The organism is Sedimentitalea sp., from assembly GCF_039973035.1.
In the GTDB taxonomy this organism is placed as follows: domain Bacteria; phylum Pseudomonadota; class Alphaproteobacteria; order Rhodobacterales; family Rhodobacteraceae; genus Sedimentitalea.
In genome coordinates this window covers 1-57671 of the sequence record NZ_JBDWLR010000069.1, presented here as the reverse complement: position 1 = coordinate 57671, position 57671 = coordinate 1, and the positions used below count along the sequence as shown (strand labels likewise).

General features: G+C 56.2%; 52 protein-coding genes and 3 pseudogenes (1 of these 55 running past the window's edge). 32 read left to right on the top strand and 23 right to left on the bottom strand.

All coding sequences use genetic code 11. The features are described from left to right. Positions 1 to 775 carry the 5' portion of a TetR family transcriptional regulator C-terminal domain-containing protein gene (locus ABJO75_RS17200; protein ID WP_348432504.1) on the bottom strand. 20 nt of this gene lie to the left of the window's left edge, so 775 of the gene's 795 nt are visible here — the first part of the coding sequence; the start codon lies at positions 773 to 775; its stop codon lies beyond the left edge, outside the window. Between the two features lies 1 nt (position 776). On the opposite strand from ABJO75_RS17200, the gene ABJO75_RS17195 reads away from it, so the two are divergent. The 7 genes from ABJO75_RS17195 (at position 777) to ABJO75_RS17165 (ending at position 9369) form a co-directional block, all read left to right on the top strand. Further along, on the top strand, positions 777 to 1628 hold the full coding sequence (locus ABJO75_RS17195) for an ABC transporter permease (RefSeq protein WP_348132090.1): 852 nt from the start codon (positions 777 to 779) through the stop codon (positions 1626 to 1628). Continuing rightward, positions 1625 to 2410, top strand: a complete 786-nt coding sequence (locus ABJO75_RS17190) for an ABC transporter permease (RefSeq protein ID WP_348132087.1) — start codon at positions 1625 to 1627, stop codon at positions 2408 to 2410. The genes ABJO75_RS17195 and ABJO75_RS17190 overlap by 4 nt, the downstream gene beginning before the upstream one ends. A gap of 8 nt (positions 2411 to 2418) precedes the next feature. Then, the gene (locus ABJO75_RS17185; RefSeq protein WP_348132084.1) at positions 2419 to 3528 is read left to right on the top strand and encodes an ABC transporter ATP-binding protein; all 1110 of its coding nucleotides are present in this window, start codon (positions 2419 to 2421) and stop codon (positions 3526 to 3528) included. Between the two features lie 10 nt (positions 3529 to 3538). Next, positions 3539 to 4597 (top strand): extracellular solute-binding protein, encoded by a 1059-nt coding sequence (locus tag ABJO75_RS17180; RefSeq protein ID WP_348132081.1) that lies wholly within the window; start codon positions 3539 to 3541, stop codon positions 4595 to 4597. 65 nt (positions 4598 to 4662) lie between these two features. Then, positions 4663 to 6732, top strand: coding sequence for an FAD-dependent oxidoreductase (locus ABJO75_RS17175; RefSeq protein ID WP_348132078.1), 2070 nt, complete (start codon positions 4663 to 4665; stop codon positions 6730 to 6732). Then, positions 6729 to 8012: an aromatic ring-hydroxylating dioxygenase subunit alpha gene (locus ABJO75_RS17170; RefSeq protein WP_348132075.1), complete on the top strand. Its 1284-nt coding sequence runs from the start codon at positions 6729 to 6731 to the stop codon at positions 8010 to 8012. The genes ABJO75_RS17175 and ABJO75_RS17170 overlap by 4 nt, the downstream gene beginning before the upstream one ends. Next, entirely contained in the window at positions 8002 to 9369 is a 1368-nt protein-coding gene (locus ABJO75_RS17165) for an aminotransferase (protein WP_348132072.1), read from the top strand. Before ABJO75_RS17170 ends, ABJO75_RS17165 begins: the two co-directional genes overlap by 11 nt. Positions 9370 to 9580: 211 nt before the next feature. Here ABJO75_RS17165 and ABJO75_RS17160 read toward each other — a convergent pair. Together ABJO75_RS17160 and ABJO75_RS17155 are read right to left on the bottom strand one after the other, a co-directional pair. Continuing rightward, positions 9581 to 9998, bottom strand: a pseudogene (locus ABJO75_RS17160) (CIA30 family protein). Between the two features lie 294 nt (positions 9999 to 10292). Then, positions 10293 to 10541, bottom strand: a complete 249-nt coding sequence (locus tag ABJO75_RS17155; protein ID WP_348132069.1) for a hypothetical protein — start codon at positions 10539 to 10541, stop codon at positions 10293 to 10295. A gap of 233 nt (positions 10542 to 10774) precedes the next feature. Between ABJO75_RS17155 and ABJO75_RS17150 the strand changes: the two genes are divergently transcribed. Genes ABJO75_RS17150 through ABJO75_RS17140 form a run of 3 tightly spaced genes read left to right on the top strand, consistent with a single transcriptional unit; the run spans position 10775 to position 13154 of the window. Next, entirely contained in the window at positions 10775 to 11044 is a 270-nt protein-coding gene (locus tag ABJO75_RS17150) for a DUF2256 domain-containing protein (protein WP_348132066.1), read from the top strand. Then, the gene (locus ABJO75_RS17145) at positions 11041 to 11628 is read left to right on the top strand and encodes a C factor, cell signaling protein (RefSeq protein WP_348132063.1); all 588 of its coding nucleotides are present in this window, start codon (positions 11041 to 11043) and stop codon (positions 11626 to 11628) included. Before ABJO75_RS17150 ends, ABJO75_RS17145 begins: the two co-directional genes overlap by 4 nt. Continuing rightward, positions 11622 to 13154 carry a cryptochrome/photolyase family protein gene (locus ABJO75_RS17140; protein WP_348132061.1) on the top strand — a complete coding sequence of 511 codons (1533 nt, stop codon included), beginning with the start codon at positions 11622 to 11624 and terminating at the stop codon, positions 13152 to 13154. The genes ABJO75_RS17145 and ABJO75_RS17140 overlap by 7 nt, the downstream gene beginning before the upstream one ends. Positions 13155 to 13534: 380 nt before the next feature. On the opposite strand, the gene ABJO75_RS17135 is transcribed toward ABJO75_RS17140, so the two are convergent. From ABJO75_RS17135 to ABJO75_RS17125, 3 genes are all read right to left on the bottom strand, one after another. Continuing rightward, a complete protein-coding gene (locus ABJO75_RS17135; protein ID WP_348132059.1) occupies positions 13535 to 13933 on the bottom strand; it encodes a DUF2177 family protein in 399 nt (132 codons plus the stop codon). 313 nt (positions 13934 to 14246) lie between these two features. Next, on the bottom strand, positions 14247 to 15242 hold the full coding sequence (locus ABJO75_RS17130; protein ID WP_348132056.1) for a Hint domain-containing protein: 996 nt from the start codon (positions 15240 to 15242) through the stop codon (positions 14247 to 14249). Between the two features lie 1211 nt (positions 15243 to 16453). Continuing rightward, a complete protein-coding gene (locus ABJO75_RS17125) occupies positions 16454 to 17182 on the bottom strand; it encodes a Crp/Fnr family transcriptional regulator (RefSeq protein ID WP_348132053.1) in 729 nt (242 codons plus the stop codon). Between the two features lie 324 nt (positions 17183 to 17506). On the opposite strand from ABJO75_RS17125, the gene ABJO75_RS17120 reads away from it, so the two are divergent. From ABJO75_RS17120 to ABJO75_RS17100, 5 genes are all read left to right on the top strand, one after another. After that, positions 17507 to 18295, top strand: coding sequence for a PRC-barrel domain-containing protein (locus tag ABJO75_RS17120; RefSeq protein ID WP_348132050.1), 789 nt, complete (start codon positions 17507 to 17509; stop codon positions 18293 to 18295). A gap of 179 nt (positions 18296 to 18474) precedes the next feature. Then, a complete protein-coding gene (locus ABJO75_RS17115) occupies positions 18475 to 18765 on the top strand; it encodes a CsbD family protein (RefSeq protein ID WP_348132047.1) in 291 nt (96 codons plus the stop codon). Between the two features lie 574 nt (positions 18766 to 19339). Beyond that, positions 19340 to 20467: a hypothetical protein gene (locus ABJO75_RS17110; protein ID WP_348132044.1), complete on the top strand. Its 1128-nt coding sequence runs from the start codon at positions 19340 to 19342 to the stop codon at positions 20465 to 20467. Positions 20468 to 20475: 8 nt separating this feature from the next. After that, complete coding sequence (locus tag ABJO75_RS17105; RefSeq protein WP_348132041.1) at positions 20476 to 21300, top strand: mechanosensitive ion channel domain-containing protein; 825 nt, start codon at positions 20476 to 20478, stop codon at positions 21298 to 21300. A gap of 33 nt (positions 21301 to 21333) precedes the next feature. Next, positions 21334 to 22209 (top strand): mechanosensitive ion channel family protein, encoded by an 876-nt coding sequence (locus ABJO75_RS17100; RefSeq protein ID WP_348132038.1) that lies wholly within the window; start codon positions 21334 to 21336, stop codon positions 22207 to 22209. 78 nt (positions 22210 to 22287) lie between these two features. Here ABJO75_RS17100 and ABJO75_RS17095 read toward each other — a convergent pair whose 3' ends face one another. Together ABJO75_RS17095 and ABJO75_RS17090 are read right to left on the bottom strand one after the other, a co-directional pair. Continuing rightward, the gene (locus tag ABJO75_RS17095) at positions 22288 to 23133 is read right to left on the bottom strand and encodes a transporter (RefSeq protein ID WP_348132035.1); all 846 of its coding nucleotides are present in this window, start codon (positions 23131 to 23133) and stop codon (positions 22288 to 22290) included. A 423-nt stretch (positions 23134 to 23556) separates the two neighbouring features. Continuing rightward, a complete protein-coding gene (locus tag ABJO75_RS17090) occupies positions 23557 to 25164 on the bottom strand; it encodes a DUF1254 domain-containing protein (RefSeq protein WP_348132032.1) in 1608 nt (535 codons plus the stop codon). A 410-nt stretch (positions 25165 to 25574) separates the two neighbouring features. On the opposite strand from ABJO75_RS17090, the gene ABJO75_RS17085 reads away from it, so the two are divergent. Together ABJO75_RS17085 and ABJO75_RS17080 are read left to right on the top strand one after the other, a co-directional pair. Beyond that, on the top strand, positions 25575 to 26075 hold the full coding sequence (locus ABJO75_RS17085; RefSeq protein WP_348132029.1) for a hypothetical protein: 501 nt from the start codon (positions 25575 to 25577) through the stop codon (positions 26073 to 26075). A gap of 5 nt (positions 26076 to 26080) precedes the next feature. Then, positions 26081 to 26581 carry a helix-turn-helix transcriptional regulator gene (locus tag ABJO75_RS17080; RefSeq protein WP_348132026.1) on the top strand — a complete coding sequence of 167 codons (501 nt, stop codon included), beginning with the start codon at positions 26081 to 26083 and terminating at the stop codon, positions 26579 to 26581. 334 nt (positions 26582 to 26915) lie between these two features. Here ABJO75_RS17080 and ABJO75_RS17075 read toward each other — a convergent pair whose 3' ends face one another. From ABJO75_RS17075 to ABJO75_RS17040, 8 genes are all read right to left on the bottom strand, one after another. Continuing rightward, a complete protein-coding gene (locus ABJO75_RS17075) occupies positions 26916 to 28163 on the bottom strand; it encodes a flavin-dependent oxidoreductase (protein WP_348132024.1) in 1248 nt (415 codons plus the stop codon). 3 nt (positions 28164 to 28166) lie between these two features. Then, on the bottom strand, positions 28167 to 28613 hold the full coding sequence (locus tag ABJO75_RS17070; RefSeq protein WP_348132023.1) for a cupin domain-containing protein: 447 nt from the start codon (positions 28611 to 28613) through the stop codon (positions 28167 to 28169). Between the two features lie 21 nt (positions 28614 to 28634). After that, complete coding sequence (locus ABJO75_RS17065) at positions 28635 to 29321, bottom strand: ABC transporter ATP-binding protein (RefSeq protein WP_348132021.1); 687 nt, start codon at positions 29319 to 29321, stop codon at positions 28635 to 28637. After that, on the bottom strand, positions 29321 to 30076 hold the full coding sequence (locus tag ABJO75_RS17060) for an ABC transporter ATP-binding protein (protein ID WP_348132019.1): 756 nt from the start codon (positions 30074 to 30076) through the stop codon (positions 29321 to 29323). The genes ABJO75_RS17065 and ABJO75_RS17060 overlap by 1 nt, the downstream gene beginning before the upstream one ends. After that, positions 30073 to 31062 (bottom strand): branched-chain amino acid ABC transporter permease, encoded by a 990-nt coding sequence (locus ABJO75_RS17055; RefSeq protein ID WP_348132017.1) that lies wholly within the window; start codon positions 31060 to 31062, stop codon positions 30073 to 30075. Before ABJO75_RS17055 ends, ABJO75_RS17060 begins: the two co-directional genes overlap by 4 nt. Further along, positions 31059 to 31976, bottom strand: coding sequence for a branched-chain amino acid ABC transporter permease (locus tag ABJO75_RS17050; RefSeq protein WP_348132014.1), 918 nt, complete (start codon positions 31974 to 31976; stop codon positions 31059 to 31061). Before ABJO75_RS17050 ends, ABJO75_RS17055 begins: the two co-directional genes overlap by 4 nt. 29 nt (positions 31977 to 32005) lie before the next feature. Continuing rightward, on the bottom strand, positions 32006 to 33193 hold the full coding sequence (locus ABJO75_RS17045; protein ID WP_348132011.1) for an ABC transporter substrate-binding protein: 1188 nt from the start codon (positions 33191 to 33193) through the stop codon (positions 32006 to 32008). A gap of 114 nt (positions 33194 to 33307) precedes the next feature. Next, on the bottom strand, positions 33308 to 34144 hold the full coding sequence (locus tag ABJO75_RS17040) for an alpha/beta hydrolase (protein ID WP_348132009.1): 837 nt from the start codon (positions 34142 to 34144) through the stop codon (positions 33308 to 33310). 188 nt (positions 34145 to 34332) lie between these two features. On the opposite strand from ABJO75_RS17040, the gene ABJO75_RS17035 reads away from it, so the two are divergent. Genes ABJO75_RS17035 through ABJO75_RS17020 form a run of 4 tightly spaced genes read left to right on the top strand, consistent with a single transcriptional unit; the run spans position 34333 to position 38451 of the window. Then, positions 34333 to 34818 carry a MarR family transcriptional regulator gene (locus ABJO75_RS17035; RefSeq protein WP_348132006.1) on the top strand — a complete coding sequence of 162 codons (486 nt, stop codon included), beginning with the start codon at positions 34333 to 34335 and terminating at the stop codon, positions 34816 to 34818. Then, positions 34815 to 35615, top strand: a complete 801-nt coding sequence (locus ABJO75_RS17030; protein WP_348132004.1) for an enoyl-CoA hydratase family protein — start codon at positions 34815 to 34817, stop codon at positions 35613 to 35615. Before ABJO75_RS17035 ends, ABJO75_RS17030 begins: the two co-directional genes overlap by 4 nt. After that, on the top strand, positions 35615 to 36775 hold the full coding sequence (locus ABJO75_RS17025) for an acyl-CoA dehydrogenase family protein (protein WP_348132002.1): 1161 nt from the start codon (positions 35615 to 35617) through the stop codon (positions 36773 to 36775). Before ABJO75_RS17030 ends, ABJO75_RS17025 begins: the two co-directional genes overlap by 1 nt. A gap of 44 nt (positions 36776 to 36819) precedes the next feature. Next, entirely contained in the window at positions 36820 to 38451 is a 1632-nt protein-coding gene (locus ABJO75_RS17020) for an AMP-binding protein (RefSeq protein WP_348131999.1), read from the top strand. A 15-nt stretch (positions 38452 to 38466) separates the two neighbouring features. Here ABJO75_RS17020 and ABJO75_RS17015 read toward each other — a convergent pair whose 3' ends face one another. Continuing rightward, complete coding sequence (locus tag ABJO75_RS17015; protein ID WP_348131996.1) at positions 38467 to 39450, bottom strand: AraC family transcriptional regulator; 984 nt, start codon at positions 39448 to 39450, stop codon at positions 38467 to 38469. 152 nt (positions 39451 to 39602) lie between these two features. Here ABJO75_RS17015 and ABJO75_RS17010 point away from each other — a divergent pair, with 152 nt between their 5' ends. From ABJO75_RS17010 to ABJO75_RS16985, 6 genes are all read left to right on the top strand, one after another. Next, positions 39603 to 40040: a cupin domain-containing protein gene (locus tag ABJO75_RS17010; protein WP_348131994.1), complete on the top strand. Its 438-nt coding sequence runs from the start codon at positions 39603 to 39605 to the stop codon at positions 40038 to 40040. 11 nt (positions 40041 to 40051) lie between these two features. Further along, positions 40052 to 41539 (top strand): NAD(P)/FAD-dependent oxidoreductase, encoded by a 1488-nt coding sequence (locus ABJO75_RS17005; RefSeq protein ID WP_348131991.1) that lies wholly within the window; start codon positions 40052 to 40054, stop codon positions 41537 to 41539. Positions 41540 to 41714: 175 nt separating this feature from the next. Beyond that, complete coding sequence (locus tag ABJO75_RS17000) at positions 41715 to 44000, top strand: bifunctional salicylyl-CoA 5-hydroxylase/oxidoreductase (RefSeq protein ID WP_348131988.1); 2286 nt, start codon at positions 41715 to 41717, stop codon at positions 43998 to 44000. Next, positions 43997 to 44740 carry an SDR family NAD(P)-dependent oxidoreductase gene (locus ABJO75_RS16995; protein ID WP_348131985.1) on the top strand — a complete coding sequence of 248 codons (744 nt, stop codon included), beginning with the start codon at positions 43997 to 43999 and terminating at the stop codon, positions 44738 to 44740. Before ABJO75_RS17000 ends, ABJO75_RS16995 begins: the two co-directional genes overlap by 4 nt. Further along, complete coding sequence (locus ABJO75_RS16990) at positions 44737 to 45186, top strand: thioesterase family protein (protein ID WP_348131983.1); 450 nt, start codon at positions 44737 to 44739, stop codon at positions 45184 to 45186. Before ABJO75_RS16995 ends, ABJO75_RS16990 begins: the two co-directional genes overlap by 4 nt. Continuing rightward, a complete protein-coding gene (locus ABJO75_RS16985; RefSeq protein ID WP_348131981.1) occupies positions 45183 to 45605 on the top strand; it encodes a RidA family protein in 423 nt (140 codons plus the stop codon). Before ABJO75_RS16990 ends, ABJO75_RS16985 begins: the two co-directional genes overlap by 4 nt. A 132-nt stretch (positions 45606 to 45737) precedes the next feature. Here ABJO75_RS16985 and ABJO75_RS16980 read toward each other — a convergent pair whose 3' ends face one another. Both ABJO75_RS16980 and ABJO75_RS16975 read right to left on the bottom strand, forming a co-directional pair. Beyond that, on the bottom strand, positions 45738 to 46853 hold the full coding sequence (locus tag ABJO75_RS16980) for a Fic family protein (protein WP_348131978.1): 1116 nt from the start codon (positions 46851 to 46853) through the stop codon (positions 45738 to 45740). Between the two features lie 236 nt (positions 46854 to 47089). Continuing rightward, positions 47090 to 48271 carry a replication initiation protein gene (locus tag ABJO75_RS16975; RefSeq protein ID WP_348131975.1) on the bottom strand — a complete coding sequence of 394 codons (1182 nt, stop codon included), beginning with the start codon at positions 48269 to 48271 and terminating at the stop codon, positions 47090 to 47092. A 523-nt stretch (positions 48272 to 48794) separates the two neighbouring features. On the opposite strand from ABJO75_RS16975, the gene ABJO75_RS16970 reads away from it, so the two are divergent. From ABJO75_RS16970 to ABJO75_RS16960, 3 genes are all read left to right on the top strand, one after another. After that, positions 48795 to 50198, top strand: a complete 1404-nt coding sequence (locus ABJO75_RS16970; protein WP_348131972.1) for an AAA family ATPase — start codon at positions 48795 to 48797, stop codon at positions 50196 to 50198. Beyond that, positions 50191 to 51303, top strand: a complete 1113-nt coding sequence (locus ABJO75_RS16965; RefSeq protein ID WP_348131969.1) for a ParB N-terminal domain-containing protein — start codon at positions 50191 to 50193, stop codon at positions 51301 to 51303. The genes ABJO75_RS16970 and ABJO75_RS16965 overlap by 8 nt, the downstream gene beginning before the upstream one ends. Positions 51304 to 52878: 1575 nt before the next feature. Beyond that, complete coding sequence (locus tag ABJO75_RS16960) at positions 52879 to 54009, top strand: exo-alpha-sialidase (RefSeq protein ID WP_348131967.1); 1131 nt, start codon at positions 52879 to 52881, stop codon at positions 54007 to 54009. Between the two features lie 133 nt (positions 54010 to 54142). Here the strand turns inward: ABJO75_RS16960 and ABJO75_RS16955 are convergent. The 3 genes and pseudogenes from ABJO75_RS16955 to ABJO75_RS16945 form a co-directional block, all read right to left on the bottom strand. Continuing rightward, a pseudogene (locus ABJO75_RS16955) lies at positions 54143 to 54439 on the bottom strand (IS6 family transposase); the annotation flags it as partial. A 157-nt stretch (positions 54440 to 54596) separates the two neighbouring features. Then, the gene (locus ABJO75_RS16950; RefSeq protein ID WP_348131965.1) at positions 54597 to 55373 is read right to left on the bottom strand and encodes a DsbA family protein; all 777 of its coding nucleotides are present in this window, start codon (positions 55371 to 55373) and stop codon (positions 54597 to 54599) included. Further along, positions 55373 to 56161, bottom strand: a complete 789-nt coding sequence (locus ABJO75_RS16945) for a MauE/DoxX family redox-associated membrane protein (RefSeq protein WP_348131962.1) — start codon at positions 56159 to 56161, stop codon at positions 55373 to 55375. Before ABJO75_RS16945 ends, ABJO75_RS16950 begins: the two co-directional genes overlap by 1 nt. Before the next feature lie 139 nt (positions 56162 to 56300). Here ABJO75_RS16945 and ABJO75_RS16940 point away from each other — a divergent pair, with 139 nt between their 5' ends. Next, positions 56301 to 56573, top strand: a complete 273-nt coding sequence (locus ABJO75_RS16940) for a metal-sensitive transcriptional regulator (RefSeq protein WP_348131960.1) — start codon at positions 56301 to 56303, stop codon at positions 56571 to 56573. A gap of 223 nt (positions 56574 to 56796) precedes the next feature. Here ABJO75_RS16940 and ABJO75_RS16935 read toward each other — a convergent pair whose 3' ends face one another. Beyond that, positions 56797 to 57261, bottom strand: a complete 465-nt coding sequence (locus tag ABJO75_RS16935) for an Rrf2 family transcriptional regulator (protein WP_348131958.1) — start codon at positions 57259 to 57261, stop codon at positions 56797 to 56799. A 106-nt stretch (positions 57262 to 57367) separates the two neighbouring features. Here ABJO75_RS16935 and ABJO75_RS16930 point away from each other — a divergent pair. Beyond that, a pseudogene (locus ABJO75_RS16930) lies at positions 57368 to 57535 on the top strand (redoxin domain-containing protein); the annotation flags it as partial. Between the last annotated feature and the right edge of the window lie 136 nt (positions 57536 to 57671).

Below are 57671 nucleotides of genomic sequence, written 5' to 3'. Positions count from 1 at the left end.
AAAGTCCCGCGATGAAGCGGCGTACAATTGAAATCGCCACGTCGCGGGAAAACGCGTCGGCGTTTGACAGATAGTCCACCCACATACCTTCAAGAAGAACGAGGAGGCCAAAGGTTGCATCACGCGCCAAAGTTGACTCTTTACTTTCGCCAGAGTCGTGAGCGATCTGCCGGAAGGCTGTATTTATGATATCGTGCAAGCGCTTGTCTCGGGTACCACTGTACGCCGCGATGCCCTCATTCGAATTGGCGGCACCTCGGAATGCATGCCAGATCCGGGTTGATCGAACGTTCATGAGTGTTTCGCTCAAATCCGCCCTGATCACCGCCGTGATGATCGCCTCGGGATCATCGCCCGCACCCTGCACCCATTGATCGAGCACTTCGAAATAGCTTTCGCCAAAGGAACGCGCCGCAGCAGCAAGTAACTGGTTCTTACCGCCAAAGTGCAAGTGGATCATGCCGCGCGACAGGCCTGCGCGCTGAATGATCTTGCTGACGGTTGTATCCGTAATGCCAATTTCAGCGATCGTATCAAGGGTGGCAAGGATCAAGGCGCGGCGGCTGCTTTCCGGGTCTCGCTTTGCGGTCCGTTTTTCAGCGGGAGTTTCAAGACTTGAGTCCGACTTTACCAACTTGACCCCCTCTCTTTTGGGCCGAAAACGGCCTGCTACACAGAAAGATTGACACACGCGGAAAGACGACGCAATATTTAATGGACGATCGTCCATTAGTGGTGAGTCTACCATCCAACACACAAGGAGTGCCGCGATCAATATGAAGAGCGAAGCATCAAAAGGAATTGCACTCAGTGCTCCGGCGACGCTCTACGTCGGTTTCCTTGTGGCTGCACCGTTGGTTATTCTGCTCGCATATTCACTCTGGACGCAGACCTATGTTTCAATTGATCGCACACTGACGCTGGCCAATTACCGCGAGGCCCTGACCGATCCGCTCGTGCGTCACCTGCTGATCCGTTCGATCCTGATTGCTGCGGCGGTCACTGTGGTAACCGTTGCACTGGCATATCCGATTGCCTATTTCATCGCGCTCAAAGCCAAGCGCAAGACGCTCTGGCTGTTGCTAATCACTATCCCCTTCTGGTCGAGCTATCTGCTCCGTGTCTTTGCGTGGAAGCTGATCCTCGGCTTCAACGGAGTGCTGAATTCTGCGCTGCTTGGCATGGGCGTGATTGTCGACCCGCTGACGTTTCTTCTCTATAACGAATTCGCTGTTGTGTTGACACTTGCTCACGCTTGGGCGCCATTTGCCATCCTGCCGATCTACGTCTCGCTTCAGAAGATCGATCGGAGCCTTTTAGAGGCCGCTACAGATTTGGGTAGTGGCGCAGTCCAATGCTTCTTGCGCGTGACACTGCCTTTGACGGTTCCGGGAATCATCGCGGCCTGCATGATCATCTTCATTCCGACGGTCGGCGACTATGTCACGCCGTCACTGGTCGGAGGGTCCGACGGCAAGATGATCGCAAACCTAATTCAGGTTCAATTCGGGGCTGCCAACAACTGGCCTCTTGGGGCCACGCTGTCGCTGTTGGCGATGCTGTCCGTCGGATTTGTTGCCATCGTGTTTGTCCTGTCGGCAAGCGGCCTCGGGAGACGTATCCGATGATACGACCGTCCGGCCTTGCGATCTATGCCTTTGCCTATCTGGTATTCCTGTATTTGCCAGTACTGTTTCTGCCCCTGTTCTCGTTCAACGACGGAACCATCGTTGCCTTTCCCATCAAAGGCTGGACGTTGGAATGGTACCGTCAGTTGGGCGGACAGGAGACGTTGATCCGGGCGCTGATGAACAGTCTGTTGGTAGGCGTCGTGACCGCGCTCTTGGCAACTTCGATGGGGTTGTTCGCGGCGCGCGCCTATGTTCGATACAGTTTCAAAGGTAAGCAAGCCTCCGAAGGGTTGGTCATGTTGCCGCTGGTCATTCCGGGCATCATCGTTGCTTCATCGATGCTGGTTCTGTTCATCTCGATCGGGATCAAACCATCGCTGACTGCGGTCATTTTGGGGCACACCTTCCTTGCGCTGCCGTTTTCCGTGTCGATCATGAAATCCGCGTTTGATGATTTTGACGCTTCGCTGGAAGAGGCCGCCTTTGATCTGGGATCGAGCACTGTCGAGACCTTCCGCAGGGTGACGCTGCCGATCGTTGCCCCGGGCATTGTGGCAAGCCTGTTGGTGACCTTTACCGTCAGCTTTGATGAATTTGTGCTCGCCTTCTTTCTGTCGGGCAACCAACCCACCCTGCCCGTCTACATCTGGAGCCAGATACGCTTTCCCGCAAAACTGCCCAATACGCTCGCGCTTGGGTCCTTGTTGCTGCTGGCCTCGGTGGCATTGCTGGTTGTCGCCGAATACTTCCGCCGCCGCTCCTCGAAATCAACGATATGAGGCCCGCCGTGACCGAAACAAATATCATCCAGCTCAAGGGGATCGATAAGCGGTTCGGTAAGTTCACCGCTGTCTCGAATCTCACATTGGATTTACGCGAAGGCGAGTTCTTTTCTTTGTTGGGTCCGTCAGGATGCGGCAAGACAACCGCCCTGCGCATGATCGCTGGCTTTGAGGAACCGACCTCAGGGAAGGTCATCATCGACGGGCAGGATATGGCGGGCATACCGGCCAACAAGCGTCCGACCAATATGGTCTTTCAAAGCTATGCGATTTTTCCACATCTGAACGTCGGCAACAACGTCGCCTATGGATTGCGCAATAACGGCATCCCGAAGTCCGAAATCGATAAGCGCGTCAGCGAGGCGCTCGAAATGGTGGAGCTTGGCGGGCTGCAATCCAGAGGAGCGACAGAACTATCCGGTGGTCAAAGGCAACGCGTGGCGTTGGCACGGGCATTGGTGATGCGCCCAAAGGTCTTGCTGCTGGACGAACCGCTGTCCGCGCTGGACAAGAAACTGCGCGAGCAGATGCAATTTGAGATGCGTCAATTGCAGCAACAATTGGGTATTACATTCGTCATGGTCACCCACGACCAATACGAAGCAATGACGATGTCGGACCGGATCGGGGTGATGTTCGACGGCAAGCTGATGCAAGTCGATGCGCCGCCGACCCTTTACGCCAAACCGTGCAACAGAGAAATCGCAAGTTTCATTGGCGAAATGAACTTTCTGCCAGCGAACGTCAGCGCCGAAAACGGCGGAAATCTGACGCTATCCACCCCCTGTTTTGGTGCAATGACGATCGAAAAGAACCCCAATATTGTGCAGGCAGGGCGTGACATCGAGATCGGCATCCGGCCCGAGCAGTTGGAAATTTCCGCCAGCGAGCCAAGGGGTTATGATGGAACCGTGTTGGGAAAGGTGCGCAACGTCGCATTCTATGGCGAGAACGTTCACTATCATGTGCAGGTCGATGGCATCGACAGGCCGATAGCGGCGTCCGTGCCGAACTACTTTCATACTGTTGACTACCGTCCGGGTGAACCTGTCTGGCTCGGCGTTCAAGCTGCCTCGATCATTGATCTGGGCCAAGATCAATCCAAAAAACAATAGGGACAAGACCATGAGAATCTCGACACTGGGGGCACTTGCCCTTTCAACCGCACTGACCACCGGAGCGGCACTGGCAGATGGCTCCGAATTGACTGTTTTTGACTGGTCCGGATACGAAGACCCGGGCTTTTTCAATGAATATCTGGAGAAGCATGGTGCGGCTCCGACCTACACCTTTTTTGGCAGTCAGGAAGAAGCGTTCACCAAGTTGCAATCAGGGTTTACCGCTGATTTGGCGCACCCCTGTTCGGATGCTGTTCGCAAATGGGTCGCAGCCGACCTTATCCAGCCCCTCGATCCCTCCAAGCTGACCAACTGGGACGCGATGATGCCGGAGATCAAGAATGTCGATGGCATCATGATCGATGGCCAACTCTATATGATGCCGTTCGAGTGGGGAAATACCGGCCTGATCTATCGCACAGACAAGATTTCTGATGATGAGATCTCGCTGCAACTGTTGGCCGATCCAGCCTATGCCGGTAAGGTCGCTATCCCTGACGCGGCGTCCAGTGCCTATGCCCTGGCATCGTTGGCCACGGGCAATGCCGCCAACTACACCAATTTGACGGACGAGCAGTTTCAGGCAGCTTCGGACTATCTGCGTGCCGTGCATCCCAACGTACGTTTCTACTGGGCAGACGCCGGGCAAATGGATCAGGCCATGGCCAGCGGTGAGCTGGAAATGGGATGGGCATGGAACCAATCCGAACTGAACCTGATCTGGAACGAGACGCCCGCGAAAATGATGCGGGACATCGACAAGGGCATCGCAACCTGGGTTTGCGGTTATGTGCACCTGAAATCCTCGACCACCCCCATCGGTCAAATCTATGACCACCTCAACGCGCTGTCAGACGCGGCGAGCGGCAAATACATCATCGAAAGCTGGGGCTATCCGCACGCCAATGCGGAGGCTTATCCAATTTCTGATCAGGACTTGATTGCTCAGTATGGCTTTGACGATCCAAAGGCGTTCTTTGAGGGCAGCCTGTTCTTTGATGCGGTCAATCCTCAATTGGAAGCGAAGATGCTGAAAGAGTTCGAGCGGATCAAAGCCGGATTCTGATCCACAAACCAAAGCGCCGGGCCTGATGAACAAGCCCGGCCAAATTCTCTGGGAAAAGCGTGCTCATGAACGAGGCGAACAAATACTCTTTGCTGTTTGATCCAATCCGCATTGGTCCGGTAACAGCGCGCAATCGTTTTTTTCAAGTCCCGCATTGCGACGGCATGGGCCACGTCCGGCCACGCGCCGAAGCCGCGATGCGCGCCATTAAGGCGGAAGGTGGCTGGGCGGTCGTCAGCAATCAGGAAACGGAAATTCATCCGACCTCGGATCTGTCACCCTTTGCCGAAAACCGTCTATGGGACGCACGAGATATTCCAGCGCTGAGGCTGATGACGGATGCGGTTCACGAAAAAGGGGCCCTCGCCGCCATCGAACTGGTTCACAATGGCAATCATGCTCAAAACCTGTTCAGCCGGGCTCCTATTCTGGCGCCCTCGGATATGTCGCTCGACTCGGCATTTCCGAAACAGGCGCGCGCGATGGACAAATCAGACATCCGCAATCTGCGCCGCTGGCATCGCGAAGCGGCGATCCGGGCACGAGATGCAGGGTTTGACATCGTCTATGTCTATGCCGGGCACCAAATGACATTGGCTCAGCACTTTATGTTGCCGCATATGAATACGCGCAGCGACGAATACGGCGGAAGCCTGGAAAACCGGGTGCGCCTGACGCGTGAACTACTTGAAGACACCCGCGAGGCGATTGGTGATACCTGCGCTGTAGCATTCCGGTTTGCCGTAGACGAGATGCTGGGCGCAGACGGGATGCAGGCGGCAGAAGAAGGTCGGGCCGTGGTCGAGTTGCTGGCAGAGTTGCCTGACCTGTGGGATGTGAATGTCGCGAGTTGGGCCAACGACTCCGTCACAACCCGGTTTCAACCGCAAGACGGGTATCAGAACGACTATATCGGTTTCGTAAAAACCGTAACGTCCAAACCGGTGGTCGGCGTCGGTCGATTGACGTCACCCGACATGATGGTGTCGATGATCCGCAAAGGCCTGGTAGATTTGATTGGCGCGGCGCGTCCGTCAATTGCCGATCCCTTTCTGCCGCAAAAGATTGAACAGGGCAGGATCGATGAAATCCGTGAATGCATCGGCTGCAATATCTGCGTCATGGCGGACAGTGCCGGCGTGCCGATACGCTGCACGCAGAACCCGACCATGGGCGAAGAATGGCGGCGCGGTTGGCACCCCGAGAGAATTGCCCCCAAGGCTTCTGAAGATGAAACGCTTGTTATCGGTGCTGGGCCTGCGGGTCTTGAATGCGCCATGCAACTTGCCCGGCGCGGTTATCAGGTCACTCTGGCCGAAGCATCGGACGATCTGGGTGGGCGCGTTTTGCGTGAAAGCAGGCTGCCTGGTTTGGGTGCTTGGATGCGTGTCGCCGACCATCGGCTGCATGATCTGCGCCAAAGAGCCAATGTTCAGATTTTCTCGCAAAGCCGTCTGAGTTCGGACGAGGTTCTGGAACTGGGAATACCGAATGTATTTGTCGCCACCGGATCGCGCTGGCGGCGGGACGGGATCGGTCGGAACACCCTGCGAAAACCTCCGATCATCGATGCGCAGTCCATCATTCTGACCCCTGACGATCTGACAAGTGGCAAGATGCCGCCGCAGGGAACGGTCGTAATCTACGACGATGACCATGCCTATATCGCCGGGGTTGTTGCCGAAAAACTGGCTCAGGACGGCTATAACGTTGTCTTTGTGACCCCAGAGAGCCGCGTGTCATCCTTTACGGTATTGACGCTTGAACAGCACCGCATCCAGGCGCGCTTGCTGGAACTCGATGTCACGATCATCTGCAATCATTCCCTTGCTCAAATTGGCCCTGATCGAGTTCAGATTATCTGCGGGTTCACCGACCGAATTCAGTCTTTCGCGTGCACATCGGTTGTTCTGGTGACCGAACGACTTCGCGAAACAGAGCTGTACGACGCGCTGAAAGACAAACAGCTAAAAGCACTGGAGCTGATCGGTGACGCCGCTGGACCGGCACTTATTGCCGATGCGGTCTATGCCGGACATATGGCTGCCCGCAACTTTGAGCGCACCGAAACGGAAATCGAACGCGACTGGTTCCGTCGAGAAATTGTCACACTCGCAGAAGGAGATTTGGAATGACGCAGCGCCCAGATGAATTCGTTGACCTGATCAACCAGCACCAGCAAGGTCACGCATTACCGCGCGAGTTCTATACGTCCAAAGCGATCTTTGACCACGACATTGACGCGGTCTGGAACCAGAATTGGATCTGGGTTGGTCACGAGAGTCAAATTCCTGATCCCGGTGACTATTTCCTGTTCGACTATGGCCCCGAATCTCTGATCATTGTTCGCGATCGCGCCGGGCAAGTGCGCGCGCACCTCAATGTCTGTCGGCATCGTGGGTCACGCGTCTGTACCGAAGGCTCTGGCAACGCGCGGGTCTTTGTCTGCCCCTATCACGCCTGGACATACGAACTATCCGGGAAACTCAGGGCCGGGCGAGATATGGGACCTGAGTTTGATCCGGAAAAGTGGGGGCTGCAATCCGCACATGTTATCGTTTTCCAAGGCTTGATCTTGGTCTGCCCCGGTGCGGATGCGCCGCCACTAGACGAGGCGCTTGTACAGCTCGCACCCTTGACCGAGTCCTTCGATCTGGGAAATCTCAAGATGGTACACACCGCCTGTTATCCGGTGCCTGCCAATTGGAAGCTGGCATTGGAAAACTATCTGGAATGTTATCACTGTGCCCCCGCGCATCAGGAATATTCGAGATCGCACACACTGAAGTCGCCGCGAGAGATGGAGGCACTGCTGCCTGACATGTCCAAACGCGCCACCGCGGCGGGGCTTCCAGATCAAATCTTGGACCTGACCGGGGAAAGCGCGATCGCACCAGGGAGTGAAGTCTTTTACCGCCGATACCCGCTCTTTGATGACTATAAGACGGGCAGCAAATCGGGTGAAGCGTTGGCTCCTTTGTTGGGGCGGCTGACGGGCTATGATGGCGGAGCCACCGATCTCGAACTTGGCATTCTGAACTATCTGCTGGTCTACTCTGATCACGTTGTCGGCTACCGGTTTATCCCCCGCGACGTTCAACAAACCGACATTCAAGTTGTCTGGATGGTGCGCAAAGAGGCCGAGGAAGGTCAGGATTATTCGAAAGAAGACCTGACCTGGCTGTGGCACATTACGTCTCAGGACGACGAACGCATCATCCGGCACAATCAGGCGGGCGTAAATTCGCACTTCTTTGTGCCCGGCCCCTTGGCCGAGATGGAATGGGCGATCAATGATTTCTACGAATTTTACAAGACGATGATCGCGAAATCTCTAGCGTGCGATCCGCTCCCAGATGCCAAGGCCGATCTGGCGTATCGTGCACCAACTGACAGGATCAGCAATGTCTCGTGAAAATGATTTCGAAACCGTACGGCAATGGGACAACCAGAATTTCCTTCACCCTTGGGAGGGCATGGCCGATCTCGGGACCAACCACCGGACATTCACAGAGGCTGCAAACGGAATCCACGTGACGACCGAAAAAGGCATTCGGCTAATCGATGGCGCGGCAGGTATGTGGTGTGTACAGGTAGGATACGGCAACGCGGAAATTGCCGATGCAATGGCGCGGCAGGCCAGGGAAATGGCCTATTTCTCTCCGTTCAACAACGCGAACTCTGTGCCTGCGCGTCTCGCACATAAAATTGCCAAACGTACCCCCGGCGATCTCAATCACGTCTTTTTCACGACCGGGGGTTCTACCGCCGTAGATACAGCCATTCGGTTTGTGCATTTTCGCAATAACCTGATGGGTCGGCCAGAAAAGAAAATTATCATCTCTCGGCAAAAGGCCTATCACGGCTCAACCTATCTGGCCTCTAGCGTCAGTGGAAAAGAACGTGACAAAGGGTGGCTCGATCAGGCGCAAGAGTTGGCGTATTTTCTTCCGAATGTGAACCCAGCGATCCGTCCGGACGGAATAAGCATCGCGGATTTTCTCGACCAGAAAATCACGGATCTCGAACAAGCGATAGTCACTTTAGGCCCGGACAAAGTCGCAGCATTCATCGCCGAACCCATCTTGGCCTCCGGAGGAGTGATCGTGCCGCCGCAAGGGTACCATAAGCGGTGCCTTGAGGTTTGCCGCGCCCACGACGTCCTCTATATCTCGGATGAAGTCGTCACAAGCTGGGGTCGTTTGGGGCATTGGTTTGCATCCGAAGACGAATTTGGCATCGTCCCTGATATCATCACGACGGCCAAAGGCCTGACTTCGGGGTATGTCCCGATGGGGGCCTGCATCATCTCTGACGGCCTGATCGACAGTGTTGCTGGTGCCGACTCTCAGGGGGCCACTTTTTCCAATGGGTACACCTATTCAGGGCATCCAGTTGCTGCGGCTGCCGCCTTGAAGAATATCGAAATTATGGAACGAGATGGTCTATTGGAGCATGTGAAATCGATCGCCCCACTATTCCTCGAAAGATTGCATGACCTGCGCAAGAACGACATCGTAAGCGACACGCGAGGCATGGGTCTGATGGGTTGCGTTGAGTGCAGCGATGGAACCGGTGGAGCGCTTGATCTTGATCGCGCCATCGGTGCCCGCATTGACCATCACTGCCAAGAATTGGGTCTGGTGTTACGGCCAATCATCAACATGTGCGTCTTCTCACCCCCGCTGGTGATTTCTGCAAGTCAGATAAATCAGATGTTCGACATCATGGACAAAGGTATCAAGCTTGCTACCGAAGAGTTGTCTACTTGAAGAGCATTCTGATTTTCCTCCGATCGCGTTGCAAAGTTCCGGATTTCGGGTGCATCGGCTAGAGCGTTGTTGCACGGAGATCAAAGTTGTCACAACGCGCCCTGCTCTAGACGGAAATCAGCCGGTGCGTTCTCCATCTGGAGCCGCTTCGGTTCCCTGAGGTGTTCCGTGGGGCGGGTCGCTTAAATTGGCGTGAGGCTCAAGATCACATTCAGTAAAAGCTGATTTCTTGGATTTCGACATCGGCTTGGTGCTCGCGGCCAAATGCAACAATGCCGATTGATTTCAGAGAACTTGGCCGCAATTTGGATCGAAGAGCTTTCCCGGATGCTTTGAAGCCTGTGAATGGAATGCGCACCTCCGACCATTGGTTTGTTGTGTCAAAGCCACCTTGATAATATTGCCAAGGCAGAATGGTACCGTTGGTGCGAAGGTGCACAAAGTACTTTGCCGTTACCGCGCACGACAAGGCGCACACCTGTGGCGCCGTCTGTGGGTTTGGCAGATAGCTCCTTGCGAATTTGAATGAAGCCCCCGCGGTTCTCCGTGCTAACCTGACCCGTCAAGCTGACATATGCCGATCCATTTTCTTCGGCAAAACTCACCTGCCCTGATGAAACGCCGCCCATCACCGTATCCGCAAAGAACCGCCATCTTTCCTCGGGTTTGCCATCAAATGTGTCGGTCATTAGATCTTCCGCGAAAGCGACTGTTGTGTAGCTTAAGACAAGAACGATAATCGACAAAGCGCGCGTCAACCGTTTCATTATTTGTTTAACTCCTCGGCGAGTTTCGAATTTCACGGCAAGATATGACGTTCCAGAGGAATATCATGGTTAAGATAGGCATCGTCAGTGAGCCATGATGGTAGCACGTCAGTGCGACGAGAGAAGCTGAATTGGATACACTTGGCGAGCGATCTTTCACTTGGAGCGTTCGTTCATGCGGAAGGTCACGAGCGTTACAAATACACCGCCCAACACCAGCGAATGGGCAATAGCGGAGACACCGAACACGATGTAGCTGCCAAGCGCTACTGCGAAGATTACACTCCACATCCATGCAAGAATTTGCATGACCATATGTGCGGTTACCAGACTTCTTGTCCTCATCGGGTTTTGCTCGACGTCCATAACCGAGTCCCAGCTTGATTTAACAACGTTGCTTTGCATTTTCTTACCTCCTGAAAATGTTACGGGCAGCTGCAAGAAATGGATCAAACTTGAACGCCTCTGCTGAAAGAGTGGAGCGTCGATTGGGGAGCATCTGAACGTAACGAAGTGCGGTCTCATATGGAGATCAGCCCAGTCGCGACAGCTTGGTATCTCTTTTGGGCGTGCCTGTGGGTCCGTGCGCTTGCAGCGAAAATAGGTCGCCTATCCGCTTGGCCTAAGGAGCCACACGCATGGGGGGCAGAAACCAGGCATTGTCGCCGAATTTGATCTATATCTCATTCTGCACCGTAAGAGGGAACGCAACTCATTGCGGGTCTGATCCGCATATTGATCTAAGTCTCAAGAGAGGTAGAAAGGTGCGCAAAAGCGAACTGCCGACCAAGACCTGCTCAGTGTGCTGCCGACCGTTCACATGGCGCCGAAAGTGGTCAAGAAATTGGGACGAAGTGCGATATTGCTCCGAGCGGTGCCGTCGGTCGCGAAAGGTTAGGGCAGAATGACGCGCCGCGATCTTCCGTTAGAGGCCTCCGGACGCACTGGTACTGCGATTAGCGCGGCTCTCGCAGCAAATGCTTCGGAGGTGACGAGGCCCTCGCGCTCTGCCGAAAGCTTCGACATTGCCGATCCCCTGAAAGTCAACGAACGGATGCATAGGATCAATGAGACTTTGGATAACGTTATGATTGCCAGTGGTATTCTCGTCTCCGAAGGTGCCGGACGTGAGAAACTACATGCTGAGATTGATGCAAATAACATTGTGCGGGATGAACGTTTTGACGCGGCGTTTCTCACCGCCCGCTTAGGACCCTGCCTTGGAGGTTGGTACAGCTACCGCGCAGCCAAAACCGTGACCAATAAGATTGTGCGCACGGCAACGATGGAGATTGCGAGACAGCTGAAAAAGGCTGTTGATGTCGCTTTGCTTCGAGGCGCGATGGGGACTTCGTTTAGAAGCGTCTATCTTGGGCACTTAAAGATTGCTCCGAACAGAGCGGCCCCTAACCCTATCGCGGTTGTTGATCGGCTTACGCCAGCCAAGACCGGTGGCTTTTTCGGTTGGGCGGAGAGACCGATCTCATGGTGAAGCCGCGTCTTGTATTGGTGCTTGGCGACCAACTGAGTATTGATATCTCTGCCATTCAATCGGCTGAAAAAGAGCGGGATGTGTTCGTACTGGCCGAAGTCATGGCGGAAGCAACTTACGTCCCGCATCATCCCAAAAAGATAGCACTTGTTCTGTCTGCGATGCGCCAATTTGCGTCGGTGCTCAGGGACGATGGGTGGACTGTCGCGTACACCAAACTCGATGACGAGGCGAACACCGGTTCAATTGCAGGTGAACTTGTCCGCCGTGCCTCCGAGTTTGGCGCCGATGACGTCATTGCTACCATGCCCGGCGAATGGAGGTTGATTGAAGCGTTGAACAATCTGCCTCTCGTGGTACGCCAGTTGCCGGATGACCGCTTTATCACCTCGCCCAAGGAATTCGCCGACTGGGCAGAGGATCGCAAAGAATTGCGGATGGAGTGGTTCTATAGGAAGGTGCGGCGCAAGACAGGTCTGCTGATGGAGGGAAGCGAACCGGTTGGCGGAAAGTGGAACTATGACAGCGAGAACCGCAAGCCAGCGCCGGACGATACCCGACCACCGAAGCCGCCGGTTTTTCAACCCGACGCCATTGTCGCTGAGGTGCTTGAACTGGTCGAGTATCGCTTTGCGGAAAACTTTGGCGAACTGCACCCTTTTGAGTTCGCAACGAACCGATCACAAGCGCTCGCGGTTCTGGATCACTTCATATCCCACGCGCTTCCGCACTTTGGTGACTATCAGGACGCGATGGTTGCAGGAGAACCCTGGCTTTGGCATGCGGTCATCTCGCCATATCTCAACATTGGTCTTCTGAACCCGATCGAAGTCTGCCGTCGGGCTGAAGATGCCTTTCATGCGGGGGCCGCCCCTCTCAACGCAGTCGAAGGCTTCATCAGGCAGATTATCGGCTGGCGCGAGTATGTTCGGGGCATCTATTTTCTGGAAGGTCCAGATTACACGTCTCGAAATGCGCTGGACCACACTCGCCCGCTCCCTACTCTTTTCTGGGGCGGCGAAACGCACATGCGGTGTCTTTCCGAAGTTGTGGGTCAGACTCAGGAACATGCCTACGCTCACCACATTCAAAGACTTATGATTACGGGGAATTTCGCGTTGCTCGCCGGGCTTGATCCGGGCGCCGTGCACCAATGGTATCTTTCGGTTTATGCGGATGCGTTCGAATGGGTCGAAGCGCCCAACACCATCGGGATGAGTCAGTTCGCAGACGGAGGGTTGGTCGCATCAAAGCCTTACGTGTCATCCGGCAACTACATATCCAAGATGTCCGATTATTGCGCAGGCTGCCACTACGACGTCAAAGCCAAGACAGGCGAGCGTGCTTGCCCTTTCAATCTCCTTTACTGGCACTTCATCGAACGCAACCGGGGCCGCTTTCAAAACAACCGCAGAATGGCCGTCATTTACCGAGGTTGGGACAAGCGTGATGCAGACCAAAGAAAATTGGTTCTGGATCACGCGACTGATTGGCTGGCTCGATTGGATGCGGGTGAGACTGTCTAATTTGTTGTTTTTGGGTGAACTCCGTACAGTTAACGTCGGGCACCGAACCTATGCTCGGTTTCGTCAAGAGCCGCCGTTTCCGTGGTTGGCTTCGTCCTCTGATCGTGTGCAAGGGCGGAATTTCAGAACTGCGGCTCAAGGCGTGCTGGCCCCTATGTCGACGCATTTGATAAGGATGTTTTGCGCACTCGCGGTTTTACTGAGCCTGCCAGGAAAATGAGGCGGTTGCGCGGCTGAGGCACAACGTTCTGCGGGGTGCGACGATCAGGAATTTTCACCATCGGCGGCAGAAGCGCAATTCTCCGATTATGCTGTCGCGACAGATATATACGCGATGAGGCATGTCGCGATCTTTGGCCGAGCGCCCTGCAAGACTTCGCTCAGGTGAACGCCCGGGTCAGGGTCACTCCGGTCCACGCGGAAAAGGCTGTAAGAACAGCGCCCCAAGTCACATCGACAGCGACCATTTGGAGGGACCAGTCACGCAGCGTGGAATAGTTCGTAAACTCATATGTACCGTAAGCCATCGCTCCGATGATGGCTCCGCCAATCAAGGCATTGACAGGCAGTCCGGCGCGCAGAGCCGGCAACGACACGAACCACAATACCCCGGCAACATAAAACAGATAGAACACCGTCGCCGGTAGCAACCGGATATCGTCCAGAAGCCAACCGCCTATGTGCTTTTCAAACAGCGGCTTCATGACGGTCTTCAACATGACCGCATCAACCGCTAGAAATATGACTGCTGTGATCAGGTATAATACGACGGTCTGCATTTCTACCTCTCCATCTATTGCTAAAGAGCATACGCTTCAGGACCGCTGGTGGATCAGTTTGATTTCTCGCATAATGATGGAGCTATTGTAAATTTTTTCTTCAATCCGGCGTCACCGCCGCAGTGCCGCGAGTGCACAATACCGAGCATTGAGCTTTCGAATATGTGAACGCCTATGAAGTGGAGCGCGAGATGTTCAACCTTAAGCGGTGGGTTCGGCGTGAATCAAGGCGGCAGCAGGCCCGATTGAAACCGCCGGGATCGCCTATCAGCGCATGGTCAGCATGCACCCGTTCCACGATGGTAATGGGCGCTCAAGCTGCTTCCTGACAGATTTCGTCTTGCAAAACGCGGGGCTGCTGCCCAGCGCGCGTAGCAACAATGTCAACATGGCACAGTTTGCCCGACAACCAGCCGTCTACCATCGGCGCAGTCAAAGTGGCCGAGGAAGGGGTATGAGCGGCCTGCGAAGCCGCAGACGGCAGCCCGGCGCCAAGCGCCTCTTTGTAGATACGGATCGGACGTAGGATCAGATTGGCCACCAGCGTAGCCGCGCCCAGCTGTCGTGTGCCGATCCAGCGGATCGCCTGCAACCCTGAGTCGCGCGTTTCGACAAGCTCGCCGACCTCCAGTTTACCCGCTGCGACCTCGCCCAAAGCGGTGCTGATGCAGGCGTCCGCAGCAAAGCAGATTACATTGGTGTTGTCCCCGGTCAGATCTTGCCCTGACACGGCCGAACCGCCATTTTCGATGGTCAGGCCGTTCGCGCTTTGCAGCATTCCGTCAGCCTGACCGGCACGCATCCATGCCAACGGATTGGAGTGGCTCGTTCCATTCGTCAGATTGTAAGCGATAAGATTGGTCGGGTTGTAATAGTCACTCAGGTCGACAAAATCGTTGTTTGCCTGGTTGCCATCGTCGATGTTCTGTCCCGTCGCGGTACTGAAATCAGTGATGGTTTCGGCGTCGCCAGCTCCGGTAGAGACGGTGTTATTGCCCGCTCCTGCGCGGCCATAATCTTCATCGTTGGCCATTCCCGGAAAGATGGCATCATTGGAATCGATCCGGTCGCCCGCTTCGTCGAAATAGCCAGCACCGATCACGTGGTCGTCTTCAGTGTCATGAACATAGCCATCGCGGAACGTCAAGCCCCCGCCAATCGCCTGCTCTACTGTGACGTTGTAAACGCAGCTGGTGGAATCAGCTTCGCTGCTATTGGTTGCTCCTTCGAGCGTGAAGGTGATGTCGTCCGGCGTTCCGTCGCCCGCCCAGCTGGTTGTGGTCCAGAGAGATGGTGTTCCCGGTGCCACTGTTGTCGTTCACAGTGACCTGCGCACTTTGCGAAAAGGGCGGCGACCCAATATTGCCAAAGTCCTGACTTCCAAACACCGTGCCGAGATTTTCAGCAGTATTGTTGCTTTCAATGGTATCAAAATCGGCCACTTGGCCAAGAAAAGGCATCTGACAAATAAAGCTGAGCATAACAAGTCCCCCTTTTTAGAGCACTACAATCCGACAGCTCTGACATGATCCGGAAAATGTATCAGCGTGCAGGCTCAGCTAAAGATACATCACTCAAACGTTCTGGTCTCAAGGCGCGGACACGTTGACGGCCGTGTCACCAGAGTCCACTTCGCCGCGCCAGGAGCATATCCAAGAGGTTCGTAGTGTGCAGCCCGACTTATTGAGAGCCCTGCGCGTGGCGTAACTCTGCTCGCTTAAATCGTGATGAGCGTATAGCATCGGCGTTTGCGCAGTTCGAGAAACTTCAACTGGATGCGCTGAACCGACCATCTTTTTAATCCGTTGCATGACATTGGGTAGGGAGAGTTTTAGCGAGATCGACAAAGACATGTTGAGATGGACGCGCGCCAGAACTCCGCGCACTATGGGGTGCCCATTTCGTCATAGGTGGTTCGGACAAACTCTCGGTTACATAAACGCTTCGTACCCAACAAGACTACTACATCTTCAACCGCCACCACAGGAGCAAAGGTGACATAGTCCGGCATCTGAGATAATGCTGGGGATTGTTCTTCATGGGTACCGCGGCAAGTTCCATTTTCTGCACCCATCTATTTGATCGGCGCTATTACCCCAAAAATATCAATGAAAAGCGCCCAGGCTCAACACTTGAAATCATGTCCAATAAGCTTAGATCGGAAATTGTCAAAGGACGTGGTTGGCTTGCGCGGTAATTTCGAGAGTGAGCTCTCCTTAAATTGTATCCCGGCCTTATGTATCAAACGCACCAAGATCATTGGTGATGTATGATACATAAGGCCGCAGATCATTATCGAAAGCTAGAGAAAACACTACAACACCAAGCGACCCCATAGTACACTGGGCTAACGCCCACCCGCGCCAGAGGCCATCTACCGATGGTACCAAAGACCGATCATGCACTAACTTTGAAGTGGGGGTGCTCAACTGGGGCTGATCAAAGCCGACTACAGGCCAATCACGGATACTCAGCATTATGCAAAATATGACCGAACTGTAGTCAAATTTACACTTGAGTTCACATAATTGGGCGCCTTTTGGGTACATCGACCGTGGTCAGGCCGACCTTGGCAAGACCGGGAAGATCGTGGATCAGAACTTCTTCACCACTCCAGCCGATCAACTGGCGTGACTTCAAGAGACCTATGGTCTTGTTGGTATGAACGAGTGACAGGCCCAACGCATCCGCAAGGTCCTTTTGCTTGAACGGAAACCTCATAGCCCCGTCGCCGCCATTTCCACATGCATTGATCCGTAGGTAAATCCGCACAAATGCCCAAGCAATTGCCTGAAGCGCGTTGCGTTGACCAACTGTGGTCAGGGTGTCACCCAAAAAGTGCTCTTCCACAGCCGCGAGCCAGGCGAGTTCAAATCCGCGTTCGGGATCGGCCTTGATGTATGACCATAACTCGCTGCGGTTAAAGACGCAGAGAGTCATCTTTGTCGTAGCCTCGACAGAATGCCCCATCTCCCCCATCAGGCCGGCCTGCAGGCCGAGAAAGTCACCGGGAAATACGAAATTGATCACTTGGCGTTCACCATTCTCCAAATGGCGATAACGCAACCCCATCCCATGCAGTGCCGTGAATAGCTGGGGACTGTTTGACCCTTCCATCAGGATCGGGGTGCCCGCGTCCACGACCAATTCACCCACTTTGAAGCGCTGCATGCCTGCAACTTCCTCTGAGGACATCGGTGCAAAGAGCGATTTTCGGCGCAACGGGCAGTGTTCGCATTTTGTGGCCATTGTGACGCTCTTTCTTTGAACAGGTGCAACCCAACGCGGGTTGGTGCCGGTACGAGTTTAGACCGGATCATTTCTGATCCCTACCTTAAATGATGTATGGCGCACCTGCAGGAAAGTGGCGCCAGCTATGTCTTAGAATGGAACGTTGTTTTTCCTATGGGCTAATCCAGAGTCCTGCACTTTAGTTCGACTGAGCAGACCGGGGTTAGATCTCAAGATGTGATCCGAAGCGGTCTCGGCGATGGAACGCGAGGTGCGGAGACGAGCCTCAGGCGCATTTCGCAGGCATCTTGCCGTCGCGCCATAATGAAGGAATTTGTTAAAATGAAGACACTTATGACCACAACCGCCGTATGCCTGACGATGGCAACATCGGCACTTGCAGATGACCATATGACCGGTTTCATGGACTATTCCGTCACCAGCAACGATCTGTTGGCCTCTGAGTTTATCGGTATGCGCGTTTACAGCGCCGAGAAGGATGTCGATGTCATGGCAAACATGGCTCCGGATGCGCAGACCGAATGGGATGATATCGGCGAAATCAACGAACTGGTAATCTCGCCTGAGGGCAACGTTATTGCCGTGATCGTCGGCGTTGGTGGATTTCTCGGACTTGGCGAAAAGGACGTCGCCATGGATATGAAACAGATCCACATCATGCGTGAAGACGACGACGCCGATGACATCTTTCTTGTCGTGAAATCCTCCAGTGAGGCACTCAAGGAAGCACCCTCTTTTGAACGTAACATGGACAAAACGGAGATGGATGCAAAGCCTGAGCGGTCGATGCTCATGGCCCCCGATGTGAAGCGTGAAGGCTATGCGAAGACCGAACGGTCTGAGCTGACCACCGAAATGCTCACAGGCGCGCGCGTTTATGGGGTCGACAACGAAGACGTGGGCGAAATCCACTCGCTTCTTCTGGATGACAATGGTGCCATTGATCGCGCAATCATCGACGTCGGCGGGTTTCTCGGCATGGGCGAAAAGCCTGTGGCCGTTACGTTTGACGAGTTAACGATCCTGCGCAAGGACGGTGGGGACGACGTACAAGTCTATATCGACTCGTCACAGGAGGCGCTCAAGGCGCAACCGACCTACGAGAAGTAGGCTGCTACGGAGCGAATATGCACATCGCTCCGTACCTCGCACGACAACCTGCTCAGATTGAGCCATCTGCCGATCAGGACAAATTTGGGTCATCAAAAATGACCGGAAGCGACTGTCGGAGCGTCCCTCTGTGTTGCGGCGGTGCCAAAGATCCGCCGCAGAACCGACAGGACGGATCAATGCGATCTGCCAGAGCGGTTACCAAGAAGCGACTGATCGACAACGTCGGCGTGTGGCCGGATGTTGTCATAACCTTGAAAGGGAAAGCTATGAACTGGGACCAAGTTGAAGGAAAGTGGAAGGAAATGTCCGGCAGCATCAAAGCCAAATGGGGCGATCTGACGGACGACGAACTGGCCGAGATGGATGGCAATCGCGAAGCGCTGGAAGGTAAGCTTCAGGCGAAATACGGCAAATCCAAAGAAGAAGCCCAAAGGGAAGTTGACGACTTCCTGACCGAGCACTCCTGAAATATGGGATCGCCCTGCGGGGCGATCTCACCTCAAGAATGCTTGTCTCAACCCACGCATAGCCCAAAACAGGAGAGTCTAATGAATAGAGTTTTTTACATTATTGGTGTGATCGTTGTCGTGCTGCTCGTTCTAAGCGTTCTGGGGTTGCGATAACTGCAGTGTTCCATCCTGCCAATCCAGTTTGGAGACTCTTTCTGTCGGAGGGCTTTGGGATGGTGTTTGGCTTGCCCAGGCAGGGTAGGTCGAAAATTTCGTTGGCTAAAATACCGTTGTTACAAGGACCCATAAGGCGACAACTAGGGAAACTTACCCCTGCGCTCCCTACGCTGACTGGTCCGTTGAGGTGGTGAAAGTGACTTGGCACCTCTAACTCGGCCCGTCCGAACGGATTACCGTTGATGACCTTGGCTAAGCTCAGAACAGTAACTAATACTTGTTCTGAGCAAGTGACGCGAGCAAGCCAACTACAGACAGGCACGCCCACGTCTGTCCAATGGGTGGAAAGCTGTATGAGTGCCGCGCTTTTCTACAAAGGTACCGTCAGGAAAGTTATGAAAATGATCCTCGTAACATGACTAAATCTGGCGATAGTCGTGATACCGACGCGGTGCCGTGTGAACTCATCAGATTGGGGTCTTACAAATGGCCGCGCAGCGAGACGCGGCAGACGCTTGGACATCTCTATCAAAAGATCAGAGCCGGCCTTTCGGCTGACGTGTCTCAGGATGCGATAGACACGCAGGACCTCACCCTGATCTCCGATGCGCCGCTTAAGAAAGAAGTCCTTTCAATACTGGATCAGATCCTCGGCGACATGCTTGAGCGTAGATATGGAGAATGGGTGACTGAAACCAGCAACCGCAACCAGCGGCGCGCGTTTGTCCACCCTCCTCTGGCCAATGACCTGCTTTCTGACTGGGCAGAACAGCATGGTTTGCCCGTCCTGCATGCTGAGAACACTCTTGATGACTTCCCTGATGCGCCGTGTGTCGTCGTTCCACACCTGGAAGCGTTTTTCAGCCGCGATACTGACCAACTGGCGCCGCTCTTTGACCTGTTTGCCGCTATCTCACGTTTTGAGGGAAAAGTCCTCGTTGGTTGCAACAGCTGGGCGTGGCGATACTTGAAACAGTTCGATGACGCGCCCTTGCTATTTGGCGAAGCGGATACGCTACCTGCTTTTGATGGTGATGCTCTGGCTGCCATTTTGGAAAGAGCCGCTTCGCAAAATGGCGATCGCAACAGATTCACGTCAGTTTCGAGTGGCGAGTCCATTTTGGCACGCGATGACGACAACGAACTGAAAGACTCATATCTTGAGAAACTCGCGGGGCGCAGCCTTGGTCATCCTTGGATTGCGGTCGAGATGTTCTTTCGCAGCATTGCAGAGACGAAAAAGAAAGATGAGGAGTCGCCAGCCGACCGCATCTGGGTCGATCTACCAGCGACGTGTTCACTTCCATCGGCCGGGGCTGATGCACTCCGGTTTGCGCTGCACGCCCTGATGATTCACGGCCCACGCCCGATCGAAGAATTGAACCAACTTATTCCCGACCGAGTGCCCAATGGAACCTGGACAGAGCTTGACCGCATCGGTTTTGTCACAGTCCGCGACGGACACGCCCAGTGTGCCATCCACAGTTACCCCGATATCCGCAGCGAACTTGGCACCGCCGGATTTAATCTAGATAGGCTATGACTGATCCGATGGAAGATCGCACAGAACGAATTTCGAACCTCTTCAACACCATCAATGGATGGGTTGTCGCTGAGATCGCTCTCGGCATTGTTCTGGTTTGGGCCTTCGTACAAATAGCGCAAAGGGTTCTGCCTTGGCTTGCGGATCTGCTGCCGGCAAAATTGCGCAATCCAACTCTGAACACCGTGCCGATCTTGCGCGTTCTGGCGTTGCTCTTATTGATCCTTTGGATTGTACCTCTGATCTTTAACGTCACGCTCCAGAATTTCATCTTCATTGCGGGCGCGATGAGCGTCGCAATCGGTTTTGCAATCAAGGATCTGGCGCGCAGCATGATCGCCGGCTTTTTTGCTCTTTTTGAAAAGCCATATCGACAGGGCGACTGGATCAAGATCGGCGACGATTACGGCGAAGTGATCACTGTCGGAACGCGTGCCGTTCAACTGCGGACACCGGATGACAATGTTGTCACCATCGCCCACGATCGCATTTGGACCGAGAACATTTCAAACGCCAACGATGGTTTCGGCACATTGATGTGTGTCGCCACGTTTTACGTCATGCGCGATCAGCCGATGGACAAGATTGCACCGCTGCTGAAATCCGTTGCCCAAACCAGCCCTTATCTGGATCTTGATCGGCCTGTCATCGTCATCGGGAAAAATGAGCCGCTCTGTATGGTCTACAAGCTCAAGGCCTATCCGTTCGAACCCCGCAACCAGTTCGCGTTCATAACCGACCTGACAGAGCGCGGGAACGCTGCGCTGTTCGACGCCGGGGTGGTTACTGCGTCAATACCGCAAGAGCTTCTTTCGTCCAATCAACTCCCCTGATCACCCTGCGCCAAGGCCCAAAGGAGAAATCTGTTGGAACCCGTGAATATTCTGCTCGATCAGCTGCGAGAAATCGCACGCGCATCTATCGAAATGCTTCCGCATATCGTCGTTGCCTTTGTCATCCTGCTCCTCACAATGGGCTTGAACAAGCTGGCGATATATTCAGCGCGTCGCGTCTTGTCGGGCACCAAGCTCAGGCAAAGCCTCAAGGAACTGTTCACCTTACTGGTGTCGATTTTCATTTGGGTGATTGGCCTCATGATCGCCGCGGTGATCGTCTTTCCCGGTCTGACCCCAGCAAGTATTCTGGCGGGCCTTGGACTGGGCTCAGTGGCCATCGGCTTCGCTTTCAAAGACGTGTTCGAGAACTTTCTCGCCGGGATTATCATCCTGTTTCGACGCGAGATGCGTATCGGTGACTTCATCGAATGCGAAGGCATCGAAGGCAAAGTCGATCAGATCGCCATACGTGAGAGCCACATTCGCCAGACAGACGGACAGTTGGTGATTGTGCCAAATTCCATTCTCTTCAAGAACCCTGTGATCATTCGCACAGACCAACCAGTGCGGCGTATGACTGTGATCTGCGGTGTGGCATACGATTCAGATGTAGATGAGGCGCGGGATGTGATCCGCAACGCCGTAGAGGCCTGCGACAGTGTAATTCAAGGTGAGAAGCCGATACAGATTTTCGCGCAGGAGTTCGGCGAATCCTCAATCAATTTCGAAGTAACATGGTGGACGGGATCAAAACCGGTCGACGTGCGCGAGTCCCGAGATCAGATCGTATCGGCGGTTAAACGTGCACTGGATGATGCAGGTATCGAGATCCCGTTCCCGTATCGAACATTGACTTTCAAAGAGCCTTTGCCCCTGCAAAGTGGCACGGCATCTGCAGGTGACTAGGGCGACCAGTATGGTGAGAATAGCGCCGTCCAAGCCTTAAGCGTGTCAGACGGGGCGTAGCGCGCATGACAACCCGCCCTATTTTGGGAACAGGAATGTCACCTGGAAACGGGCGCCCCAGCCGTCTGGCCCGCCCTCGGGTGAATCGGCCCAATAGCGTGCGCCAAGACCAAACTGAACGGGTTGTTTGCCGATTTTGACGACTTGAGAGACAACAAAATTGATCGGCACCGACCATTCCTCGGTTTCCCAGTTGTATGTGCTTTCGGTGTTCAGCGTGAACGACGTGGCCTTGGGAGTCGTATAAGACAGGAAGGGCTGCAGGAAGGTTGCGGATTGTTTGCCATATTCGTCTTCCCCGCTGACCGACCAGACATGATTGGCAAGCCCGCCAACCGTCCATGGCCCCTTTTGTTTCAGCACAACACCGGTCAAACCCGCGCCCCATTGGTCGGGCGCGATGTCGTCAGATGCGGTCGGAAACTGGATCACCGGGCCGACACCCCAGATATACCCACCCTTCGTTGGCTCTTTGGGTGAAAAGAAAAAGCTTTGGAGGACATTGCCAACCCCAGATTGCGAGCCCGCACCCGGAACCAAGCCATCCTGATCGACAACTGGAATGATGGTCCGCGAAATCAGGTTCCAGCTTGGACCGATCGAAATCGGGATCACCGGCTGGATATTAACATAGCTTTGTTGCCCCTGACCGTCGGCACCATATCCATCGTTGTAGTTATACTGCAGCGGTACGCTGATGAGATTGGCGATGGGATTAGAGAGCTTTTTTGCCAGATCCGCGCTGTTGTCAGCTTGCTCGCCTGCTTCGGTAGCGCCTGACGTTACTTGAGCATGTCCGTGGTTTGGAACAACCACGGTCAATGCGAGAATGCCTGCGGTGGCAAGGTGGGTAAAGGGTGTCATTGGTCGGGTCTCCGCACAGATGCTGTTGTTTGATTTGCGGCCTTGCCGCTGGGCCAGGCTATTTCACGATTTCGATTTCACCCGGACACCAGGTCTTGTTGATTCAGGGTTCCAGCGGACCATACATGCGCAGGATGGTGAACCAACTCTTTTTGCAAACGGTTTGCATCCAGTTGCCTTCCCCACCCTTGGGGACATTGGGTGCAAAATAGATGTCTTAAGAACCATCCGCATTTTGCGTCATTCCCTTGGTCTGGCTGCCAACGGTCTGAAACTGCGATTGGCTCTTCCTGTATAGTCATATCTATAGCTTACATTAACTGGACCGTCTGCGGTGGTCTCGTTCGTTCCGTTACAGCTGCAACGCCGCACAGAAGCGAAAAGCCACAGCCAGCTATGCCAGCTGGCTGTGGCGTTTCAGTGTCAGTTCACCACCGTGATTTCGCCCAGCCGCCAGGACTTGTCAAAGAAGGACGGGAGCGGGCTGTAAAGACGCAAGAGGCTGAACCAGCCTTTGTCGGGATCGGTCTGGATCCAGTTGCCACGTTCGACGCCTTCGGGCTGTTCGGACGCAAACCAGATTGTGGTGGTACCGTCCTCGGCTGCACTAGCGGCCGGCGAAGGATAACTCTGCGATCCGGCACGCGGGTATTTCTGCGGCGTTTGCAACATTGATCGGGTCTGGTTGTCATAGAGTGTGAACGACCAGAATTTCTCGGCTGGGATATCCTTTGGCAAGACCACCTTGTAGGTCTTGGCACCGTCGAACGCGTCGCCGTTTTCATCAAGGAACCCCATCAGATACTGCGACCCGACGCGGGGGATGTTCATGATCATGCCGGGGCTGTCGAGCGTATAGCCATAATAAAAGGCCGTGCGCGAATCCAATGTGCGGGCACCTGTCGGAGCCAACGGTGTAAACCCGCCATCCTTGTACGCAGGGGGCGGTGTTTCGAAAAAGGCTCCGCCTTCCCAAAGCATGTTGCCCCAGTAGGAATTCTCGTAATACGCCCAACCGGGATGCACATCGAACGGACGCCAATTCAGCACCCGTCCAGCCGCCTGACCAACCGAAGCTGCGTCGGTGAGAATCCTCTTCATCCGCTCGTCCGGCGCGAATTTTTTGCCCTTCACAATACCAATGGCCGCAAGCTGCCCGGCAAGCTCCACGTCATAGCTGGTGGCAGGTTCGTTCTGGACGTTTTCGTTGATCACCTCGAAAAAGCCGTAGTCGCTGGGCGGGATCGTGCTGAAGGACACGTCGCTGACTTCGACGAACTTCATCTCTGGAACCTTCGGCTCGCCGGCCAAGTTTACCTCCCCTTTCAGGGCTTCGGCAATCGATGTCCCGAATGCGCCCGCCACATAGGGGTAGATCTTCATGTTGTCTTTTACGTTCTTAACGGCCGGCACGGGATCGTTGTCGACCAGATAGGCACGCGACGCATAGAGGGCGCGGTTGGTCTCGGAATGCGCGATGAAATAGCCACCTTCGGGCAGCGGGCCATCATAATCCGGGCCAACGATCAGATATTTGCCGCCCAGCCCACGGTCCGGTCCCGGGCCGCCGATGTCGACAATCCACGAAAACCACATGTCGTTGATCGTACCAACCGCATCAGACGGCTGTTCAATCACGATCGGCCCCTTGGAGAGATCGAGGACCGACATGTAATAGACCGTATCGGCGTTCCCGGTGAGAAACAGCGAGGTCGAGTCCATTAATTTGGACGTGATGCCGACTTCGTTGGGGCCGACGCCGATGCTCTCAAGCCCTTTCTGGATGCCGAGCGCCGAGGCCCCACGGAAGCTGTTGTTGTAGACGTTCAGCGCGCGGGTGAAGTCGAGTGCGTCAAAAACCTTTTGTGCGGTGTCCGCACTCGGCGCGCCGTCCTTGAAGTCGAGCGTGCCGATGGAGGTCTCGATGCTGTCAGGCGCACCAAGGGCCTTGATCGCCTCTTGGCTGACGTCAGCCCAAGCTGGTGCCAACGCGCAAATCGCAAGGGCGCTGGTAATGGATGTTCGGATCATGTTTTTAACTCCCCATTCTTGTTAGGCGCTCCTCAGCGCCGCGCCGGCCAAAGGAAACCGTCGCCATTTGATACGGGCTTAGCGTCTTCGGTGCTCTCGTTCTGCCCATTTCGCGCCACATCATTCACTTTCGGACAGATTTCCGTCTCGGCGGTGTTTTCGTGGTGACTGGACCGTCCAGCGGCCAAAGGTTCGCACGATGGAAAGTGCTTCGGTCAATGCCAACGCTCTGACGATCGACCGAATCCTGTGTCGGTCTGGCCCAAATGTCAGTTCCAAGCAGGTCCCCTGTAGTAACCTTGGCCGAGTTGATGCTAAATGCTGCCATACTTGGAGGTTCCTTTCCGACCACTTCGCGCCACCGCCGAGTATTATGCGTGCTGGTCGTTGTCTTTGTTTCGGATGCCGCCATGTCCCCGATCCCAATCGTACGTGCTGCTCACCTTCTTCTCTATATCGATGCGCTCCGTGAACTCGGCGAACCGGTTGATCGGGATCTCGCTGCGTCGCGGCTGCCCGGATGGATCGAAGAACGGCCAGAAGCCTATGTCAGCCTTCCCCTGACCCTCGATTGGGTTGCAAAAAGCAATCGCAATGTGAGCCTGCCGGAACTCGGCTATCTTGCAGCCCGAAAAATGTCACTGGCCACAGTCGACCCAGTGATGGAGATGGCGGTACTGTCTGCACCAACGACATACGCCCGGATCGGGGTGATCTCGCACCTCGCCCACCGGGAAGACAGCGCGCTGGTGATCCGGGCCCGGACCGAAGGACCCAGTATTCGGATCATCTGCGATATGCCGGATTTTCGCGGCACGCCGTTCTTCGGTTTTGCAGAGTGGTTGAATCTCGGTGGGATCGCATTTCTCGTCGGGGCCGGTGCAGCCCGGCATGGCATCCGGAGGAAATGACGTTCGTGTGCCCTTCCCCGCAATGTGATGCGGCTCTGGACACCTTCGGCCGCACCCGGATCCTGTCGGGTCAACCCTACAGTTCGCTCCTTGTCACGTCAGAAGTGCTTGCCAAGTCCAACCTCCTCCTTACTGACGCCGAAGGCACGCAACCGCCGCTGGAAGAAATCGCCAATGAATGGGACTTCGTCTCGACGCTGCGCTCTGTCTTGCGTCCCTATGTGGGCGGGCAAGCCCCCACGCTCGCCCTCGCGGCCGAGATATCCGGCATGAGTGGCCGTACCTTCCAACGGCGCCTTGCACGCAGCGGCCTCAGCTATTCGCAAGTGCTGGAGGAAACCAGAATCGAGATTGCGCGTGACATGCTGGCGGTTTGTGACACCAAGATCGTCGATGTCGCAATGGCGTCCGGATACGAGAATCCACAGCATTTTTCCCGGGCCTTCCGCCGCATCGCTGGGATGGCCCCAAAGACCTATCGGCGAATGGCTGCGGACATCGTTTGAAGGCAGCGTTAAACTTAAGACGCTCGGATCAAATAGCCCTGTCGGTTTTGGGTTTTGTCGCAGGCACGCCCGGAACGCGTGGGACACTATGGATCAGGGAAACGGCAATCCTGCAGTTGAGGTTGCGACAAGTGGTTACGCGTCGCAAACCGTGACCGGCAGATGCGATTGCGATCAACATTCTGACAATTCCCATAACCTGCTGAAAAAAGTTGCCCATCTAGGCGGATCTCTCAACCTGCTTCACGCAGGATAACGTAACCCGGGCACCAATACGCCAGTGATGGTTGGCAGACTTCAGAAGTTGGCTGTTTGCGCTCAGATGGTCTGATGCTCAACTCGCACTTCGAGGTGCCGTGACACGGGAAAACCCGGCCATGTTGGCATATCCGCCGACGATCGCTTTGCGGTCCTCATAACTGAGCACGGTATCGACCGACTTGAACCCGGCAGGGGCACGTTTTTCCACTTCGTCGATGACACGTTCCGGGCCCCCGACACGGTTGGTGCGCACGACTTCGGCGGTCTTGGGCAATCGGTCCTTTTCATATTGCCAAAGCGCAGCGCGGGGGTGTTCAGCCGTCTGGAGCGCATCCGCCAGACTTCGCGCATCAAGGATCGCCTGTGATGCTCCGTTGGAACCGACAGGATACATCGGATGCGCCGCATCCCCCAACAGTGTCACGCGACCAAAGGTCCATCGTGTCAGGGGATCGCGGTCCGCCATCGGGTACTCGAAAATGGATTGCGATTTCTTGACCAGCCCGCCGATATCCATCCCGGGCACGTGGAACCGCAGCGCGTGGGGCAACACCTCTGCCAATGGGGCCTGACGCGACCAGTTGTCGGGCGGGGGTGTCGAAATTGCCGGATCCTTGATCCGCACATTCACCACCCAGTTCATCAACTGCTTGCCTTTCACCGCTGGCGCGATCGGGTAGAGAACGAACTTGCCGCCGAGCCCGCCACCGATGGCCATGCTCTCGCCGTCTTCCCAGACCGGCCATTCGGCGGCGCCCCGCCACATCACGACGCCCTGCCAAGAAGGCGCGCCTTCGTTCGGATAGAAATGGCGACGCCCGGCCGAATGGATTCCATCGGCGCAGATCAGCACCTCTGCTCGATGCGACACGGCCGCGTCGCCTTGAACGCTGTCGGTGAAATGCGCCGTTACCCCGGCATCGTCCTGAATAAATCCGGCAAGGCGTCGACCCGTGCGGATCGCATCCGGGCCAAGCCGATCGATCACCGCGTCATGGATCACCTTTTGCAACCGTCCGCGATGGATCGAGTACTGTGGTACTTCGTGACCTGCGTGCAGGCCGCGCAACTCGGACCAGACTTCCTGTCCTTGTTTTGTCAGATAAGACAGCTTTCGGGTTCGGACACCGACCTTGTCGAGTGCATCGAGCAACCCGAGGTTTGCCAATTCCCGGATGGCATGGGGCAACACGTTGATTCCAACGCCAACCTCGCGCACTTCGCGGGCTGCCTCATAAAGCTGAACCGGAATGCCCCGCGCGTGTAACATCAGGGCCGTCGTCAGACCGCCGATACCCGCGCCTGCTATGATGACAGTCATGGTTTATTCTTCCTCGGGCGGCAGGAAATCGACCTCGTGCTTGGCCGAAATCGCGACCACATCAGCCGGGTTCGGCTCGGGTCCGAGATTGTGCAACGCCCAGAAGAGATCATAGAGCTTGCGCGTCGGAGCCACCCAGAACAGGCATTTGATGGTCTGGTCGGTCTTGTTGAAGATACCATGCGGAATGCCCTTGGGCAGGCGGATCAGATCGCTTGGCTCCGCATAGGTTTCTACGCCGTTCAACAGCACATCGAACCGCCCTTCGAGCACATAAATGAACTCGTCCTGCGTCGGGTGGATATGCGGCGGAACAAAGGTTCCCTTGGGCAGCGTTGCATGCCAGGCCATCGACGCCTCGGACTTTTGCTTGGGCACATAGGTCTGGCCCAGAATGTTCCAGCTGATTTCGTCGATGCCGGTATTGGATTTGGTAACGCCGGGTATCATGATCGGTATACTCCTTGGGCTTCAGACATGCAGGAAACGGTCCTTGACCTCGGGGGTGGCAAGGATTTCATCGGTTGTGCCCGACCAGACAACGCGGCCCTTTTCGATGACCACGTGGTGATCGGCAATTTTTGTCAGGGCATCGACGTTCTTGTCGATGACAAGGATCGCCTCGCCTTCGTCCTTGAGCCGTTTGAGACAGGCCCAGATATCAGCACGGATCAGCGGCGCCAGCCCTTCGGTGGCCTCGTCCAGCACCACAAGCTGCGGATTGATCATTAGTGCGCGCCCGATGGCGAGCATCTGCTGTTCCCCACCCGACAACTGGTTACCCATATTGCGGCGACGTTCCTTAAGGCGCGGAAACAAATCATAGATCCGCTTGATGGTCCATTTGCCCGGCCGTGCCGTGGCACGCAGGTTTTCCTCGACATTCAGCGTAGGGAAAATCTGGCGTCCCTCCGGGACATACCCCAGACCGGCCACCGCAACACGGTGCGGTTCGGCCCCGGTCATATCCTTGCCGCCAATCCTGATGCGTCCGGCGCGGGGTTTGACAAGGCCAAAGATCGACTTGATCGTCGTGGTCTTGCCCATGCCGTTTCGACCGAGCAGCGTCACAACCTCGCCTTCCTTCACACTCAGGTCGACACCAAACAGGATCTGGCTCTCTCCATAGCCCGCTTCGAGTCCGTTGACCTCCAACATCAGGCAACCTCTCCGACTTCGTCGCCGAGATAGGCGGTTCGCACCTCGGGATCCGAGCGGACCGCCTCGGGCGTTCCAGTCGCGATGATCTGGCCGTAGACTAGGACAGATACCCTGTCGGCGAGGGCAAAAACCGCGTCCATGTCGTGTTCAATCAGAACGATGGTGAACCGGCCCTTCAGCTTTTGCAGGTTCGCGACAAAAGTGTCGGCATCTTCGCCCCCTACCCCGGCCAACGGTTCATCCAGCAACAGAATCTTGGGTTCGGTCGCGAGCGCAATGGCCAGCTCCAACCGCCGGTGTTCGCCATGGCTCAGCGATTTGGCGGGAATGTCAGAGCGATGCTCCAACCCCGCCTCACGCAGTGCCACAAGTGCGGCGTCATTCAGCGCAGCCTCATCCGCGACGGTCTTAAAGAACCGAAACGACGACCCTTGGCGCGCCTGAACGGCCAGCGCCACGTTTTCCAGCGCCGTAAAGCCGGGCAGCACCGATGTGATCTGAAACGACCGCGCCAGACCCAGTTTCACCCGATCGGGCATCGACAGTCGAGTCACGTCGCGCCCTGCGATCGCCACCGTTCCGCTGTCCGATCGGAGTTGCCCGGACAGTTGCGAAATCAGAGTGGTCTTGCCCGCCCCATTGGGGCCGATGATGGCATGAATCTCACCCGGCGCGAAATCAAGCGACACATCATCGGTGACCTTCAACGCCCCAAAAGATTTGGTCAGGTTGCGAACCGTCAAGGACGTCATTCCTGTTTCCTCGCGATGCCGAGTTTTTCGAGAAGGCCCGTGATGCCGCGGGGCGAAAACAGCACCATCAGCACCAGGAATATCCCGAAGAACAGCTTCCAGTGTTTTGACAGGGCCCCCAGCCATTCCTCGAGCATAAGGGCGGCGACCGCCCCCGCGATTGGGCCGGCCAGTGTTCCGACGCCGCCCAATACGACCATCACGATCAATTCACCCGAGCGGTGCCATGACATGAAGGCGGGCGACACGAATTGCGCCTGATTGGCAAGGACCACCCCAGCGACCGATGTGATGCAGCCCGAGATGATGAAAGCCGTCAGCTGATAGCGGAAGGGTGAAAAGCCGATGGCCTCCATCCGCGTGGGATTTTCCCGAATACCGGTCAACACTCGCCCAAAACGCGACCCGACAATGCGGTGGCACAGTAAGAACAGCCCAATCAGCAAGGCAAGCGTGACGTAATACTGGCCGAAATCCGATTTCAGCAGATCCATACCCAATACAGTCGACCGCTGAGCGAGGGCCACTCCGTCATCGCCGCCGTAAGCGGAAAGCGAGATGAAGAAAAAGAACGCCATCTGACCAAAGGCCAAGGTTATCATGATGAAATAGACGCCCTTGGTGCGCAGGGAAATCGCGCCCGTGACAAAGGCAAAGACCGCCGAAATCCCCGAGGCAAACAGAATTTGCAGCATCAGGTCGTTGACCCCGTGACGTGACAGGATCGCAACCGCATAGGCCCCGAACCCCAGATAGGCGGCATGGCCGAAACTGACCATCGCGCCGTACCCAAGGATCAGATCCAACGCCATGGCAGCGATGGCATAGGCAAGGATGCGGGTGCCGATCAGCACATAGAACGGATCATTCAGCGCAGATGCCAGCGGCGGCATCAGCGCAAACACCGCAAACAGGACCAATGCAGCCTTAAGCCGCCCGGCCAAGGGGCGACGCGCAGATGTAACAGTGGCCGTCGTGTCGGTCATGCGGGCCTCCCGAACAGTCCGGCGGGTTTGGCAAAGAGGATCACCGCCATCAGGATATAGACCAACATCGGCGCCAGCACGCGCCCCATCTGACCTGCGGCAGCGGGGTCAAGCACCTCGCGCAGCAGGATGGGCCCAAAGACACCGCCAAGCGTATCGACAACGGCAACCAGAATGGCCCCCAGAAACGCCCCCTTGATCGACCCGATGCCGCCGATGACCACGACAACGAACGTCAGGATCAGCACGCTTTCCCCCATGCCGGTATCAACCGACAGGATCGGCGCCACCAAAGCTCCAGCAAGACAGGCCAGCACCGCGCCCAGCGTAAAGACGATGGCAAACAGACGGTTGATATCGACCCCCAACGCCGAGACTGTGGAGCGGTTCGTCGCCCCCGCCCGCAGCAACATGCCGACGCGTGTATAGTTGACCATGATGAACAGACCCACCGCCACAGCCAGACCCGCCACGATAATCGCGATACGGTAGACGGGGTATTTCAACGGCCCCATAAGCGGCACCGATCCGGACAGAATGTCGGGCATCGGCACCGACAGAGGCGAGGTTCCCCAGATCATCTTGACCGCCTCATTGGCGATCATCACCAGCCCGAACGTGGCCAGAACCTGATCCAGGTGGGATCTGGCGTATAATCGTCGCATCACCACAAATTCCACGACAAGCCCGACAACGACGGCAGCCGGGAGCATCAACAGAAGCCCCCACCAAAAACTGCCGGTCGCCGCAGCGAACGTCGCGATCAGATAGGCCCCGACCATGTAAAGAACGCCATGGGCCAGATTGATCACGTCCATGATCCCGAACACCAGCGTCAATCCCGCTGCGATCAGAAAAAGCAGAACACCCAGCTGCAAGCCATTCAACAGTTGCAGCACAAAAAGGTTCATCATGTTCGTGACCCTCCTGGCCCGTCAGTCGATCACATTTCGCACTTAGAGGCGTAGTTATCGACGTAGTCGTCAAAGATCTGTTCTTTGACCGAGGTGCCGTACATGCCGTCGTCCCGCTTTACCGCCTCGACCAGATAGAAATCCTGAACCGGGAAGTTGTTGGCGCCAAAGCTGAAGTCGCCACGCGGGCTGTCAAAGTCGGCCTCGTGGATCGCCGCGCGCAGGGCGTCACGGTCGGTCAGGTCGCCACCCAGTTTCTTGACCGCGCTGTCGATCAACTGTGCCGCGTCATAGGCCTGCATCGCATATGTGCCGGGGACCGCGTTGTATTTGGCGATATAGCCGTCAACAAACGCCTTGTTTGCCTCGGTATCCATGTCAGGGGCCCAGTTTGCGCCACCCAACATACCGACCGCCGCATCCTGTGTTGCGGGCAATGTGGTTTCATCGACGGTAAAGGCCGACAGGAACGGGATACTGGTAAGGCCCGCTTGGCTGTACTGCTTCACAAGGTTCACGCCCATGCCACCCGGCATGAAGGTAAAGACCGCATCAGGTTGGAATGCCGCGATCTGTGCGAGTTCAGACGAAAAATCGAGCTGTCCCAGTTCGGTAAACACTTCACCTGCGGTCGCCCCGGTATAGGAATGTTTGAAGCCCGCAAGGCTGTCCTTACCCGCCTGATAGTTCGGCGCCATCAGAAAGACGTTCTGATACCCTTGGCTCTGGGCATAGGCCCCCATGACCTCATGGTTCTGATCGTTTTGATAGGACGTCGTGTAAAAGTTCGGGTTGCACGCCTCACCCGCGAGGGTCGAGGTGCCCGCATTGGTCGAAATCAGGATCGTCCCCGTCGAGGTAACTGGCTGTACAATCGCCATCAGGATATTGGAAAAGATCGGCCCGACAACAAAATCAACTTCATCACGCTGCACCAGTTCACGCGCCTTGTCGGCTGCCAGATCGGGGCGGCCTTCGTCGTCAACAACGATGATTTCGGTTTTCATTCCGCCAATCTCGCCAAGGCTTTCCGCTGCCAGCAGAAACCCGTCGCGCGCCTGTTCACCCAACGCAGCCGGGGGGCCGGACAAGGTGTAGATAAGGCCAATCTTGAGCACGTCATCATTGGCGGAGGCAGGAACATCCTGTGCAAAGGCCGGGGCAGTCAGCCCGACGGACAGCAAGGTAGAGGCAAGTAGTTTGATCTTATGGTTCATTTCAGAACTCCCTGATTGATATCTGCGGCTTTTGCCGTCTGTTTGGGCGCGAGGCCGGTTGAACAACGCGCTAGACCCACATTGAGGAGGATAACGCGTTGCGAATGCAAGTTCTTATTGACCCCCCTCGCCCGCGCTGCCGAGTACGGTTTGCAGCATGGCGCTGTTGGGATCAGCCAAGTCATCAATGACATTGAAATGGTGGCGGTCTGGCGCGACCACGTCTTGCGTGATGCATCCAAGACCATGCCAGATGTTCGACAATAGCACCGACTGGCGCAGAAACTCCTGTCGCTCGCCGCCTCCGACCCACGTGGTGAGCGGCACATGTTTCAATGGGCGTTTCAGGACCGGGCTGTTTGCTTCTGCACTCACCATGTTCAGTTGCAACGCCGCGTTGCGTTCGGTCCGGAGCATCGGGCGCAGGTCGTGAACTCCCGAGATCGACAGAACATGCGCCAATCGCGAGCGGGTCTCATCGGAAAGCGGTGAATCCTCGCACATCATCGCTGTAACAAGATGTCCTCCGGCGGAATGCCCGCTGAGAACGATCGGGCCGTCAATCTCGTCTGCCGCATGGGTGATCGCGGCGCCGACCTGCGCCGTTATGTCGGCAATCGAAACCTCGGGGCAGAGATCGTATGACGGCATCGCGACAGCCCACCCCTGCGCCAGCGGTCCGGCGGCGAGGTGTGACCAGTAAGATTTGTCCAGCGCCATCCAGTAGCCGCCGTGAACAAAAACAAAGAGGCCCTTGGGCGCATCTTCCGGCAAGAACAGGTCGTATCGGTGACGCGCGCCTTCGCCATAAGGCAGCTCCAAATGGGCGCGGGCAGCGGCGCGAAATGAGACAGCAGGTTCAACCCACGCAGCGGGATAGTCTGATCCACCAGGAATATTGCGCCCGTTCTCATAGGCGTCATCCCAATCCGTCACCGCGAAAGCGACCATCTACAACTCCCCGTTTGTCGTTCAGACCTTGGACTCTTGAAATCATTTGCGAGCACCGAGGACCTTCAATTTAGGCAAACGTTACGCGGGTCGAAATTTATTTCAAGCTAAAACTTTTTTTACTTGAAATAAATTTCGACGCTGCCTAGCCTTTCAGCATCAAAGACAGAAACAGACCGGAGAGCACGGTGGCACAGAGGGACACAGAGACGGAAACCACTGCCCCGGTATCGGCCTCGAAAGAGCGGCTGAGGCTGTGGCTCCGCCTGCTCAAGAGCACGCGGCGCGTGGAAGCGCAGCTGCGCGAGAACCTGCGTACCGAGTTCAACTCGACCCTGCCCCGCTTTGACGTGATGGCCGCGCTCGCGCGCTTTGACGATGGTCTGAAGATGAGCGCACTGTCCGGCGTGTTGCGCGTCTCCAACGGCAATGTCACCGGCATCGTCGACCGACTGGCCCTGGAGGGTCTGGTTGTTCGGATGCAGGTCCCCGGCGATCGTCGCGCCATGCTGGTGCAACTGACAGACAAAGGGCGCGAGGTCTTTGCAGCGCAGGCCGAAGCCCATGAACGATGGATCGATGACCTGCTTGGGGGGTTCACGCCAACGGAGGCGCGGTCTTTCTCGGACCGGTTCGACTCGATCACCAATCTAGATGAGGAGGATGGTCAATGAGGGCCGATACAAAGCATTTCCTGTGCGATATCAAGGACGGTATCGCGACAATTCGGCTGGACCGACCAGAACGGAAAAACCCGCTGTCTTTTGACAGCTATGCCGAACTGCGCGACTGGTTTCGCGACCTGCATTATGACGACGATGTAAAGGCCGTGGTCTTTGCCTCCAACGGTGGCAATTTCTCGTCGGGTGGGGATGTGCACGACATCATCGGTCCGCTGACCAAGATGTCGATGAAGGAACTCTTGGCCTTTACCCGGATGACCGGCGATCTGGTCAAATCCATGCTGAACTGCGGCAAGCCGATTATAACCGCCGTTGACGGCGTTTGTGTCGGTGCTGGCGCGATCATCACCATGGCCTCTGACTTGCGCGTCGCGACGCCAGAAGCCAAATGCGCCTTCCTCTTTACCCGCGTTGGTCTGGCCGGTTGCGACATGGGGGCCTGTGCAATGCTGCCTCGCATCATCGGTCAGGGTCGCGCGAACGAACTGCTCTATACTGGCCGCGCCATGAGCGCCGACGAAGGCGAACGCTGGGGGTTCTGGAACCGTCTGATCGCCGCAGATCAGCTCGAAGACGAAGCCGCGGAATGGGCAAAGAAAATCGCAGAGGGCCCCAATTTCGGCCACATGATGACCAAGACCATGCTGCAACAAGAATGGTCGATGTCACTGGATCAGGCCATAGAGGCCGAGGCGCAGGCTCAGGCCATCTGCATGCAGACACAGGATTTCACCCGCGCCTATGACGCCTTTGTCGCCAAGGCCAAACCCGTGTTCGAGGGCAACTGATGGCGGATCGCAGCTATCTTGACTGGCCGTTCCTTACCCCCGCGCACAAGGAACATGCGCTGTCACTGGACAGTTGGGCAGAAAACCTGGGCGAGATCGACCACAAAGACACCGACAATGCCTGTCGGACATTGGTTGCCAAACTGGGCGCGGATGGCTGGCTGAACCCGACCGCCGTCGACCCGGCCAACCCGGCGCCACTGGATGTGCGTACATTGTGCCTGTCGCGCGAAACATTGGCACGGCATGATGGTTTGGCAGACTTTGCCCTTGCCATGCAGGGCTTGGGAACCGGTGCCATTTCGCTGTTTGGCTCGCCCGAACAGCAGGCCGAATGGCTGCCTCTGACCCGCTCCGGACAGGCGTTATCCGCCTTTGCTTTGACGGAACCGCAATCAGGTTCCGATGTCGCGAACTCCACCATGACCGCGCGGGATGACGGCGATAGCTGGGTGCTGGACGGGGAAAAGACGTGGATCTCCAACGGTGGTATCGCTGACGTGTATACGCTCTTCGCCCGCACCGGCGAAGGTCCGGGCGCACGCGGTCTTTCGGCCTTTGTCGTGCCCGCCGACACGCCGGGAATTGAAATCGCAGAACGTCTCGACACCATCGCGCCGCACCCCTTGGCAACCCTGCGCTTTGATGGTGCGCGGCTGCCAAAATCAGCGTTGATCGGCGCGAGCGGGCAAGGGTTCAAGATTGCCATGTCCGTGCTTGACGTCTTTCGAACCACAGTTGCCTCGGCCGCCTTGGGTTTCGCCCGCCGTGCGCTGGACGAAGCGGTCGCCCGCGTCACCAGCCGCGAGGTTCAGGGCAAACCGTTGGCCGATTTGCAGATGGTGCAAGCGCATATCGCCGACATGGCGCTGCGTGTCGATGCCGCCGCGTTGCTGGTCTATCGCGCCGCATGGACCAAGGACAGTGGGGCACCCCGCGTTAGCCGAGAGGCTGCAATGGCCAAACTGTTCGCGACGGACGAAGCGCAAAAGGTCATCGACGCCGCCGTTCAGCTGCATGGCGGTGATGGCGTCCGCTCGGGCCAAACGGTTGAACGGCTCTATCGTGAAATTCGGGCGCTGCGCATCTACGAAGGTGCCTCGGACGTTCAGAAAGTGATCATCGCCGGCCAGACGCTGGATGCCGCGCTGGCCGGCTAACGAAATCAACAAACGGCTTGGACCGACAACAGGGAATTCTCAATATGACACCACAGACCCTCACCCTCGGCCCGTCGGCCCATGTCGATACCTACACGCGCGACAACCTGCCCCCGGCAGATCAATGGCCCGACCTCTTGCTGGATGGGTTCGATTATCCCGAACAGTTGAACGTCGGTGTCGAATTGACCGACGCGATGGTCGCCAAGGGTTTTGGCGACAACACGGCGCTGATCGGCAATGGTCGCCGCCGCACCTACAAGGAACTGGCCGACTGGACCAACCGCTTGGCCCACGTCATGGTCGAGAACCTTGGCATTCAACCCGGCAATCGCGTCCTGATCCGATCGGCCAACAACCCCGCTATGGTCGCCGTCTGGCTGGCCGCAACCAAGGCTGGCGCGGTTGTCGTAAACTCCATGCCGTTGCTGCGCGCGGGCGAGCTGACCGCCATCGTCGACAAGGCTCGCATTCAGTTCGCCTTTTGCGACACACGGCTGATGGACGAAATGGCCACCTGCGCCAAGGCATCCGAATTCCTTGGAAAGGTGGTCGGATTTGACGGGACGTCGAACCACGATGCCGAGCTCGATCGGCTGGCATTGGAAAAGCCTGTTCAATTCGATGCGGTGAAAACCGCGTGTGATGACGTGGCCCTGTTGGGCTTTACTTCGGGCACCACCGGCTCTCCCAAGGCGACTATGCATTTTCACCGCGACATCCTGATTATCGCCGATGGCTATGCCAAGGAAGTGCTGGGCGTCACGCCCGAGGATGTGTTTGTCGGCTCCCCTCCTCTGGCATTCACCTTCGGCCTTGGCGGGCTGGCGGTGTTTCCCCTGCGGTTTGGTGCGGCGGCGACGCTGCTGGAGAACGCCTCGCCACCCAATATGATCGAGATCATTCAGAAGTATAAGGCAACCGTCAGCTTTACCGCGCCCACGGCGTATCGCGCCATGCTGCGCGCGATGGATGAAGGGGCCGATCTTTCATCGCTGCGGGCTGCCGTGTCGGCGGGCGAAACCCTCCCTGCCCCGGTCTATGAGGAATGGATGCAGAAAACTGGCAAACCGATGCTGGACGGGATCGGCGCGACCGAGATGCTGCATATCTTTGTCACCAACCGCTTTGACGACCACCGCCCGGCCTGCACTGGCAAGCCCGTGACCGGATACGAAGCCAAGGTGATCGACGAGGATGGCAACGAAGTGCCCCGTGGCACCACCGGACGATTGGCGGTGCGTGGACCGATCGGGTGCCGCTATATGGCAGACGACCGTCAACTTAACTACGTGTTGGACGGCTGGAACATCACTGGCGATGCCTTTGTCATGGACGAAGACGGCTATCTGCACTTTGCCGCCCGCAATGACGACATGATCGTCTCGTCGGGTTACAACATCGCAGGGCCAGAGGTCGAAGCGGCGCTGTTGTCCCACCCTGCGGTTATCGAATGCGCTGTGGTCGGCCAGCCTGATGAGGAACGCGGTTCCATCGTCGAGGCACATGTCGTCGTTGCCGAAGACCACGAGCCGGGTGAAAAACTGGTCAAGGCGCTGCAAGAGCATGTGAAAGCCTCGATTGCCCCGTATAAATACCCCCGGTCGGTAAAGTTTATCAAAGCACTCCCCAAAACCGAGTCAGGCAAAATTCAGCGCTTTCGTCTGAAAAGCTAACAGCTTGTTCCGGCCCTACCCCGCACTTGGGGAGGTGCCGAACCGGGCGCGATAGTCTTGTGAAAACCGCCCAAGGTGGGAAAATCCGACCGAATAGGCCACTTGCGTCACGCTTTCACGATTTTGGCGTCGGCTGAGTAAATAACGCGCCGCATCCAGTCGAACATCCCTGAGATACCGCATGGGCGAAACGCCATAGGCTGCTTTGAACCCCAGCTGCAATGACCGGATATTCAGCCCCGCCTCGCGCGCGATATCCTCGACCCGCAGCGGTTCGCTGATATTGGCATGTAGATAATCCAGCGCCCGCCGCATCTCTCGCGACGTCGGCGCGCGGGCAACACGCCATAACATATGACTGATATTGCTGGGCTGGCTTTCCAGCAATACGCTGACCAGTTCTCGTTCGACCCAGGCCTCGTTCAGACCAGCACCATCGCGCCACAGGTTTCCATGGGTGGCCGCGCGGGCCGCTGCGGTGACCTGTTGGAACAAACGCTGCCCGCCGGTTTGTGTCAGATCGACCCGAGGATCAAACCGCACCGCACCTTGAAGTGGCGCACCAATCAGATCTTCGGCCACGCGCTCCAGATGTCCGCAATTGACCTGCAGCAAGAGCTTTCGGCACCCCTCGCCCCAGATCATACGGGCGTCGCGGTCCGGGTTCAGGATTGTGGCAGTGTCGGCACCTGCCTCGACCGTTTCGCCCCGATGTTGGATCCGCGCGGCCCCGGCCAGCGGAAACTGCAACAAGTAAAAGTGTTGAAGCTGACCGGGATCAATCTCGACCTCTGCGCCATATCCAAGCGTGTTCAGCGACATTTCAGCTCCACCAACGTGATTGTGCCGGACCCGCAACTGTGCGTCACGCCGCATATCCAGCCGATGATCGCAGAAAGCCTGCCCGACCACGGCCCGCGCTTCGGACAGGTCTTCGGTCCGCAGAATGGGAAATCCGGACAGCAGGGCCTTGGCAGAATGGGGATCGGGTTGGGCCATGCGCAAACTCTGTGCGAGTGTCACAAATATTTCAACCTTAAAGCTCTCGACTCCAATTCGGATTCGCAATCTGGATAAACACCTGTCCGAAACTCTGGCAGAGTGAGTGTGACGGGGCCGCGTGAGTCCCGTATCAACAGGAGAATATGATCATGCAAGCAGGCGTCACCCTTTCTGATGGTTCAGTCGACGGCAAACAGTGGAATGTCGTTGGTCACACCTACACCCCCAAGCTCTACAGCGAAAACGCGATGATCTGGCACGCGGTCATCCCCGATGGAACCTTTGTGCCGCCTCACATTCACACCACTCAGGATGAATGGATAATCATGCTGACCGGCGATCTTGAAATTGAATTCGGCGCAGACGTCCACAAGGCTGGCACCGGCGATACGATCAGGATGCCCATGGGCGTCGCGCATGGCATCTTCAACCGCTCCGGCAAAGAAGCGACCTGCGTCTTTGGTGTCGCCCCGTCGCGCAAATTGTTCGACCTGTTCGGCAAACTGGACGGTGTCACCGATCCCGAAGAGTTGGTCCGCATTTCTGCGGAGCACGAGGTTGATTTCCTGCCGCCTCCGGCCGCGTGAGGAAGCGCATCATGGTCAATCGCAAGAAGGTAGCCGTGATTGGCGGCGGGGTCTCGGGCCTCGCCGCGGCCAAGGCCTTTGACGAGAAAGGGCACCGGGTCTGCGGCTTTGAACGCAGCCACGATTTTGGTGGCGTGTGGGAGCTGTCGCGGTCCTATCCGGATGTTCAGACACAATCGCCCAAGGAATTGTACTGCTATTCAGATCATCCCATGCCGGCGAACTATCCCGAATGGCCTAAGGGGCCGCAGGTTCATGCCTATCTGCACTCCTATGCGGACAAGCATCAACTGGCGCGGCTGTTCAAGCTGAATACCGAAGTTCTGTCGATGGACCGACGCGACGATGGCAATCCAGGTTGGACCCTGCGCCTGCGATCCGGATCGAACGAATGGGCAGAGGATTTTGATTTTGTTGCCATTGCTACCGGGCAGTTCTCGGAAAAGAACATCATCACCCACCCCGGACTGGAGGGCTTCATCACAGCCGGGGGGGAAGTTCTGCACTCTTCGGATTACACCGATCCGACCATGTGCAAAGGCAAGCATGTGCTTGTTCTCGGGGCGTCGAAGTCCGGCACCGATATAGCGGTAAACGCCGCAAGGAACGGTGCCGCCTCGGTCCATCTGGTGTACCGCGAAAACGTCTGGCGTATTCCCTATTTCGTGGGCGGTATAAACTTCAAGCGGCTGCTCTATATGCGGGCGCAAGAGATGCAGTTCAACGGCTGGGGCCGTGGCCCGATTCAGCGCGCATTGGCGGCGATCACCAAGCCGCTGGTCTGGGCGAATTTCCGTGGTCTTGAGACGCTTCTAAAGCTGCAACTGGGCCTCAAGAAACATAATATGGTCCCCAACTCCCCGATCGAGAAAGAGGCGTCCTGCTCTCTGCCGATCGTCACGCCGGGCCTCTTTGAGGAAATGAATGCCGGGCGGGTCAAGCCGGTGATTGGCAGTACCGACAGCTATGAACCGGGCAAGATCAGGCTGACCACCGGCGATATCATCCCGTGCGATCTGTCGATCCTTGCGGTCGGCTGGAAACTGGGTGTCCCCTATCTGGCGCAGGAATATCAGGACAAGCTGATCGAGGCCGATGGACAATACCGGACCTATCGTCTGTCGGTGAACCCCGACCTGCCGGATATGGGCTTTGTTGGATTCAATTCGTCTTTCTGCACGGTTCTGTCCGCAGAGATGGTCGCCAACTGGCTGGTGCGCTACATGGACGGACAACTGGCACGCCAACCATCCGCTCAGGATATGGAACAGAATATCGCGGCCATGCTGCAGTGGAGGCGAAACGAGCGGCCAGCGGCACAGGTCTATGGCGGCCAATGCTCGGCACCATTCCACTTTCGTCACTTTGACGAACTGATGCAGGACATGGGGGCAACCCAATGGAAGCGGTCAAACCCCTTGACCGAAACCTTCAACTATCCAGATGCCGCAGCCTATGGCCGGTTTCTGGCAACCGCTCCGTCTTATAACGCGGGATAACCAGCCAAATTCCGCGCCCTGGCACTGTCTGCTTGGGCGCGAAACCCAAGCGCACGGGCCCACTGCCGTGCGCCAGGAATAGACCGGCAGGATCATATGGAATATTTAAATATTTTATACTTGAAATAGTTTGCCGACCCGCTAACCTGATCCGGACAACTAGGGAAATTCGGCTATGAAAATTGCGGTTCTCGGCGGGGGTCCATCCGGGCTCTATTTTTCCATCTCGATGAAGCTGCGCGACGCAGCGAACGAAATCACGGTGTATGAACGGAACCGTGCGGACGACACGTTCGGTTGGGGCGTGGTTCTGTCTGATGAGACGATGTCGAACTTTGACGATAACGACCCCGTGTCGGAAAAGATGATCCGCGATCACTTTGCTTATTGGGATGACGTCAAGGTGGTCCGGGGCGAGGAAAGCATGACCTCGGGTGGACATGGCTTCTGTGGCATCGGGCGCAAGGTGCTGCTCATGTTGCTGCAGCAGAGAGCCCACGATCTGGGCGTGGTCCTTGAGTTCGAGGCCGACATCACGCCCGACAAAATCGAAGAATTGCGGCGTGATAACGATCTCGTGGTCGCCTCTGACGGTCTGAACTCCAAAACCCGCAGCCTGTATGCGGACCAGTTTCAGCCAGACGTCGATATGCGGGCAAACCATTTTGTCTGGCTGGGCACGCATCAGAAATTCGACGACGCCTTTACCTTCATCTTTGAAAAGACCGAACACGGCTGGGTCTGGGCGCATGCCTATCAGTTTGACGATGATACCGCGACGTTCATTGTCGAATGCGGCCCCGAGACTTACCAGGCCTTTGGCTTTGGCGCCTTGACGCAACAAGAGAGCATTGCGCTCTGCGAGAAAATCTTTGCCAAGCATTTGGGTGGTCATACCCTCATGACCAACGCCAACCATGTTCGCGGATCTGCGTGGATTCAGTTCCCTCGTGTGACCTGCGAGAACTGGTTCTTTGACAATGTGGTACTGCTTGGTGACGCATCGGCCACGGCGCATTTCTCCATCGGTTCAGGGTCAAAACTGGGAATGGAAAGCGCTATCGCTCTTGCCGATGAACTCTCCTCCGGCAAGCCCCTGTCCGACGCCCTTCAGACCTATCAGGACGACCGCAAGTTGCAGGTGCTGCGTGTCACCTCTGCGGCACGCAATTCGACCGAGTGGTTTGAGGACATTGAACGATATCTCGAACTCGACATGATGCAGTTCAACTATGCGCTGCTGACACGATCACAACGGATCAGCCACGAAAACCTGCGCCTGCGCGACCCCGAATGGCTGGCCTCGGCCGAAGCCTGGTTCCAAGCGCAGGCCGGTAGCAATTCGACCCGAAGCCCGATGTTCGCACCATTCAGGTTGCGCGATATGGAGCTTGCGAACCGCGTCGTGGTCTCGCCCATGGCGCAATACAAGGCGAAAGGCGGCATGCCCACGGACTGGCATTTCGTGCATTATGCCGAGCGCGCCAAAGGCGGCGCAGGGCTGGTATTCACCGAAATGCTCTGCGTTAGCAAAGAAGGCCGGATCACACCGGGTTGCCCCTGTATCGGCCCCGAGCAGGTTCCGGAGTGGACACGCCTGACCGATTTCGTCCACGGCGAAACCAATGCAAAGATCTGCGCCCAGATCGGGCATTCCGGCCGCAAGGGCTCAACCCGGCTGGCGTGGGACGGGATGGATCAACCACTGCCAGAGGGCGAGAACTGGCCGCTTTTGTCGGCCTCGGCAATCCCGTTGATGGACGGCAATGTCATCCCAAAGGCGATGGATCGCGCCGACATGGACGCGGTGCGCGACCAGTTCGTTACTGCGGTGCGCGCTGCCCGCGATGCAGATTTCGACATGATCGAAATGCACGCGGCCCATGGTTATCTGTTGGCCTCCTTCATCTCGCCCGTCACCAACAAACGAGACGACGACTATGGCGGCTCTCTTGAGAACCGCCTGCGCTATCCGCTGGAGGTCTTTGCCGCCATGCGCGCAGAATGGCCCGAAGGCAAGCCGATGACGGTTCGTATTTCGGCGCACGACTGGATGGGTGATGATGCTGTCACCCCGGACGAAGCGGTGCAGATCGGTGCCGCCTTCAAGGCCGCTGGCGCCGACGCGATCAACGTTTCCTCCGGACAGACCGACAAGGCCGAACAACCGATCTATGGCCGCATGTTCCAGGTGCCCTTTGCCGACCGGGTCCGCAACGAAATCGGCCTGCCGACGCTGGTCGCGGGCAATATCTATGAACCCGACCACGTCAATTCTATCCTCATGGCGGGGCGCGCCGATCTGGTTCTGCTGGCCCGGCCACATCTGGCCGACCCCTATTGGACGTTGCATGCGGCTGTTGACCTCGGCGACGAAGAACAGGTTTGGCCGTCTCCTTACGAAGGCGGGCGCCGCCAAGCCAACACATTGGCCGAACGTGCAAGGACGATGGCAACATGAGCCTTGCTGGCAAATCAGCCTTTGTGACCGGCGGAGGCTCGGGTGTCGGGGCTGTCATCGCGACCCGTTTGGCGCAAGCGGGTGCAGAGGTCACGATCTGCGGTCGGCGCGAGGCCCCGCTTGCCGCCGTTGCGGCGGGCCAGTCGGGCATCGCGGCCACTGTCTGCGACATCACCGACGAAGCTGTTCTTGCAGAGGCCATTGCCACCGCTGCGCCCGATATCGTCGTCGCCAATGCCGGGGCATCGGCGAGCGCCCCCTTTGTCCGAACCGAATTGGCCGATTTCCGGCACATGCTGGACGTAAACCTGATCGGCACCTTTCTAACGCTGCGCGAAGGCGCACGCGCCATGTCTGACAAACCGTGGGGCCGGCTCATTGCCATTGCGTCGACCGCAGGTCTCAAGGGCTATCCTTATGTTGCGCCCTATGCGGCGGCCAAACATGGCGTGGTCGGCATGGTCAAATCCGTGGCGCTGGAGCTTGCGCGCAAAGGCGTCACGGCCAACGCCGTCTGCCCCGGCTTTCTCGATACCGAGATGACGGAACGGTCGATCGCGAATATCGTTGAAAAGACCGGACGTAGCACAGCAGAGGCCCGCGCCTCACTTGAGGCAACGAACCCCATGCACCGGCTCGTTCCACCTGATGACGTGGCCCAGGCCGTCCTCTGGCTGTGTTCGTCCGGCTCTGACATGGTGACGGGTCAGTCCATCTCAGTATCGGGCGGCGAGACATGAGCGAAACGTTTCGCCTGACACGTCAGGTCGAATTCAATCATTGCGACCCGGCAGGCATGGTCTTTTACCCTCGATATTTTGAGATGATATCCGCAACCATAGAACGGTTTCTGGCCGATATCGTCGATTATGGCTGGTCTTCCATGGGTGTGTCCGAGAACGGGATGGGAACACCGATGGGGCAGATCAACGTGCGGTTTGCAAACCCGTCCTATCTGGGCGAATGGCTGGATCTGGACCTGACTCTTGCACGGCTTGGGACTGCCTCGGCCACCTTTGACATCCATTGCAGCAGCAAGGGCGAAGCCCGCTTTGACTGCGAGGCCACGATCATTCACGCCAAAACCGGAGGCGGCAAATCGGCCCCCTGGCCCGATGACGCGCGCGCCTGCATGGCCGCATATCTGACGGCCACCACCCCAACACAGAAAGAGCCCGAGACATGACAACTTTGACCCCGCACGTGTTCCTCCAGCCCGACGGCTGGGTTCCCGCCAAAGGTTATGCCAATGGTGTTCTGGCCGAGGGCCAAATGATTTTCACCGGCGGTCTCGTCGGCTGGAATGAGAACCAGGAATGGGTCGAAACCGATATGGTCGGCCAGTTCCGCCAGACCTTGCAGAATATCGTAGCCGTTCTGGCCAAAGGTGGCGCGCGACCCGAGCATCTGGTCCGGCTGACGTGGTACATCACCGACAAACAGGAATATAACGCCAACCTCCGAGCCTTCGGGGCAGCCTATCGCGAAGTGATCGGTCGACATTTTCCCGCCATGGCGGTTGTGCAGGTGGTTGCGCTTATGGAAGACGCCGCGCGTATCGAGATCGAAGCCACTGCCGTCATTCCCAATGCGGAAGCTGACTGAGGTTCTACGCAACCCCAAGGCCCGACACCTTCCGTACTTGGCGGAAAAGGAAGCACATTGCTTTTCTGTAACGGCGACTGAAATCCAAAACTTTGTGGCATTGCTGTGTTGGCCAACCATGCCGAAAAAAGGTCAAGCAGATTGCTTTTCGAGCCTGAGCCAATAGCGTGTATAGCGCCGCTCACCAGTGCGCGTGACCGCTCCCATTTCAACGAGATCCTGTAGGTCTCTTGTCGCCGTCGCCCGCGACGTGCCGGTGATCGAAAGATAGTTCTCGGCGCTCAGGCCACCCTTGAAGCCATCGGGTCCCTCACGAAACATCCGCTCGATCACTTTGGCCTGCCGCTTATTCAGCTTTTCGCGGTGGCGGTCGTAGAAATGCGCCTTCGCAATAAAGAACCCGACTCGTTCCAGAGTAACCTGTTGCGCTGTCAGGACCGTCTCGGCGAACCACTCCAACCACGAGGTAACGTCCAACGTTTTCTGGTGTTGCTCAAGCTGGTCATAGTAGGTTTTCCGTTCTCGTTCGATCGTAAAGGCAAGTGCAATCAGGCTTGGCTGCCCAATATTCTGCGCCAAGGACTTTTCCGCTAAGGCACGGCCCAGACGACCATTGCCATCCTCAAAGGGGTGAATACTTTCAAAGTAGAGATGGCCGAGGCCCGCTCGCGTCAAAGCCGGTAACGGATTGGCGGCATCAGGCGCTGTCCTATCGAACCAGACCATGTAGCGGTCCATCTCTTCCGGCACCTGATCCGACGATAGCGCTTCAAAATGCACTGTCGGCCGGTCAAGGCGTCCGGACACAATTTGCATTGCGTCTTTATGCAGTCGATAGCCACCGATCGTGTCCACCCGTCGATCATGGGACAGCAGCATACTATGCCATCGGAACAACGTCTTGTGGCTCAGTGGCTCAGCATAGGTCGAATAAACATCGACCATCATCTCCGCCACCCCCTGCTCTCGTGGTTTGCTCGAATAGTTGTCCGGCGCCAGGCCGAGTTGCCGGCGAAGTGACGATTGCACGCTGAGCCTGTCAAGCATCTCTCCTTCGATCGCGCTGGTTTTCATGGCCTCATCGCTCAGCAAATCGATGCGGAGTTGATCACATTCCGAAGGCCGGACATGATGGACAGCACCGAGGATTTCACCGGAAGACAACAAAAAGCGCTGTTCAAGCGGTGCTAGGGCCGCCGAGTCATACCGGAATTCCGGCCAGTCAGGTATCTGCCAGTTCCAAACCATGAGTTGTAGACGTCCCTTCTATAACTCATAAAAAAATCACTTTCGAGCCATAGAAGTCAATCCTATACCTCAATGACGACACGAGCCTTCAGGATCCGGCCGATAGTTTGCGCATTGGAAGCCCTTGCAAGTGCTGAATAAATCGAAATTATCCACACCGTCTCACTGTTACTGGTCCTGTCTCGCGCTCAATCACCGATATCCACGTAGGTACATTTTGTCGTGCCTGCACGCTTTCACTCGATTCCCTCAAATATCGTAGGGTCCATGTCTTCCCAGAACTCGTGAATAGCGCGAATGTTCAATGGCGAGATCCAGCCAAAGCGCTCAAAGTTGGACCTCAAAACATCGTCTTTGATCTGGCTCGCGAACAAGCGCTTGTCCGCGTCTCGCTGTGTCGGATTGCGCGCGTCTACGGCGGCCTGAATGCGACGTAACCTCTCTGCCTTCTTGGTCAAAGGCACTGCCGGCGTGGGAGGCTTGCCCGACGCATCATAATCTTCCTTAAGGGCAGCACTTAGATAACCGACCATACTTTTGACGTCCTTGCGCTGCTGCACATAGTTCAGCTTGGCAGAAACCTGATCTTCGCCATATGCACTAAGCCATTGCCGAGCCAAACGGTCACTGACCCCCTGCTCGCGCAGTCGCCCATAAACCGGCCCATGCCGCATCGCACGCCCGTCATCCAGGTCAAGGATCGCCAGCTGCGGGTTCTCCTTGATCTGGAACCGGATGTCCGACACCACCCTGCCCTTCTTGCGCGTTTCCGGCTCAATCAGAATATTGCTGGTCTTGTTTACTTCCGCCACGGCCGGCTTGATGACCTTTGCATTCAGATGCTTGTAGCTTTCATAATAGCTCGACCCATCCAGCCCCATCAGACGACGGAACAGGTCCATCGGCCACCAGCCCGTGCTGCCGGTTCGAATAAAGCGATAGCAATTTTCATACAGTGCTAAGGCATGGCCCGAGGTGAACTTGCGCTGGATATTCAGGTTGATCAGCGCAAACACCTTCGGATCATGCAGCTTTTCAGCCAACGCAGGAGAATAGGCATACTCGCATACGCCCCCCTTCAGCTTCGCATAGCTCAGCAGGCTCGACACCCCCCATTCCTGTTGCCCCTTCTCATCCAACATGTCCCATTCCGCGACCGTTTCTGCCAATCCACGTAACGACGCCTTGAGCGTGTCCATATCATTTGAGTTGTACCCGATCATGAGGCACAGGGTCCGCGCATCTATCGAAAACGTGCTCTGGCTGGTGAGCGTGTCGTATGCGTTCAACAGCAAGACATTTGACAACTTGCGCTGCAACAACGTCAGCTTGCCCGACACGTGGATCGCGGCGACATGTTTTTTGACTGCGCCGCGCCGTAGCGCGCCCGAGAGTTGGTCGCGTGGAATATCGTCCATTGTACTGCTCACTTTTATCCACATTATGCACTTTCGGGGACCTGTATGCAATCTTTCTGTGGGTCCCCAAACCGCACTGTACGACGTCCCGTATTTGGGTCCCCATTGGCAATGACCCCCGGTTTACCTCTATATACAGGTACCCAAATACAGGGTGAGTTATCCACAATAGCCGCCATAGTTGGGTGTAGAGCGCCAAAAAGAGGCTCTACCGGGCCCTGGTTCCGCTTATCCCGCGAATCGGGCCTACTTATCCCGTAAGACGGCGCCACTAGACCTGTAAACAGGTCCCTTTACGCCTGTATTTGGGTCCCCATGCTCATCTACCGTGTTAAATAATAACGTTTTTTTCGGCGCAAAGATTCTAAAGATCTCAAAGCTATTACAATCTATATGCTGTCGTTTTCATATTTTTTGGACTGGTTTCGCCGCGAAACCTTCGGTGGACGTGTCTTTACCATTGCACATGTGCGATAGTTCGGTCCAAATCATAATAATAGCAAAACATCGCAGAGGAACTGAGATGGCCGCAGGCAAAGACCCCCTCCCCCCATACTTCAGCATCGATCCGGCTGCTGCCGCAGCAAAGTTGTCTGACCCTATCGACACTGCCCGATTCGCAAAAGCAGCAGCTTTCGCCTCCAAGGGCCGAGAAGATTTGGCGCGGCGTGGCTATGCTCCGGACGGCAAGAAAAGGCTTCGCCATTTTTCGACTTGGGAGATCTGCAAGTTTCTCATCCCGGTGGCTCCCGCACATTTCAGGCGTGTACTCAAGAAGTACCCCGATCTTCCCCAAGGCGTTGGCGAAGGCAATTCCAAGTGGTTCACTCTGGATGACGTGTTGCGCTTGCGTGCGCATTTTGCCGCCGAAGGTGCACGAGACCGTGAGTATCAGCCATGGCGCCCCGAAGGTCTGTCCGCCAAGATCGTCGCAGTGTCGAACTTTAAGGGCGGCACGTCCAAGACAACCACCACAGCCCATCTGGCGATGTCCGCTGCTCTGGACGGCTACAAGGTGCTTGTGATCGATCTTGACAGCCAAGGCTCCTTGACCTCGATCATGGGCGGTGACGTGGCCAATGAATGGTCCACCGCATTTCCCCTCATGGCCAAGGATTACGCGCAGGCCATGCTGGCCGAGAACAGCGTTCGTGCAGCGGCGGGTCAGCCCCCCCTGCCCTTCGATGAAACGCTAACCGAAGCCCTGAACGTTTCGGCGCGCGACATCATTCAATCCACACACTGGCCCAACATCGATCTGCTTGGCGCGCAGCTCAACCTCTACTGGGCCGAGTTCCAGATTCCAGTCTGGCGTATGAACCTACGCAGTTGGCCGTTGTGGGATGCGCTAACCAATGCGCTGACCAACGAACGCATCGTAGACGATTACGACATCATCTTTCTCGATACTCCCCCGGCGCTCGGCTATTTAACCATCAACGCCTTGGCGGCCGCCGATATTCTTTTGGTGCCACTTGGAGCCTCGTTTCTTGAATTCGACTCGACGGGCCGGTTCTTTGATATGCTCTATTCGACGTTTGCCAGTGTCGAAGAAGGTGAAAACGCAGCCCGCCGCCGGGATGGCCTGCCGGAAATCAAGTTCGAGTGGGATGCCGTGCGCGCGCTCATTACCCGTTTTGATGCCAGCCAGCAGACCGATCTTGCCAATGTGATCCAGGCGTATTTCGGCGACTTCATGACCACGTACCGCCAAGATATGACCGCTATGGTGGGCCAGGCTGGCGAACAGGTGAACGGTATTTACGAGGCCGATTATCGTGAGTTTAATCGAGATACCTATGTACGTGGCCGCGAAACATTTGACCGGACGTGGGCCGAGGTCAAAGAGATCATTCTCGGAACCTGGTGGCGTGATCTTGAAGCTGCCAAGGCAAAACAGGCTGCAGAGGAGGAGTCAAATGGCTAGACGCAGAAAACTCGAAGCACCCAGCAGCGCTGATCTGAGCAAACTTGAGGAGGAGTTTCGCAGCGAAACCTCCGGTGCTGGATCCGGTCGCGGGCTCGCGCCCATTGCGCAGGTGGCGGCCGATAGCGCCGCGCTTTCACAGCCCTCCAGCCCCGAAGACCGAACGCGTCTGGCCCATCTGGAAAGGCGTGAGGCGGACTTGAGGGGGGCGGAAACAGAAGGTCGCCTGCTGGTCGATTTGCCCGTCGGCGACATTGATGCCGATGCGATGGTACGAGACCGCAGCGTAATTGATGCGGGTGAAATGCTTGAACTGCGCCTTTCGATTGCGGCCAACGGTCTGCGACTGCCCATTGAGGTGTATGAGCTTCCCGAGGTCGATGAGGCGGGAGCTGTGCGCTACGGGCTTGTGTCCGGCTATCGCCGCCTGATGGCCGTTCGAGAGTTGCTCGGTCTGACCGAAGATGACCGTTACAAGACCATCCGATCAATCATTCGTCCAGCAGCCGAAGCTGACGCCGCCTTCGTCGCCATGGTTGAAGAAAACGAGGTGCGATCGGAACTCAGTCAATTTGAGCGGGGTCGCATCGCCGTACTGGCATCGCAACAGGGCGCGTTCCTCAATGTCGAGGACGCAGTCAACAAGCTCTACGCAACCGGGTCCAAGGCCAAGAGGTCCAAGGTGCGAAGCTTTGCTCTTATATTTGAAGAGCTTGGTGACATGCTGGAGTTCCCGGACGCGCTCAGTGAACGGCGCGGTCTCAAGTTGGCGCAAGCCTTGCGCCAGGGTGGGGAGGCGATACTGCGAGAGGCATTGGCGGAGAGAAGCGTTGCATCTGGTGAGGAGGAGGGCGCTTTGATCGATGCTGTGATCGCGTCTATGGATGCACCAAAACCCGACCCCAAAAAGGGTGGCCGTCCCAAATCACGCAAACACGTGTCCGGTTGGCAAAATGCTGAAACTCTAGTGACATCGTCCGGGATCACCATTCGCCGTCAGACCGATAGCGAAGGGTATCTGTTGAGGTTTGAGGGCTCCAAGGTTGATGCGGATTTAATGGATAGCCTCGTAGAGGAAATCCGCACATTGCTGGAAAAACCCTGACAGGTTTCGCGGCGAAACCTAATATTTGAGCCGCGAAGTGGGGTCACGGGTCCAGGACCCATTGCTTTGGTTGGGCTTGCCGAGTTCTAGTCACCGTGACTTCCGTCGCATCAGGACAGTTCGGTGGAGTCAGGTCAGCGGTGCTTCTTGAACTGATGATCCTCGACCGGCGTGCTGCAGGCTAGGGCAGGGGATAGCGCACGGCCTCAGCATAGTTTCGACTATACCCGGTTATGGTAGGCCGACGCTGGTGCCAGCGTTCGTAACAGGTTGCGTGATTATGCGTGGGATATGTCCGTCGTTTGTCGCCGTGCCAGAAGTGGGCCTTGCTCGCTGATTTTCTTTTGGCCTCCACTGTGCACATCTAGGCTGATGCAGTCAGTGTCGCGCATTCTAGTGCAATGGTCGATCGGCCTGATAGACCAGCCCGTGTGTGTAAAGCAGGTTGCAGGGCGGGGAGGTGTAAATCGCTGCAATATCCTTTGTCAGGACCGGCTTTTTCTCTTCCGCAACTCCAGCGTGATTGCTTTTGATGACTGTCTGAACGCATGAACGATGAGACCAGGCGTCGAAGCAATGTCGTCGACATATTTCCCAACGAACTAGGAAGCAGACGCCTCGCCGGCGCGCTGATCTTGAAGAAAACGACGAATAGGCCGCTACATGAAGCTGGCTACTTTCGCCACCATCTGCAAGGATAACAACTTTAGCTCGGCGAAAGCCGCAATTTTAAAATGGGCTCAATTCCTGGCCGGAGAACAGTTTTCGTGACGTATTGGAGCGTTACCCTGAGGTAGCTCGTAGGCTATTCAATAGAGCCATGCCAATGATTTCGCATCTTCAGTTTCCACGGCCACTGTTGGACTAAGGAGAGACCTATGCTGACCGACACCGCAAGACGAGCTTAGAGATTGAGCGAGAATTCAGACCACCTATAGAGTGCTGCCTCTGTTGAACAATGAGCGGGATTCAAGCCGAAACCATCCTTTGAATTAGGGCGACACCCGGTTTTGCGTACCAGACTTCAATATGCCCGATAAGTTTGCATTATAGGACGTAATATGGAGGGGTGGGGCGAGGCGGTTTCCACGCATTTATGCTGATATATGCGCCGTAATTGGGTAATCTTGGAGCATGACCCATGCCCGCCCGAATTTCAGTGGCGTCAACGACACCATATCCGGGGTCCCGTCTTGGATCACCTCAACGCGCGCAAAAACTCCTAAAGATGTGGCGTTTTTGTCGGGTGCGGCTTTGTCCCATCTGCAGTTCGACTTGCAATGTGTAGACCCACTTCTTGCTCTTTGAGCAACGCATCAAATACCGCCAGCGGCTGGTATTGACGCGCGAGACACGGGCAGCGGAGAGGCGCATTGCGCGGCCAAGTTGCTCTTCGAACTCGCGACTTTCCCTCCTGATCTAGCGGTTCTTAGGATAGTCGCACGACTCAGATTGAGTCTGATAATATGTGGGTGCCAAGTGACAGGTGCATAGATATGCCAGTTTTGGTACCGCAATCACCAGTGATGCGACAGAGTCAAACAGCTGTGCTATCTTCGTGATCGGAGGATAAGCATGACTGCATCCACGCGACTTCTTCTCGGCACCACCAAAGGTGCTTTTATCATAACACCCGACGGCGATGATTGGTCCGTCTCTGGCCCGCATTGTGATGGCTGGTGCATCAATCATGTCATCGGCGACGCGGACAGCGGCATGCTTTGGGCTGGTGGCGGCGGTGATTGGCCCGGGGCAGGGGTCTGGCGGTCCGAGGATGGCGATCATTGGGAGCTTTCCAAACTTTCGAATGGTCAGATCGATGAATGGGCAGCCTCGGACCCGGAAACGGCGACATTTCTCAATTGGGAACCGATTGATGTGCCTTTTGACAATCTCAAGGCTGTCTGGTCACTGCGCAAGGCGCACGGCGTTCTCTATGCGGGAACAAACCCGGCTTCATTGCTATGCAGTGCAGATGGTGGCCGGACCTGGGAGAAGAACGGAGCGTTTGAAAGCCATCCAACGCGCGAAAGCTGGAACCCCGGAGCCGCCGGATTGGTGCTTCATACTTTGGTAAGCGACCCCAACACCCCAGAGAAGATCTGGCTAGGCGTCTCTGCGGCAGGGGTTTTTGCTACGGAAGATGGCGGCAAGAGCTGGGAGCGCCGTAACCGTTTGTCGAATGACACCGTCTGCGCCGAGCACCACCATCCTGCTGCGCCACGCAACGGCGAAACCGGCCACTGCGTGCACAACATGCAACGCGGTTCCGATGATCTGCTCTATCAGCAAAATCACCATGGCACCTATCGCAGTACGGATGGCGGGCGCACTTGGAGCGATATCACAACCGGGTTGCCGTCCACCTTTGGCTTCCCGATCGCGGTGCACCCGGATGATCCAGATGTGATCTGGGTCGTGCCACTGAACGGCGATGACGCCGGTCGTTTCCCACCTGAGGCTTCGGCCGCCGTGTGGAAATCTACGAATGGTGGCGAGACGTGGGAGGCCAAACGTGACGGCCTGCCAAAAGTTTCGTGTTTCTTCACCGTGCTGCGTCAGTCGATGGCTACAGACGCAGAAGCAGGGTTATACTTTGGAACCAACACGGGATCGGTCTTTGCCAGCTTAGACCAAGGCGAAAGCTTCTCAGAGATCGCCCGGCATCTGCCAACGATCCTGTCGGTGGAAACGCTCACCCTATGACACTACATGCGACATAAGGTGTTTAATCCTACGGCTTGAAGCTGACTTGTTGTCATGATCCACGAACCCCAGTGGTTTGGGGGGCATCGTCAAGTTGTTGAATGCAACTTGTAAGATTCTAGTAACCGAGAGGTCACGGCACCAATTCGGCGGTGTAATCAGACCAGAGGCTGAACGCGCAAGTCCGAGCATGGTGGTCTGAAATTGAGGTAAGTTGGTAGCGGCGCGGACGGAAGATCAGGTTGATCTCATCGTGTGCTGTCAGAAATTTCTGCGCCTGTCGGTGAGATTTGAACCGCCCGAATATCGTCTCTCGCTTGCGGGTCGGTCTGTGTGACCCTTTGATGGCGTTATACAATCCCTTGTACTCGCGGTGGTCAGTGTCCGGCGCCAGTGTCTTGATCGGCTTGATATAGCTGCGCAGCTTGTCCACGGCCCGTCAGTGCATTGCAAATGCAATGGCACGAAAGTGGCGATTACGACCCTCGGCTCCCGGCTGAGTTTAATCTTGCCCAAATACAACCTCGGGCGAAGGCTCGAACGGCATGGGACAGACAGCCCCAATTGGCGCAAATTTTGCCGTTGAGTCAAACAATCAGACAGGGATTTGCTTTCTCACCTGCGATCAGTTTACGCAGTGAGCCTGTCTGGATCGACCCCATGAACACTGTCCGCCCGACTGCGAATGCGGGCGTACCGATAAAGCCGAACACATTTGCAATGGCTGCTGTCAGCCGCAGGCGGCGGTCGATGGCATCCGACTGCATATCTTTGAGCAGTCTGGCGGCATCGAGATTGAGATTTTCTGCAATTGCCGCGATGAAGCGTTCATCCGTGAGGGCAGGTGTTCGGATAAGACGCGCGTGCATATCGCGATATCTGCCCTGAAGGTCTGCCGCCAGCACCGCGCGGCTGGCAACTGCCGAAGCTACGCCAAGAAGCGGGAGTTGATGACGGACGATGTGAAAGGTATCCCGGTCACTCGCCTCAAGATCGGTCAGCCGATCATCCATCACGCGACAGATCGGACAGGCGAAGTCGGAGAACATCGCGATCGGTACGGTGTTGCTGGACCCTTTACCGAAAAGCGCGGTACAGGGGTTTTCCCTGACAAACAGCTCCAGTTCATCAACAGCGTCGGTTTCCGGTTCGCCTGTGTCGACACCCGCAAAAATTGCTGCGCCCGGTGTAGACGCACCGGCCCCCAGCAATCGCCGGAAGGGTGGTAGATCAGGTATGTATTCGAACGCGAAGTCCGGCTGTCCCAGCGATGCCAGATACGGAACGCCTTTCACCCATCCAGCAACAGCGAGGGCCCCGCCAGCCAGTAACGCCCGCCGTTTCCAGTCAGCATTCCTGGCCATTATCCCGCGATCTGGACAAGCATCAGAATGGCCATTCCCATCATCATAAGGTTTTCCGTCAGGCTGACAAAACCAAGAGGCACATTCGATCCGCCGCCCACACAGGCGCATTTCAACTCTCGCTTGTCGATGTAAACGGCCTTGAACACGCTGATTGCGCCGACCGTCGAGATAAAGAGCGCTGCAGGGGCCGCAAGCCAAGTCAACAACATCCCTGTCATGAGGATACCTGCCGCTGTTTCAACCCAAGGATAGACATACGCATATGGCACCCATTTCCGCGCCAGCAGATCGTAGTTGAGAAACATCGTCGTAAAGCTCTCGATGTCACGGAGCTTTTGCATCCCCAACAGGATCATCGAGACCGAAATGAACCAACCCAGCGTCTGCCCTGTGACCGCGCCGAGAAAACCGATGGACAACGCGAACGCCGTCGCGGCGGCAACAACGAACAGATTGATGACCGGCTTGTAAGTTGTCGCATCAGGGTCGTAGTTGGTGAGTTTCTGGCGCAAGGTATCATATCCGCCGACACGCTCGCCTTTGATCCAAATTTGCGGGGTGGTGGGCACGTCATACGCTTCCTTGAACGCATCGACCTCTGACCGTTCGCGGAACAGCCGGTCATCGACCTCATAGCCGTAGCGGTCCAGTAGCCATCGTGACTTTTGTCCCGACGGACATAGATGGTTTGGCAGGGCCATGCGGTAGAGAACGGCGGTTTTTCCGGTCGCGGATGCCGCGGGGTCGGTCGTTACGTCGGCGACGTCACGGGTGTCTTTTGGCACGATGGGTCTCCTGATGCGCTTTGTCTAAAACCACTGTAGCGTTGTCTCGATCTTCTATTGCAGGCACTACGCATATACCTAGATGGGGTATATCTTCGAAATGTCAGCCCAGGAATCCAAAAAAGTGGGAGCGCCGCTCGTGAAAACCAACAAAGACAGAACACTGGACCGGCTTTCTAGGCTGGAAGGGCAAGTGCGAGGTGTTGCAGGTATGGTCGAGGCCGACCGCTACTGTATGGACATCTTGGCGCAGACAGCGGCAATAAGGTCTGCCATTTTGGGCGTTGAAAAGCTGATCCTCGAAAACCACGCCGCGCATTGTGTCGAGACGGCCATCCAAAGTGGCAAACCCGAAGAGCAACGGGCGAAGTTTGACGAGCTGATCGGGCTATTGCAGAAGGCGTCAAAGTAACTGTTCAGTCGAGAGTTTGGGGACTGTACCAAAAGTGGGGGTTTTGCCCTAGTCGCGTCCGAGAAAAGATTGGATAGGGCCTTGTATGGGGTTTTGATGGAGTGGACATCCCCTGATCTCTCTTCTGATAGGTTTGGGAGATGAAAGCTATCAGAACCGTTTCATAAACACCTTATCACGGTGCCCACGAAACCGGCAGCAGGCCAACTCTAAGCCGGGACATTCATTGTGTCGTCTTTTCAAGCCGTGGGGATTCAAGCGGAGCGATGCGATCCATCAACTGGCCCCGATTGGCGGAGATGTCTGCAATCGTGAGGTCATCGAGCACGGCCATGAAGGCGGCTGTCGCCTCCTGTATCTTTTTTGACAAAATGCAGATGCCGATCAACGGACAAGTGTTTTTCTCCGAGTTAAAGCACTCGACCACATCTAACGGGCCTTCAGTTATCCGAACAACTTCGCCTACGATAATCTCTTCCGGCGGGCGAGCAAGACGGAAGCCGCCATTCCGGCCACGGACAGTTTCCAGATATCCGGCTTTGCCCAGTTCGTGCACGATCTTCATAATGTGTGGCCGGGACAAGTTGTGGATTTTCGCGACGTCATCAATCCGCACAAGTTCCGGTGCTTTCAAGGCCGCAAGCTGCAATGAGCGCATAGCGTAGTTCGTGTAGCTGGTCAGTTTCATGGCTGCATCCTGTTGTCGCAGAAAAAGATATATTCAAACTATTGCTTTTGTAAAGAGGTTACGCTAAATCGCTTAAAAGAACTATTTAAAATATAGGAAATACGACATGACCCTAAGAATCGGCGATACTGCCCCCGACTTTAAGGCCGACACAACAACTGGCCCGATCAGCTTCCACGACTGGATGGGAAACAACTGGGCGTTCTTCTTCAGCCACCCCGCTGACTTCACCCCCGTTTGCACGACCGAAATGGGCCGGACATCACAGTTGCGGGTTTCGCAAATTCCCGGACACGGATTTCAGTAATTCCCGGACACGCGTTTCGGTAAATCCCGGACAGGGATTTCGGTAATTCCCGGACAGCTGCGGGGACCCGGACACGGTTGGTCATCGCCTGCTCCGTCACGGC

Coding starts and splice junctions, on each gene's coding strand:
- ABJO75_RS17005 (WP_348131991.1), top strand. CDS start 40,052: ATGGTCAATCGCAAGAAGGTAGCCGTGATTGGCGGCGGGGTCTCGGGC.
- ABJO75_RS16960 (WP_348131967.1), top strand. CDS start 52,879: ATGACTGCATCCACGCGACTTCTTCTCGGCACCACCAAAGGTGCTTTT.
- ABJO75_RS17115 (WP_348132047.1), top strand. CDS start 18,475: ATGCGATCTGCCAGAGCGGTTACCAAGAAGCGACTGATCGACAACGTC.
- ABJO75_RS17025 (WP_348132002.1), top strand. CDS start 35,615: ATGGCGGATCGCAGCTATCTTGACTGGCCGTTCCTTACCCCCGCGCAC.
- ABJO75_RS17140 (WP_348132061.1), top strand. CDS start 11,622: ATGGTGAAGCCGCGTCTTGTATTGGTGCTTGGCGACCAACTGAGTATT.
- ABJO75_RS17010 (WP_348131994.1), top strand. CDS start 39,603: ATGCAAGCAGGCGTCACCCTTTCTGATGGTTCAGTCGACGGCAAACAG.
- ABJO75_RS17120 (WP_348132050.1), top strand. CDS start 17,507: ATGAAGACACTTATGACCACAACCGCCGTATGCCTGACGATGGCAACA.
- ABJO75_RS17015 (WP_348131996.1), bottom strand. CDS start 39,450: ATGGCCCAACCCGATCCCCATTCTGCCAAGGCCCTGCTGTCCGGATTT.
- ABJO75_RS17055 (WP_348132017.1), bottom strand. CDS start 31,062: ATGACCGACACGACGGCCACTGTTACATCTGCGCGTCGCCCCTTGGCC.
- ABJO75_RS17135 (WP_348132059.1), bottom strand. CDS start 13,933: ATGCAGACCGTCGTATTATACCTGATCACAGCAGTCATATTTCTAGCG.
- ABJO75_RS16980 (WP_348131978.1), bottom strand. CDS start 46,853: ATGGTTTGGAACTGGCAGATACCTGACTGGCCGGAATTCCGGTATGAC.
- ABJO75_RS16990 (WP_348131983.1), top strand. CDS start 44,737: ATGAGCGAAACGTTTCGCCTGACACGTCAGGTCGAATTCAATCATTGC.
- ABJO75_RS17110 (WP_348132044.1), top strand. CDS start 19,340: ATGACTAAATCTGGCGATAGTCGTGATACCGACGCGGTGCCGTGTGAA.
- ABJO75_RS17165 (WP_348132072.1), top strand. CDS start 8,002: ATGTCTCGTGAAAATGATTTCGAAACCGTACGGCAATGGGACAACCAG.
- ABJO75_RS17095 (WP_348132035.1), bottom strand. CDS start 23,133: ATGACACCCTTTACCCACCTTGCCACCGCAGGCATTCTCGCATTGACC.
- ABJO75_RS17090 (WP_348132032.1), bottom strand. CDS start 25,164: ATGATCCGAACATCCATTACCAGCGCCCTTGCGATTTGCGCGTTGGCA.
- ABJO75_RS17155 (WP_348132069.1), bottom strand. CDS start 10,541: ATGCAAAGCAACGTTGTTAAATCAAGCTGGGACTCGGTTATGGACGTC.
- ABJO75_RS17075 (WP_348132024.1), bottom strand. CDS start 28,163: ATGACTGTCATCATAGCAGGCGCGGGTATCGGCGGTCTGACGACGGCC.
- ABJO75_RS17020 (WP_348131999.1), top strand. CDS start 36,820: ATGACACCACAGACCCTCACCCTCGGCCCGTCGGCCCATGTCGATACC.
- ABJO75_RS17065 (WP_348132021.1), bottom strand. CDS start 29,321: ATGTTGGAGGTCAACGGACTCGAAGCGGGCTATGGAGAGAGCCAGATC.
- ABJO75_RS17030 (WP_348132004.1), top strand. CDS start 34,815: ATGAGGGCCGATACAAAGCATTTCCTGTGCGATATCAAGGACGGTATC.
- ABJO75_RS16950 (WP_348131965.1), bottom strand. CDS start 55,373: ATGGCCAGGAATGCTGACTGGAAACGGCGGGCGTTACTGGCTGGCGGG.
- ABJO75_RS17180 (WP_348132081.1), top strand. CDS start 3,539: ATGAGAATCTCGACACTGGGGGCACTTGCCCTTTCAACCGCACTGACC.
- ABJO75_RS16995 (WP_348131985.1), top strand. CDS start 43,997: ATGAGCCTTGCTGGCAAATCAGCCTTTGTGACCGGCGGAGGCTCGGGT.
- ABJO75_RS17145 (WP_348132063.1), top strand. CDS start 11,041: ATGACGCGCCGCGATCTTCCGTTAGAGGCCTCCGGACGCACTGGTACT.
- ABJO75_RS17150 (WP_348132066.1), top strand. CDS start 10,775: ATGGGGGGCAGAAACCAGGCATTGTCGCCGAATTTGATCTATATCTCA.
- ABJO75_RS16965 (WP_348131969.1), top strand. CDS start 50,191: ATGGCTAGACGCAGAAAACTCGAAGCACCCAGCAGCGCTGATCTGAGC.
- ABJO75_RS16985 (WP_348131981.1), top strand. CDS start 45,183: ATGACAACTTTGACCCCGCACGTGTTCCTCCAGCCCGACGGCTGGGTT.
- ABJO75_RS17195 (WP_348132090.1), top strand. CDS start 777: ATGAAGAGCGAAGCATCAAAAGGAATTGCACTCAGTGCTCCGGCGACG.
- ABJO75_RS17125 (WP_348132053.1), bottom strand. CDS start 17,182: ATGGCCACAAAATGCGAACACTGCCCGTTGCGCCGAAAATCGCTCTTT.
- ABJO75_RS16935 (WP_348131958.1), bottom strand. CDS start 57,261: ATGAAACTGACCAGCTACACGAACTACGCTATGCGCTCATTGCAGCTT.
- ABJO75_RS17170 (WP_348132075.1), top strand. CDS start 6,729: ATGACGCAGCGCCCAGATGAATTCGTTGACCTGATCAACCAGCACCAG.
- ABJO75_RS17000 (WP_348131988.1), top strand. CDS start 41,715: ATGAAAATTGCGGTTCTCGGCGGGGGTCCATCCGGGCTCTATTTTTCC.
- ABJO75_RS17085 (WP_348132029.1), top strand. CDS start 25,575: ATGTCCCCGATCCCAATCGTACGTGCTGCTCACCTTCTTCTCTATATC.
- ABJO75_RS17175 (WP_348132078.1), top strand. CDS start 4,663: ATGAACGAGGCGAACAAATACTCTTTGCTGTTTGATCCAATCCGCATT.
- ABJO75_RS16970 (WP_348131972.1), top strand. CDS start 48,795: ATGGCCGCAGGCAAAGACCCCCTCCCCCCATACTTCAGCATCGATCCG.
- ABJO75_RS17070 (WP_348132023.1), bottom strand. CDS start 28,613: ATGATACCCGGCGTTACCAAATCCAATACCGGCATCGACGAAATCAGC.
- ABJO75_RS17105 (WP_348132041.1), top strand. CDS start 20,476: ATGGAAGATCGCACAGAACGAATTTCGAACCTCTTCAACACCATCAAT.
- ABJO75_RS17040 (WP_348132009.1), bottom strand. CDS start 34,144: ATGGTCGCTTTCGCGGTGACGGATTGGGATGACGCCTATGAGAACGGG.
- ABJO75_RS17045 (WP_348132011.1), bottom strand. CDS start 33,193: ATGAACCATAAGATCAAACTACTTGCCTCTACCTTGCTGTCCGTCGGG.
- ABJO75_RS17190 (WP_348132087.1), top strand. CDS start 1,625: ATGATACGACCGTCCGGCCTTGCGATCTATGCCTTTGCCTATCTGGTA.
- ABJO75_RS17050 (WP_348132014.1), bottom strand. CDS start 31,976: ATGATGAACCTTTTTGTGCTGCAACTGTTGAATGGCTTGCAGCTGGGT.
- ABJO75_RS17060 (WP_348132019.1), bottom strand. CDS start 30,076: ATGACGTCCTTGACGGTTCGCAACCTGACCAAATCTTTTGGGGCGTTG.
- ABJO75_RS16975 (WP_348131975.1), bottom strand. CDS start 48,271: ATGGACGATATTCCACGCGACCAACTCTCGGGCGCGCTACGGCGCGGC.